This is a genomic window from Nonomuraea sp. NPDC005983 (assembly GCF_040614375.1).
Lineage (GTDB): Bacteria > Actinomycetota > Actinomycetes > Streptosporangiales > Streptosporangiaceae > Nonomuraea.
Genome location: NZ_JBEXUP010000021.1, coordinates 1 through 56,302, shown reverse-complemented (window position 1 = coordinate 56,302; position 56,302 = coordinate 1). Strand labels below are relative to the sequence as shown.

52 protein-coding genes and 1 other RNA gene (1 of these 53 cut by a window edge) are annotated in these 56,302 nt (G+C 70.3%); 40 read left to right on the top strand and 13 right to left on the bottom strand.

All coding sequences use genetic code 11. The features are described 5' to 3' along the window. The 5 genes from ABZ297_RS12880 to nagZ form a co-directional block, all read left to right on the top strand. Positions 1–143, top strand: the 3' end of a protein-coding gene (locus ABZ297_RS12880; protein WP_355344014.1) for a PTS glucose/sucrose transporter subunit IIB. The gene continues 145 nt to the left of window position 1, outside the view; 143 of the gene's 288 nt are visible here — the last part of the coding sequence; its start codon lies off the left edge, out of view; its stop codon occupies positions 141–143. Positions 144–154: 11 nt separating this feature from the next. Next, complete coding sequence (locus ABZ297_RS12875) at positions 155–595, top strand: PTS glucose transporter subunit IIA (protein ID WP_350803488.1); 441 nt, start codon at positions 155–157, stop codon at positions 593–595. A 42-nt stretch (positions 596–637) separates the two neighbouring features. Further along, entirely contained in the window at positions 638–898 is a 261-nt protein-coding gene (locus ABZ297_RS12870; RefSeq protein ID WP_355343948.1) for an HPr family phosphocarrier protein, read from the top strand. A 2-nt stretch (positions 899–900) separates the two neighbouring features. Continuing rightward, the gene (ptsP, locus tag ABZ297_RS12865; protein WP_355344011.1) at positions 901–2,574 is read left to right on the top strand and encodes a phosphoenolpyruvate--protein phosphotransferase; all 1,674 of its coding nucleotides are present in this window, start codon (positions 901–903) and stop codon (positions 2,572–2,574) included. Positions 2,575–2,674: 100 nt separating this feature from the next. After that, positions 2,675–4,015: a beta-N-acetylhexosaminidase gene (nagZ, locus tag ABZ297_RS12860; protein ID WP_355343945.1), complete on the top strand. Its 1,341-nt coding sequence runs from the start codon at positions 2,675–2,677 to the stop codon at positions 4,013–4,015. Here the strand turns inward: nagZ and atpB are convergent. Continuing rightward, a complete protein-coding gene (atpB, locus tag ABZ297_RS12855; RefSeq protein ID WP_355343942.1) occupies positions 4,012–4,806 on the bottom strand; it encodes a F0F1 ATP synthase subunit A in 795 nt (264 codons plus the stop codon). The genes nagZ and atpB overlap by 4 nt on opposite strands. Positions 4,807–4,958: 152 nt before the next feature. On the opposite strand from atpB, the gene ABZ297_RS12850 reads away from it, so the two are divergent. The 5 genes from ABZ297_RS12850 (at position 4,959) to ABZ297_RS12830 (ending at position 8,261) form a co-directional block, all read left to right on the top strand. After that, the gene (locus ABZ297_RS12850; protein WP_355343940.1) at positions 4,959–5,603 is read left to right on the top strand and encodes an HAD family phosphatase; all 645 of its coding nucleotides are present in this window, start codon (positions 4,959–4,961) and stop codon (positions 5,601–5,603) included. A 31-nt stretch (positions 5,604–5,634) separates the two neighbouring features. Next, complete coding sequence (locus ABZ297_RS12845; protein ID WP_355343938.1) at positions 5,635–6,141, top strand: hypothetical protein; 507 nt, start codon at positions 5,635–5,637, stop codon at positions 6,139–6,141. A gap of 171 nt (positions 6,142–6,312) precedes the next feature. Then, positions 6,313–6,759, top strand: coding sequence for a DUF2690 domain-containing protein (locus ABZ297_RS12840; protein ID WP_355343935.1), 447 nt, complete (start codon positions 6,313–6,315; stop codon positions 6,757–6,759). A gap of 85 nt (positions 6,760–6,844) precedes the next feature. Beyond that, positions 6,845–7,471 carry an HAD family hydrolase gene (locus tag ABZ297_RS12835; RefSeq protein WP_355343932.1) on the top strand — a complete coding sequence of 209 codons (627 nt, stop codon included), beginning with the start codon at positions 6,845–6,847 and terminating at the stop codon, positions 7,469–7,471. Between the two features lie 82 nt (positions 7,472–7,553). Then, positions 7,554–8,261 (top strand): haloacid dehalogenase-like hydrolase, encoded by a 708-nt coding sequence (locus ABZ297_RS12830; protein ID WP_355343929.1) that lies wholly within the window; start codon positions 7,554–7,556, stop codon positions 8,259–8,261. Between the two features lie 51 nt (positions 8,262–8,312). Here ABZ297_RS12830 and ABZ297_RS12825 read toward each other — a convergent pair whose 3' ends face one another. Next, positions 8,313–9,821 (bottom strand): penicillin-binding transpeptidase domain-containing protein, encoded by a 1,509-nt coding sequence (locus tag ABZ297_RS12825; protein ID WP_355343926.1) that lies wholly within the window; start codon positions 9,819–9,821, stop codon positions 8,313–8,315. A gap of 165 nt (positions 9,822–9,986) precedes the next feature. On the opposite strand from ABZ297_RS12825, the gene ABZ297_RS12820 reads away from it, so the two are divergent. The 7 genes from ABZ297_RS12820 (at position 9,987) to ABZ297_RS12790 (ending at position 16,862) form a co-directional block, all read left to right on the top strand. After that, positions 9,987–10,901 carry a LysR substrate-binding domain-containing protein gene (locus tag ABZ297_RS12820; protein ID WP_355343923.1) on the top strand — a complete coding sequence of 305 codons (915 nt, stop codon included), beginning with the start codon at positions 9,987–9,989 and terminating at the stop codon, positions 10,899–10,901. Further along, positions 10,898–11,755 (top strand): serine hydrolase, encoded by an 858-nt coding sequence (locus ABZ297_RS12815; RefSeq protein ID WP_355343920.1) that lies wholly within the window; start codon positions 10,898–10,900, stop codon positions 11,753–11,755. The genes ABZ297_RS12820 and ABZ297_RS12815 overlap by 4 nt, the downstream gene beginning before the upstream one ends. A gap of 58 nt (positions 11,756–11,813) precedes the next feature. Continuing rightward, the gene (locus ABZ297_RS12810) at positions 11,814–13,775 is read left to right on the top strand and encodes an acetoacetate--CoA ligase (RefSeq protein WP_355343917.1); all 1,962 of its coding nucleotides are present in this window, start codon (positions 11,814–11,816) and stop codon (positions 13,773–13,775) included. Positions 13,776–14,062: 287 nt separating this feature from the next. Next, entirely contained in the window at positions 14,063–15,283 is a 1,221-nt protein-coding gene (locus ABZ297_RS12805) for an MFS transporter (protein WP_355343914.1), read from the top strand. Positions 15,284–15,312: 29 nt separating this feature from the next. Further along, a complete protein-coding gene (locus ABZ297_RS12800; RefSeq protein WP_355343911.1) occupies positions 15,313–16,035 on the top strand; it encodes a VOC family protein in 723 nt (240 codons plus the stop codon). Positions 16,036–16,074: 39 nt separating this feature from the next. Continuing rightward, on the top strand, positions 16,075–16,719 hold the full coding sequence (locus ABZ297_RS12795) for a GNAT family N-acetyltransferase (RefSeq protein ID WP_355343908.1): 645 nt from the start codon (positions 16,075–16,077) through the stop codon (positions 16,717–16,719). Beyond that, on the top strand, positions 16,716–16,862 hold the full coding sequence (locus tag ABZ297_RS12790) for a hypothetical protein (RefSeq protein WP_355343906.1): 147 nt from the start codon (positions 16,716–16,718) through the stop codon (positions 16,860–16,862). The genes ABZ297_RS12795 and ABZ297_RS12790 overlap by 4 nt, the downstream gene beginning before the upstream one ends. Before the next feature lies 1 nt (position 16,863). On the opposite strand, the gene ABZ297_RS12785 is transcribed toward ABZ297_RS12790, so the two are convergent. The 5 genes from ABZ297_RS12785 to ABZ297_RS12765 form a co-directional block, all read right to left on the bottom strand. Continuing rightward, entirely contained in the window at positions 16,864–18,282 is a 1,419-nt protein-coding gene (locus ABZ297_RS12785; protein WP_355343903.1) for an FAD-binding oxidoreductase, read from the bottom strand. A 75-nt stretch (positions 18,283–18,357) separates the two neighbouring features. Further along, positions 18,358–19,884, bottom strand: a complete 1,527-nt coding sequence (locus ABZ297_RS12780; protein WP_355343900.1) for an NADH-ubiquinone oxidoreductase-F iron-sulfur binding region domain-containing protein — start codon at positions 19,882–19,884, stop codon at positions 18,358–18,360. Positions 19,885–19,915: 31 nt separating this feature from the next. Next, positions 19,916–20,695, bottom strand: a complete 780-nt coding sequence (locus tag ABZ297_RS12775; RefSeq protein ID WP_355343897.1) for a hypothetical protein — start codon at positions 20,693–20,695, stop codon at positions 19,916–19,918. A gap of 104 nt (positions 20,696–20,799) precedes the next feature. Continuing rightward, positions 20,800–22,260 carry a DUF1996 domain-containing protein gene (locus ABZ297_RS12770; RefSeq protein WP_355343895.1) on the bottom strand — a complete coding sequence of 487 codons (1,461 nt, stop codon included), beginning with the start codon at positions 22,258–22,260 and terminating at the stop codon, positions 20,800–20,802. Then, a complete protein-coding gene (locus ABZ297_RS12765; protein WP_355343892.1) occupies positions 22,257–22,901 on the bottom strand; it encodes a DUF4142 domain-containing protein in 645 nt (214 codons plus the stop codon). The genes ABZ297_RS12770 and ABZ297_RS12765 overlap by 4 nt, the downstream gene beginning before the upstream one ends. Before the next feature lie 117 nt (positions 22,902–23,018). On the opposite strand from ABZ297_RS12765, the gene ABZ297_RS12760 reads away from it, so the two are divergent. From ABZ297_RS12760 to ABZ297_RS12745, 4 genes are all read left to right on the top strand, one after another. After that, positions 23,019–23,564 carry a sigma-70 family RNA polymerase sigma factor gene (locus ABZ297_RS12760; RefSeq protein WP_355343889.1) on the top strand — a complete coding sequence of 182 codons (546 nt, stop codon included), beginning with the start codon at positions 23,019–23,021 and terminating at the stop codon, positions 23,562–23,564. Continuing rightward, positions 23,564–23,746, top strand: coding sequence for a zf-HC2 domain-containing protein (locus tag ABZ297_RS12755; protein ID WP_355343886.1), 183 nt, complete (start codon positions 23,564–23,566; stop codon positions 23,744–23,746). The genes ABZ297_RS12760 and ABZ297_RS12755 overlap by 1 nt, the downstream gene beginning before the upstream one ends. A 114-nt stretch (positions 23,747–23,860) precedes the next feature. Then, a complete protein-coding gene (locus tag ABZ297_RS12750) occupies positions 23,861–24,664 on the top strand; it encodes a tryptophan 2,3-dioxygenase family protein (protein ID WP_355343883.1) in 804 nt (267 codons plus the stop codon). Between the two features lie 38 nt (positions 24,665–24,702). Continuing rightward, the gene (locus ABZ297_RS12745) at positions 24,703–29,574 is read left to right on the top strand and encodes an NAD-glutamate dehydrogenase (protein WP_355343880.1); all 4,872 of its coding nucleotides are present in this window, start codon (positions 24,703–24,705) and stop codon (positions 29,572–29,574) included. Between the two features lie 51 nt (positions 29,575–29,625). Here ABZ297_RS12745 and ABZ297_RS12740 read toward each other — a convergent pair whose 3' ends face one another. Beyond that, positions 29,626–30,633, bottom strand: a complete 1,008-nt coding sequence (locus tag ABZ297_RS12740) for a hypothetical protein (protein ID WP_355343877.1) — start codon at positions 30,631–30,633, stop codon at positions 29,626–29,628. 47 nt (positions 30,634–30,680) lie between these two features. On the opposite strand from ABZ297_RS12740, the gene prfB reads away from it, so the two are divergent. Further along, entirely contained in the window at positions 30,681–31,796 is a 1,116-nt protein-coding gene (gene prfB, locus ABZ297_RS12735) for a peptide chain release factor 2 (RefSeq protein ID WP_355343874.1), read from the top strand. Here the strand turns inward: prfB and ABZ297_RS12730 are convergent. Continuing rightward, entirely contained in the window at positions 31,782–31,973 is a 192-nt protein-coding gene (locus ABZ297_RS12730; RefSeq protein ID WP_350803448.1) for a hypothetical protein, read from the bottom strand. The two genes, prfB and ABZ297_RS12730, sit on opposite strands and share 15 nt — an antisense overlap. Positions 31,974–32,175: 202 nt before the next feature. Between ABZ297_RS12730 and ftsE the strand changes: the two genes are divergently transcribed. From ftsE to ssrA, 5 genes are all read left to right on the top strand, one after another. Then, the gene (gene ftsE, locus ABZ297_RS12725; RefSeq protein WP_091079803.1) at positions 32,176–32,865 is read left to right on the top strand and encodes a cell division ATP-binding protein FtsE; all 690 of its coding nucleotides are present in this window, start codon (positions 32,176–32,178) and stop codon (positions 32,863–32,865) included. 20 nt (positions 32,866–32,885) lie between these two features. After that, a complete protein-coding gene (gene ftsX, locus ABZ297_RS12720; RefSeq protein WP_355343869.1) occupies positions 32,886–33,791 on the top strand; it encodes a permease-like cell division protein FtsX in 906 nt (301 codons plus the stop codon). A 24-nt stretch (positions 33,792–33,815) separates the two neighbouring features. Continuing rightward, positions 33,816–34,283, top strand: coding sequence for an SsrA-binding protein SmpB (gene smpB, locus ABZ297_RS12715; RefSeq protein ID WP_355343866.1), 468 nt, complete (start codon positions 33,816–33,818; stop codon positions 34,281–34,283). Next, positions 34,280–36,139, top strand: coding sequence for a penicillin-binding transpeptidase domain-containing protein (locus ABZ297_RS12710; RefSeq protein WP_355343863.1), 1,860 nt, complete (start codon positions 34,280–34,282; stop codon positions 36,137–36,139). Before smpB ends, ABZ297_RS12710 begins: the two co-directional genes overlap by 4 nt. Before the next feature lie 288 nt (positions 36,140–36,427). After that, positions 36,428–36,810: a transfer-messenger RNA gene (gene ssrA / locus ABZ297_RS12705) on the top strand. Positions 36,811–36,999: 189 nt separating this feature from the next. Here ssrA and ABZ297_RS12700 read toward each other — a convergent pair. Together ABZ297_RS12700 and ABZ297_RS12695 are read right to left on the bottom strand one after the other, a co-directional pair. Continuing rightward, entirely contained in the window at positions 37,000–38,619 is a 1,620-nt protein-coding gene (locus ABZ297_RS12700) for a serine/threonine-protein kinase (protein WP_355343860.1), read from the bottom strand. Then, the gene (locus ABZ297_RS12695; protein ID WP_355343857.1) at positions 38,609–39,898 is read right to left on the bottom strand and encodes a DUF4407 domain-containing protein; all 1,290 of its coding nucleotides are present in this window, start codon (positions 39,896–39,898) and stop codon (positions 38,609–38,611) included. Before ABZ297_RS12695 ends, ABZ297_RS12700 begins: the two co-directional genes overlap by 11 nt. A 310-nt stretch (positions 39,899–40,208) precedes the next feature. Here ABZ297_RS12695 and ABZ297_RS12690 point away from each other — a divergent pair, with 310 nt between their 5' ends. The 4 genes from ABZ297_RS12690 (at position 40,209) to ABZ297_RS12675 (ending at position 45,048) form a co-directional block, all read left to right on the top strand. Beyond that, positions 40,209–41,645, top strand: coding sequence for a hypothetical protein (locus ABZ297_RS12690; protein WP_355343854.1), 1,437 nt, complete (start codon positions 40,209–40,211; stop codon positions 41,643–41,645). After that, positions 41,632–42,633, top strand: coding sequence for a hypothetical protein (locus ABZ297_RS12685; protein WP_355343851.1), 1,002 nt, complete (start codon positions 41,632–41,634; stop codon positions 42,631–42,633). The genes ABZ297_RS12690 and ABZ297_RS12685 overlap by 14 nt, the downstream gene beginning before the upstream one ends. Continuing rightward, positions 42,621–44,480: a hypothetical protein gene (locus tag ABZ297_RS12680; RefSeq protein WP_355343848.1), complete on the top strand. Its 1,860-nt coding sequence runs from the start codon at positions 42,621–42,623 to the stop codon at positions 44,478–44,480. The genes ABZ297_RS12685 and ABZ297_RS12680 overlap by 13 nt, the downstream gene beginning before the upstream one ends. A gap of 250 nt (positions 44,481–44,730) precedes the next feature. Next, a complete protein-coding gene (locus tag ABZ297_RS12675) occupies positions 44,731–45,048 on the top strand; it encodes a hypothetical protein (RefSeq protein WP_355343845.1) in 318 nt (105 codons plus the stop codon). A 34-nt stretch (positions 45,049–45,082) separates the two neighbouring features. Here ABZ297_RS12675 and ABZ297_RS12670 read toward each other — a convergent pair whose 3' ends face one another. Further along, the gene (locus ABZ297_RS12670; protein WP_355343842.1) at positions 45,083–45,694 is read right to left on the bottom strand and encodes a DUF6069 family protein; all 612 of its coding nucleotides are present in this window, start codon (positions 45,692–45,694) and stop codon (positions 45,083–45,085) included. A 502-nt stretch (positions 45,695–46,196) separates the two neighbouring features. On the opposite strand from ABZ297_RS12670, the gene ABZ297_RS12665 reads away from it, so the two are divergent. Then, on the top strand, positions 46,197–46,865 hold the full coding sequence (locus tag ABZ297_RS12665) for a C39 family peptidase (RefSeq protein WP_355343839.1): 669 nt from the start codon (positions 46,197–46,199) through the stop codon (positions 46,863–46,865). 92 nt (positions 46,866–46,957) lie between these two features. Here the strand turns inward: ABZ297_RS12665 and ABZ297_RS12660 are convergent, their stop codons facing one another. Beyond that, positions 46,958–47,827 (bottom strand): CPBP family intramembrane glutamic endopeptidase, encoded by an 870-nt coding sequence (locus tag ABZ297_RS12660; RefSeq protein ID WP_355343836.1) that lies wholly within the window; start codon positions 47,825–47,827, stop codon positions 46,958–46,960. Here ABZ297_RS12660 and ABZ297_RS12655 point away from each other — a divergent pair. The 8 genes from ABZ297_RS12655 to ABZ297_RS12620 all read left to right on the top strand — a co-directional run. Further along, the gene (locus tag ABZ297_RS12655) at positions 47,826–47,999 is read left to right on the top strand and encodes a hypothetical protein (RefSeq protein ID WP_355343833.1); all 174 of its coding nucleotides are present in this window, start codon (positions 47,826–47,828) and stop codon (positions 47,997–47,999) included. The two genes, ABZ297_RS12660 and ABZ297_RS12655, sit on opposite strands and share 2 nt — an antisense overlap. 78 nt (positions 48,000–48,077) lie before the next feature. Continuing rightward, the gene (locus ABZ297_RS12650; RefSeq protein ID WP_355343830.1) at positions 48,078–48,920 is read left to right on the top strand and encodes a phosphatidylinositol-specific phospholipase C/glycerophosphodiester phosphodiesterase family protein; all 843 of its coding nucleotides are present in this window, start codon (positions 48,078–48,080) and stop codon (positions 48,918–48,920) included. 159 nt (positions 48,921–49,079) lie between these two features. After that, positions 49,080–49,580 (top strand): SigE family RNA polymerase sigma factor, encoded by a 501-nt coding sequence (locus ABZ297_RS12645; protein WP_355343827.1) that lies wholly within the window; start codon positions 49,080–49,082, stop codon positions 49,578–49,580. Continuing rightward, positions 49,577–50,734 carry a hypothetical protein gene (locus ABZ297_RS12640; protein WP_355343824.1) on the top strand — a complete coding sequence of 386 codons (1,158 nt, stop codon included), beginning with the start codon at positions 49,577–49,579 and terminating at the stop codon, positions 50,732–50,734. The genes ABZ297_RS12645 and ABZ297_RS12640 overlap by 4 nt, the downstream gene beginning before the upstream one ends. A gap of 109 nt (positions 50,735–50,843) precedes the next feature. Continuing rightward, on the top strand, positions 50,844–50,999 hold the full coding sequence (locus tag ABZ297_RS12635) for a hypothetical protein (RefSeq protein WP_355343821.1): 156 nt from the start codon (positions 50,844–50,846) through the stop codon (positions 50,997–50,999). Between the two features lie 247 nt (positions 51,000–51,246). Next, positions 51,247–53,250: a LuxR family transcriptional regulator gene (locus ABZ297_RS12630; RefSeq protein ID WP_355343818.1), complete on the top strand. Its 2,004-nt coding sequence runs from the start codon at positions 51,247–51,249 to the stop codon at positions 53,248–53,250. Between the two features lie 148 nt (positions 53,251–53,398). Beyond that, positions 53,399–54,988, top strand: a complete 1,590-nt coding sequence (locus ABZ297_RS12625; RefSeq protein WP_355343815.1) for a serine/threonine-protein kinase — start codon at positions 53,399–53,401, stop codon at positions 54,986–54,988. Continuing rightward, on the top strand, positions 54,985–56,302 hold a 1,318-nt coding region (locus tag ABZ297_RS12620), incomplete at its 3' end, for a BTAD domain-containing putative transcriptional regulator (RefSeq protein WP_355343812.1). The genes ABZ297_RS12625 and ABZ297_RS12620, both read left to right, overlap by 4 nt.

Genomic DNA, 56,302 nt, shown 5'->3' with positions numbered 1-56,302 from the left:
TGCATGACGCCTCCAAGGTGGACCAGGCGGCCCTGAGAGCGGCGGGCGCGCACGGCGTGATGGCCGCGGGCAACGTGGTCCAGGTCGTCGTGGGGCCGGAGGCCGACACCATCGCCAGCGACATCGAGGACCTCATCGGCTAGAGGGCGAGATCATGACGACTGTTCTCGCCCCGGTCGAGGGGGCGGCGATAGGGCTGGCGGCCGTGCCCGATCCGGTCTTCTCGGCGGGCATGGTGGGGCCGGGAACGGCGATCGACCCACTGCGGGAGCCGGGCAAGGCCGTTGCCCCCATAGCCGGAAAAATCATGAAACTGCATCCGCACGCCTACGTCATCGTGGGCGATGACGGCAGGGGTGTGCTGGTGCATCTGGGCATCGACACGGTGCAGCTCAAGGGGAAGGGGTTCCGGCTTCTCGCGGCGGAAGGCGACCGGGTGAGCGCGGGCCAGCCCGTCGTGGCCTGGGACCCCGCCGCGATCGAGGCGGGCGGACGCTCGCCGATCTGCCCCGTGGTCGCGCTCGACGCGGCCGCGGTGGGGGACGTGGCCGTGGGAACGGTTCACGTGGGGGACGAGTTGTTCCGATGGGTGTAAACGCGGTCCGGCTGGTCTGGACCGGCACAGGAGGAGGAGTCCATGCCCGAGCGTAAGGTCACCGTCCAGGCGGAGGTGGGGTTGCACGCCCGCCCGGCGGCGACGTTCGTGCAGACGGCGATGCAGGCCCCGATGGACATCGCCGTGACCAAGGTCAGCGGTGGCGGCCCGGTCAACGGCAAGAGCATCCTGCAGATCATGGGGCTGGACGTCCGTCCCGGCGAGACGATCGTGATCTCGGCCGACGGCGAGGGCGCCGACAAGGTGCTCGACGAGCTCGCCGCGATCGCCGGCGCGCCATGAGCATGCGGGGGGTGGGGGTCAGCCCGGGCATCGGGCACGGCCCCGCGTACGTCCTGTCCGTCTCCGTGCCCGAACCCCCCGCGGGCGCGACCTACACAGGCGAGGCGGACGATGAGAAGGAGCGCGTGACGGCGGCGCTCGGCCAGGTGGCAGGCGAACTGGAGGCCCGGGGCAACCGGGCGGGCGGCGAGGCCAAGGAGATCCTCAAGGCCCAGGCGCTCATCGTCGAGGACCCCGGCCTGGTCGTGGGCGTCAAGTCGCTGATCGACCGGGGCCTCGCGGCCCCCAGGGCGGTCTACGAAGCTTTCGCTAAATATCGGGACATGCTGGCTGGGGTCGGCGGGTACCTGGGCGAGCGGGTCGCCGACCTCAACGACCTCCGCGACCGGGTGATCGCCCTGCTCACCGGGCAGGCCCTGCCCGGCCTGCCCACCGATCCGGTGGAGCCGTACGTGCTGATCGCCCGCGACCTCGCCCCCGCCGACACCGCGCTGCTCCACAAGGACTACGTCGCCGCCTTCGTCACCGAGGAGGGCGGCCCGACGAGCCACACCGCGATCCTGGCCAGGTCGCTGGGCGTGCCCGCGGTCGTGGCCTGCCCCGGCGCGCTCAACGTCCCGATGGGCGCCCGCGTCCTGGTCGACGGCACCTCGGGCGAGGTGCGCCAGGAGCCCACCGACTCGGACGTGGCCAGGGCGGTCAGCGAGGCCTCCGCCAGGAAGCGGGCCCTGCGCGAGACCAGTGGGCCCGGCAGGACCAGCGACGGGTTCGAGGTGCCGCTGCTGGCCAACATCGGCGGCCCCGGCGAGCTGGACGCGGCCCTGGCGCACGGCGCGGAGGGCATCGGCCTGTACCGGACCGAGTTCCTCTTCCTCGACAAGGACCACACTCCGTCGGCCGAGGAGCAGGAGCGGGCCTACCGGACCGTCCTGGAGGCGTTCCCCGGCGGCAAGGTCGTGGTGCGGACCCTCGACGCGGGGGCCGACAAGCCGCTGCCGTTCCTGCCGCCGCTGGCCGCGGAGCCGAACCCGGCCCTGGGCGAGCGCGGACTGCGCCTGTTCAGACGCTTCCCGGACGTCATGCGCTCCCAGCTCAGCGCCCTGGCCGCCGCCGCCGAGGGCACCTACGCCCAGCTGGACGTGATGGCCCCCATGGTCGCCACGGCCGAGGAGGCGCGCTGGTTCGCCGAGCAGTGCCGGGAAGCGGGCCTGACCAGCCGCGGCGTCATGATCGAGATTCCCGCGGCGGCGATCCGCGCGGAGAGCCTGGTGACGGTCGTCGACTTCATCTCGATCGGCACCAACGACCTGGCCCAGTACACCTTCGCCGCCGATCGCACGCTGGCCGCGCTCGGCCGTCTCCAGGACGCCTGGCAGCCGGCCCTGCTCGACCTGGTGGCGAGGGCCGCGACGGCCGCGTCCGACAACGGCAAGCCGTGCGGCGCGTGCGGCGAGTCGGCGGCGGACCCCGTCATGGCCTGCGTCCTGGTCGGTCTGGGGGCCACCACGCTGTCGATGAGCCCTTCGGCGCTCCCGACCGTCCGGGCGGCGCTGGCGGAGCACACCCTGGGCGAGTGCGAGCTCGCGGCACAGGCGGCGCGCGCGGCGACCACCCCGGCCCACGCGCGGGCGGCCGCCCGCTCCTGTCTGCTGGGGCTGGCGCGTCTGGGGTTGTAGGGGAGGTACGCCTCTCGCGGGCCCATCGCGCTCTGCGCGGCTCGGGCCTATCGCGCTCTGCGCGGCTCGGGCACGCCGTCGCCTGGATACGGTTGGGGGCATGGTTCGACGCATCGGAACGGCCGGCTTCCTGGTGATCGCGCTGACGGCGTGCACGGGCGGCGAGGGGGTGGCCGGGGCGGCGGCGCCCTCGGCGAGCCAGCCCTCCAGCCGGCCCCCCAGCCAGTCCTACAGCCGGCCCTCCAGCGTGCCACAGCAGTCCGCCACCGCCACGCCTTCCGCCACGCGGGCGCAGCCCGGCGCGGTGCAGCGGGCCCTGGCGAAGATGAGCGTCGAGGAGAAGGTCGGGCAGCTCTTCATGCCCGTCCTGTACGGCACGTCGGCCGGCAGCGTCTCGGGGGAGAACCAGGCCCGGTACGGCGCGCAGACCCCGGCCAAGGTGGTCGCCAAGTACCACCTCGGCGGCGTGATCCTCTTCCCGCAGAACGTCAGGAGCACCGGCCAGGTCGTCGCGCTGACCAACGGGCTGCAGAAGGCGTCCCCCGAGGTGCCGCTGCTGATCGGCACCGACCAGGAGAACGGCCTGGTGTCCAGGATGTCCGCGCTGATGACCGACTTCCCGGGGGCCGCAGAGATCGGCGCGACCAAGGACACCTCGTTGTCGCGGGCCGTGGCCAAGGCGACCGGCGAGGAGCTGCGCGCGCTCGGCGTGAATCTGGACTTCGCGCCGGTCGCCGACGTGAACGTCAACCCGAAGAACCCCGTCATCGGCACGCGCGCCTACGGCGACGACCCGCAGGCGGTGGCCAAGATGGTCGCCTCCGCGGTCAAGGGCTTCGCCGACGCCAAGGTCGCGGCCGTGGCCAAGCACTTCCCCGGCCACGGCGACACGGACGTCGACAGCCACACCGGGCTCCCGGTGATCAAGCACACCCGGTCGCAGTGGCAGCAGATCGACGCGCCGCCGTTCAAGGCCGCGATCGCCGCCGGCGTGGACGTCGTCATGAGCGCGCACATCGTCTTCCCCAAGCTGGACCCCTCGCGCGACCCGGCGACGCTGTCCAAGCCCATCCTGACCGGGCTGCTCAGGAACGAGCTCGGCTTCAAGGGCGTGATCTCGACCGACGCCCTCAACATGGAGGGCGTCCGCAAGAAGTACGGCGACGGCGAGGTGGCGGTGCGGGCCGTCCAGGCGGGTGCCGACCTGCTGCTCATGCCGAACGACTTCGGCAAGGCCTACCGTGCGGTGCTGGGCGCGGTGAAGTCCGGCAAGATCTCCGAGCAGCGGCTCGACGAGTCGGTCACCCGGCTGCTCACGCTCAAGCAGTCGCGCGGCCTGCTGGCCGGGGCGCCCGTGGCCTCGGCGAAGCAGGCGGCCGAGGTGCTGCGCTCGTCCGAGCACCGCAAGCTGGCCGCCCGCGTCACCAAGGCGTCGCGCTAGTGCTCGCCGTGTAGCCCGCTGGCGATGAAGATCGAGGCGAGCAGGGCGAACAGGAACGCCTGCAGGAACTGGATGAACATCTCGAACGCGGTCAGGACGATCGTCATCGCCACGCCGACGACGCCGATGCCCGCGCCGAGCGGGGTGAGCTTCTCGAACAGGAACCAGAAGCCGACCGAGCTGAAGAAGGCCAGGAGGAGGTGGCCGGCGAACATGTTCGCGAACAGCCGGACGAAATGGGTGAACAGCGACGTGACGAAGGTCTCCGCGAGGATCAGCGGGGCGTAGACGCCGTAGGCCCAGACGGGCATCCCGGGCTGGTGGACGATGCCCTTCAGGTAGCCGAGCACGCCGTGGTGCCTGACGCCCAGGTAGATCTTGACGACGTACACGGTCACCGCCAGCACGAAGGGGAAGGCGATGTGCGCGGTCACCGGGAACTGGATGACCGGGATGACGCCCATCAGGTTCCAGACCAGCACGGTCAGGAAGACGGGGAGGAGGAAGCCCATCCATCGGTCGGCGTCCTTGCCGAGGCTGGGCCTGGCCACCTGTTCGCGTACGAACACGTAGACGTACTCGCCGATGCTCTGCCAGCCGCGTGGCACGATCTTCGGCCTGGCGAACGCGGCCCAGCACACGGCGATGACGACGACCGAGCCGAGCAGGGCGGTCAGCACCGGTTTGGTGAGCCATTCGGGCCCGCCCGGGAAGATCGGCGCGAACTGGAAGAGTTCGACTCCGGGGGCTTTGAACGTGTCGGGAGAGGTGATCAGGATCGTCGTCTGCACGGCGGTCCCTTCTGGGGGTAGCGGATGGGGATCTCGCTGGAACCTCAGCCTAAGGAGGGGAATCGGCGATCCTTTATCGAGGGTTATGCCGGTTCCTGATCGATCGTGGGGACGCTCTACCCTGGAACGTACTTCGAGCGTAGGAGGCGGCCGTGGTCGCGGGTGTGCTGATCGACTGGGGCGGGGTGCTCACGACCAACCTGTCCGACTCCATCGGCAGGTGGATCGCAGCAGACCGGATCGACGACGCGCACTACCGCGCCGTGATGCGCGAGCTGATCTCGCACGCCTACGGCGGCGGCAAGGAGAACCTGGTCCACGCGCTGGAGCGCGGCGAGATCGACGGCCCCACGTTCGAGCGCGACCTGGCCGCCCGCCTGCTCACCCTCGACGGCGTGCCGCCCGTGGCGGAGGGTCTGCTGGAGCGGATGTTCGCCGGCTTCGAACGCGTCGACGCCATGTACCAGATGCTGTGCGACGTCAGGGAGAGCGGCATCAAGACCTGCCTGCTGTCCAACTCGTGGTCCGACGTCTACCCCCGCGACGGCTGGGACGAGGCGTTCGACGCGATCGTGATCTCCGGCGAGGTCGGCATGCGCAAGCCGGAGCCCCGCATCTTCCACCACGCGCTCGACCAGGTGCGGCTGCCCGGCGAGGCGTGCGTCTTCATCGACGACATCGAGGCCAACATCGTCGCGGCGCGGGCGATCGGCATCGCCGGAATCCACCACCAGGATCCGGACACGACCATCGGGGAACTCGAGTCCCTCCTCCAACTCCCGTTGCGCCGGGCATGATAGAGCCCCTGCATGCTGTGAAAGGTTCGTGATGCGCGTCTACCTGCCGTGCACGCTGCCCGTGCTGGCCCGAGCGGTCGAGGCGGGCCAGCTGGGGCCGGCCCCGCTGACCGGCTACGCGGTGACTCCCGCGTTGACCGAGTGGTACGCCTCGGGCGACACCGAGGAACTGGAGTACGTCGCGCTCACCGAGGCGGCCCGCGCCTCGCTGCGCATGCTGGCGGACGAGCGCGCCGACGGCGCCGACACGGCCCCCCGCCGCGTGGTCGTCGCCGCCGAGGTGCCCGAAGGCTCCCTGACCGGGGGCGCCGACCTCGACGAGAAGGCGAGGGTGCGGCTCGCCGCCCCGGTGCCGCTCGCCAAGGTGGCCGCGGTGCACATCGACGACCAGTACGCCGTCGCCGACATCGAGGCCGCCATCGCCGCGCTGCCGGCCGCCGACCAGGGCGACGACGACGCCCGCTTCACGGTCGACGGCGCCGAGGCGCACGAGCTCATGTGGTACGCCACCCAGGAGATCCCGGACCTTCTGCACTGATCTCCGGCACGGCCCCCACCAGGGGCCAGACCTGCTCCGAGACGGCCCGCGGCTGCGCGGTCGCCATGTTAGGGCTGTGTTAACTCCGTCACAGATCGTTGACCTTGCCTTGGTGATCCCCGCTACCGTCCCACGAATTCCATACCCGGGATAGAAGGAGTGGGTTTCTCGATGAAGTTCCGAGTTACGGCGACTGCGGTGGGTGCGATCGCGGCTGCCCTCCTGGCGACGTCGCCCGCGCAGGCGGCCGCGAAGCCGTACGACCACAAGGACCCGTACAAGACCGGCTGTGGCAACTCCGCTCGTGCGGTCAGGACCGGCATCATGAAAAGCAGGATCGAGCCCAATATCGGCACGATCAAGCTCATGTGGTCGGGCACCTGCAAGACCAACTGGATTGAGATCAAGACGATGACGGCGGGCTACGGCACGATCAACGTCTACACGCAGGACGGCCGGGAAGACCGCTTCTCCTACAGGGCGGGCAACGGCGGCCGGCACTGGGGCAACATGCTCTACGGCAACGACATGTGCGCCTGGGGCAGCGCCAGCGTGAGCTGGAACGGTGGCATGGGCGGCCAGAGTGGCTCCGGCGGCACGCCCAAGGCCTGCAAGTAGCCTGTGAAGCCGCGGCCGGAAGGTCGCGGCTTCGCCGTTCTCCGGTCCCCAGAATGTCAGCTTCGCCGACTACGCTGGACGCGACATGACGAAGCACATCATCTGGGATTGGAACGGCACGCTCCTCCACGACATCGACGCCGTGGTCGGAGCGACCAACGAGGTCTTCAAGCCGTACGCCCTGCCCGCGCTCACCGCCGACGGCTTCCGCGCCGTCTACACCAGGCCGATCTGGCTCGCCTACGAACGCCTGCTCGGCCGTCCCCTTGAAGACGGCGAGTGGGAGCTGCTCGACACCGGCTTCCACGACCACTACTTCCGCCTGAGCGCCGTGTGCGGGCTCGCCGCCGACGCCGTGCTCTCGCTCACCAGCTGGACGGGCAGCCAGTCGCTCTGCTCGATGGCCCCCCACACCCACCTGGTCCCGGCCGTCGAGTCCTTCGGCATCACCGCGCACTTCACCCGCATCGACGGGCTGGTCGGGAGCTCGGGCGGGGAGAAGGCGGCGCACATGGCCGCGCACATCGAGGCGGTCGGCGTGGAGGCGCGGGAGGTCCTGGTGATCGGCGACAGCGTCGACGACGGGATCGCGGCCAAGCACGTGGGCGCCAGGGCGGTGCTCTACACCGGCGGAATGACCCTGCGGGAAGAGCTGGAGGCGACGGGCTTCCCGGTCGTCGACACCCTCGCTGAAGCGCTCGACCATACATAAAACGCCCAGCCGTGGGCCTCCCAGTGGGTGATGGCCGTACCCTGGCAAGATCCCCCCTCAGGAGGCCGCCATCAACCGCCTAGTGCTCTGGAACATCGACCTCACGCTGGTCGACGTCGCGATCGTGACCAGGGGCGCCTACGCCGAGGCGTTCCGCGTCGTGACCGGGCGCCCGCTGGTCAAACTGGCCCCGGCGATGGGCCGGCCCGACTCCGAGATCGTCTTCGAGACCCTCGCCGTCAACGGCATCAAGGCCGAAGACGACCACCTGCCGCGGTTCCTGTCGGCGCTGGCCGTGGCGTTCGCCGACCGCCGCAAGCGGCTGACCGCCGAAGGCCGCGCGATGCCAGGGGCCAAGGACGCGCTCAAGGCCGTGGCCAAGCTCGATGGCGTGGCCCAGTCCGTCCTGACCGGCACGATCAAGAGCAACGCCGTGCTCAAGCTGAAGGCGTTCGGGCTCGATAAGCACGTGAACTTCGACATCGGCGGGTACGGCGAGGAGGTCTACCCCAAGGCGACGCTGTTGCAGGTCGCCCAGGGGCGGGCGAAGGAGCGTTTCGGCACGCCGTTCACCGCCGCCAACACCGTGCTGATCGGCGACTCGACCCGCGACGTGCAGGCGGCCAGGATCGGCGGGGCCCTGATGATCGGCGTGGCCTCCGGGCGCTCCATGATGGGCGAGTTGCGGGAGGCGGGCGCCGACCTCGTGCTGCCCGACCTGTCGAACGCCTCCGAGGTGGTGGCCGCGGTCGCGGGCCTCACCACCCCGGTCGACCGCAAGGCGGGCTGACCCCTCCCAGACGCCTGTGCTCAGACGGGTCGTTCACGCGGGCGCGTTCGTTCAGGCGAGGGCGTTGAGGAAGCGGGCCGCGATGGGGGCCGCCACCGCCGATCCTGCGCCGCCGCCTTCGACGACGACCGCGAACGCCAGGTCCCCCTTGTAGCCGACGAACCACGAGTGGGCGGGCGGCTCCTTGCCCGAGCCGTACTCCGCCGTCCCGGTCTTGCCCGCCGTCCCGGCCGGGAACCGGACGGCCTGCGCGGTGCCGTCCGTGACGACGGCCGGCATGAGCTGGCGCAGCGCGCGCACCACGTCGGCCTCCAGCGGACGCGGCCTGAGCGTGCGGTCGGGCATCAGCTTCTCGGCCACCAGCCGGGGCGGGCGCCACGAGCCGTCGGCGATGGCGGCGGCCACCGACGCCATGTTGAGCGGGCTGGCCAGCACCCGGCCCTGCCCGATGGAGGCCGAGGCGAGGTCGGTGTCGTCCTTGGGAGCGGGGAACTCTGCCTTCACCGCGGGGACTCCCGGCGTGATCGCCGCCCCGAAGCCGAAGCTGGCGGCCACCTCGGCGAGCCTGCCCTTGCCCAGCTCGGCCACGCCCATCGCGCCGAACGTGGTGTTGCACGAGTGGGCGAAGGCGTCGCGGAAGGACAGGGTCCCGTAGTCGTGGAAGCCGGCGTTGTGGAAGGGGAAGCCGCCGATGTTCTGCTCAGGCGGGCACTCGACCTGCTGGCCGGGCTCGACGCCGTCCGCGACCAGCGCGGACGCGGTGACGACCTTGAACGTGGAGCCCGGCGGGTACTTGCCGAGCAGCGCCCGGTTGAACCCGCCCGGCTTGTTGACCACGGCCAGCATCTCCCCGGTCGAGGGCCGCAGCGCGACGAGCGATGCGGGCTTGCTCGTCTCCTCGAGCGCCTTGGCCCCCGCCGCGTGCACCCTGAGGTCGATCGTGGTCTTCAGCGGTGTGCCGGAGGCCGGTTTGACCAGCGTCTTGACGAGCTCCTCGCCCTGGTAGAGGTCGATCCTGGCGTCGTCGCGGGTGCCGAAGCGGTCGGGGTAGGTCTGCTTGACGCCCTCGACGAGCTGCTGCACCGAGCCCGGGGTGCCGGGGGTGTCGATGCGGTCGCCGTCGGCGGCCAGCACCGGCGTCGGGTCGCGCTTGACCGTGACGAGCCGGAGGGAGCGTCCGGGCTTGAGCTCGGGGTGGATGGCGGCGGGGGTCCAGGCGACCTTCCAGCCGCCGACGCGCTTGACGAGCCTGAGCTCGCCGTCGTAGTCCCAGTCGCGGGGACCTCGCAGGTCGGCGTGGAACGTCACCGCGTCGCCCCGGTCCTCCGCGGACGCGTTCCGCTCGAAGGTGGCCTCCCGCAGTCGCAGGTCGGTGCGGAAGCGCTGGAGCCAGCGGGTGAAGTCCGCGGGCGGGTCGGCGACCAGCTCGCGCATCGCGCCGTAGTCCTGTTTGTTCCAGGCCCTCAGGTAGGAGTCGGCTGTCTCCTCCGGCGAGCCCATCCGCAGCACCCAGACCGTGCCGCCGGCTGCGACGGTGGGTACCAGAATCGCCGCCGCCACCCACGGCCACCTGCGCCTTCGCCGTGGCGGTGTTGCGGGTCGAAGGTCGTTGAACATCGGTGCCCCCTGTTGTGTCATGCGTCAGAGAACACCAGACCCCCACAAATGATGTCCAATACTGATATAGCCGACTTATCGATATGGATTTGGCTATAGTTGCTGGCCATGGACCTGGTCCGGCACCTTCGGTACTTCACGGTCGTCGCCGAGGAACTGCACTTCGGCAACGCCGCGATCCGCCTCGGCATGGCCCAGCCGCCGCTCAGCCAGCGCATCAAGCGCCTGGAGGAGGAGCTGGGCGTGCGGCTGTTCGACCGTTCCGCCCGCCAGGTGCGCCTCACCGAGGCGGGCAGGCTGCTCCTCGGCGAGGCGCGCGAGATCGTGGCCAGGGTGGACCGCCTGCACGACCTGGTCCGCCACGGCGAAGCGGCGCTCAAGATCGGCGTCCCGCCGGGGCTGGCCGCCGGGGTGATCGCCGCCCTGGTGGCCGCGTTCCGCGAGAGCAACCCCGGGATCCGGCTCGCGCCCGCCGAGATGTGGACGTCCGACCAGGTGTCGGCGCTCGCGGAAGGCGTGATCGACGTCGGGCTGGTGCGCCACCCGGTCACCGCGCCCGGCCTGCACTTCGGTCAGGTGCTGGTGCAGCAGCAGGGCGTCCTGCTCGCCGAGAGCGACCCGCTCGCCGGCGCGGGCGAGCTGCACCTGGCCGACCTGGCGGGACGCGAGCTGCTCATGCCGCCCAGGGAGGGCGAGCCGGGCGGCTACGCCGAAGTTCTGGCCGAGTGCCGCCGCCACGGCTACGTCCCGGCGCAGGTGCATCACGGCACCGGGCTCGGCATGGTGCTGGCGGGAGCCGCGGTCGCGTTCGGCGTCAGGGAGGAGGTGCCGGGGCTCGCCTGGCGGCCGCTGCTAGGCTCGCCGATCACCTGCCGGGTCTCCACCGCCTGGCGGACCGCGACGGACGTCGTCAGCGACTTCGCCGCGGTGGCCGTACGAACCCTGAAGGAGAGCGCCGGGATGGCGGACGAGGGCGGGACGCCCGTGCGGCGGGTCAGCCGCAGGCCGGGAGTGCTGGCATGACGGCGCTCGACCTCGGCGCGGTCTTCCGCGCGGCGGGCGTGACCGGCTGGCTGCACGCCCTCGACCTGGACTCGGGCCGGGAGGTCGGGCACCGGCCCGACGAGCCGGTGTCGATGGCGTCGGTGTTCAAGGTGCCGCTGCTCGTGGAGTTCGGCCGCCAGGCCGACGCCGGGCTGCTCGACCCGGCCGCGAGGGTGACCATCGGGGCCGCGGAGCGGAGCTCCGGCCCGACAGGCATCTCCGCGATGCTCGACGACGTCACGATCTCGCTGCGCGACCTGGCCTACCTGATGATCGCGGTGAGCGACAACACCGCCGCCGACGCCCTGGCCGCCAGGGTCGGCCTGGACGCCGTCAACGCCATGCTGACCCGCTTCGGCCTGACCGGCACGCACGTCGAGCAGAACGCCGGCCAGCAGAACGACAGCATGGCCGAGGACGCCGGGCACGGCTGGCCCTTCCTGGACCCCGAGGACCTCGCCCGGCTGCGGGTGCTCGACCCACTGCGCACCAACCGCAGCACCGCCCGCGAGACGGCCGCGCTGTTCGCGCTGATCTGGCGCGACGAGGCCGCCTCCGCCGAGTCGTGCGCGTGGATGCGCGGGGTGCTGAACCTCCAGGTGTGGCCGCACCGGCTCGCGTCCGGGTTCCCGTACGACGACGTGGAGGTCAGCGGCAAGACCGGGACGCTGCCCACGGTGCGCAACGAGGCGGGCGTGGTCGAGTACCCTGACGGCGGCCGGTACGCGGTCGCGGTGTACACCCGCGCGTTCAGCCCGGCGCTGAACCAGCCGCGTGCCGACGCGGTGATCGGCACGGCGGCCCGTATGGCGGTGGACCACCTGCGTAGGTAGGAAGTTATGTGGAAGGTCAGGTATGACTTTCGACGGACTGGGCGACAGGATGGGGCGCATGGTTGCTGAAGGTGCACTTCTCTGGGAACCGACCGAAGAGATCGTCGCTCGTGCCAAGCTGACTCGCTACCTCGAGTCGCTCGGCCGGGCAGGGTCGAGTTACGAGGAGGTGTGGCGGTGGTCCGTCGACAGTCCAGCGGAGTTCTGGACGTCGATCTGGCACCACTTCGACGTGATCGGAGAGCTTGGTGACGGGCCCGTCATCACTGGGACGATGCCCACGGCCGATTGGTTCACCGGAACGACGCTCAACTACGCGGAGAACGCGCTCCGTCGCACCGAGGGCACCGCGCTGGTCTTCGTCTCCGAGGACGGCGCCCGCCAGGAGATGTCGCACGTTGAGCTGCGCGAGGAGGTGGCCCGGGTCCGGGCGGGGCTGGTGCGGCTCGGCGTCCAGCGCGGCGACCGGGTGGCGGGCTACCTGCCCAACATCCCGCAGGCGCTGATCGCCTTCCTGGCCACCGCGTCCCTGGGCGCCATCTGGTCGGCCGGCTCGCCCGACTTCGGCGTTCCGAGCATCGTCGACCGGTTCAGGCAGATCGAGCCGAAGGTGCTGATCGCGGTCGACGGCTACCACTACAACGGCAAGAGCTACGACCGGTCGGCGGCCGTCAACGAGATCGCCGCCGAGCTGCCGACGCTCCGTGCCACCGTCTGGATCCCGTACCTGGCGGCCGTCGAGGAGGGGAGCGCGCCGCAGCAGGCGGAACCGACCCCGAGCAACGCCGCCGACCTCCCGCACGGCGACGTGATCGGCTGGGAGGGGCTGCGGGCCGAGGAGGGTCCGCTGGAGTTCGAGCGGGTGCCGTTCGGCCACCCACTGTGGATCCTCTACTCCAGCGGGACGACCGGCCTGCCCAAGCCGATCGTGCACGGCCACGGCGGGGTCGTCCTGGAGCACCTCAAGTCCCTCTCCTTCCACCAGGACCTCGGCGAGGAGGACGTGTTCTTCTGGTACACCACCACGGGCTGGATGATGTGGAACTACCTCATCGGGGCCCTGCTCGTCGGGGCCGTCCCCGTGCTGTACGACGGCTCGGCCACCTACCCCTCGGCCGCCGCGCTCTGGCGGATCGCCGACACCGAAGGGGTGACCTACTTCGGCGTCGGCGCGCCGTACATCATGGCCTCGCTCAAGGCCGGGATCCGTCCGCCGGAACTGGCCCGGCTGCGGGGGGTCGGCTCGACCGGGTCGCCGCTGCCGCCCGAGGGGTTCGCCTGGGTGAGCACCGAGCTGCCCGGCGTCCCGCTCGGCTCGTTCTCCGGCGGCACGGACGTGTGCACCGGCTTCGTCGGCGCGACCCCGCTCCACCCGATCAGGGCGGGCATCATCCCGTGCCGGTCGCTCGGGGCGAAGGTGGAGTCGTTCGACCCGGCCGGCCAGCCGGTCGTCGGCGAGGTGGGGGAGTTGGTGGTCACCCAGCCGATGCCGTCCATGCCGGTCATGTTCTGGAACGACCCCGACGGTGAGCGGTACCGCGACAGCTACTTCGACGTCTACCCCGGCGTGTGGCGGCACGGCGACTGGCTCAAGCTGAACCCCGACGGGAGCTGCGTGATCTACGGCCGGTCCGACTCGACGCTGAACCGGGGCGGCGTCCGGATGGGCACCAGCGAGTTCTACCGCGTCGTCGAGCGGTTCGAGGAGATCGCCGACAGCCTGGTCATCGACACCGGCCAGCTCGGGCAGGAGGGGAGGCTGCTGCTCTACGTCACCCTCGCCGAAGGCGCGGCGCTCACCGACCCGCTGACCGACGCGCTGCGGGCGGCGCTGCGCGAGGAGCTGTCACCCCGGCACGTGCCGAACGAGATCGTCGCCGTGCCCGGCATCCCGCGCACCCTGTCGGGCAAGAAGCTGGAGGTGCCGGTCCGCAAGATCCTCCTCGGGACCCCGGTCGAGCAGGCCGCCAACCCCGACGCGATGGCCAACCCCGAGGTGCTGGAGCACTTCAAGCCCTGAACGGGACGATCGTGATCTTGCCTCGCGTCCGGCCTGCCGCCGGGCAGATACCGTCGCGAAGCCTGCCCGATCCCCCAGGCCCTCGCCCCTCAGCTCCGCTGAGCTCGGGCGCGGGCGGTCAGGTGACGGCCGCCTGGTAGGTCGCCCACACTGCGGATGTGGGCGCGCCTCCACTGTGTCGGGCGGCCTCGCCGCGATATAGTGCGCCTCATGGCTTTGCTCCCGGATTAGGTCGGTCGCGGCGACTCGACCCCCGTCCTTCCGGCCTGAATCCTTGGAGCTTCCGCATGCCCCGCCCGTCCACGGCGGTGGGCTATCGTGCCCTCCTGCTCGTGCCCGGAGTCGCCCGCGCCTTCGCCGCGGCCTCCCTGGCCCGTCTCTCGTACGCCATCGTCGCCCTCGCCTTCCTGCTCACCACCCTGCGGGCCACCGGTTCGTACGCGGTGGCCGGCCTCGCCCTCGGCGCGTTCGGCGCTGTCGGCGTCGTCGCGCCGCTCAAGTCCCGGCTGGTCGATCGGCGCGGACCGCGCCGCGTCCTGCCCGCGCTGGCGGCGGCGTACGCGACCGCCCTGCTCGCGACCGTCGCCGCCGCCTACGCCAAGGTCGGGGAGCCGGCCGTGTACGTCGCCGCGGCGCTGGCGGCGGGGCTGGCCGCGCCGCCGGTCGGGCCGTCCATGCGGGCCATCTGGGCGGAGCTCGTCCCGGAACCCGACGGCCGGCAGCGTGCCTACGCCCTGGACGCGGCCGTGGAGGAGGTGCTCTTCGCCGGCGGCCCGGCTCTGGTCGGCGTGATCGTCATGTGGTCCGACGCCGCCGCGGCCCTGACCCTGAGCGCCGCTCTCGCGCTGGCCGGCACCGTCGGCCTGGCCTTCTCCCCGGCGGCGGGCGCCCGCGCCAGGCCCACGAGTCCCGCCAGGTCAAGCCTGGTGGGGCCGCTGCGCTCGCGGGACCTGCGCACGCTCGTCGGCGCCGTCATGGGGTTCGGGCTCGGCCTGGGCCAGGTTGAGGTGGCGGTCGCGGCCAGGGCGGAGCAGGCCGGGCAGCCCGGCGCCACCGGCTACCTGCTCGCGGGCCTGGCTGCTGGCAGCGCCGTCGGCGGCCTCGTCTGGGGACGCCTCACCCACCGCCGCCGGACCTCGACGTACCTGATCGGGCTGGCCCTCGTCCTGGCGGCGGGTTCGGCCGGCGCCGCCGTGATGCCGGCCCTGCCGGGCCTGGGCGCGGTCCTGTTCGCCATGGGCGCCGCGGTGGCGCCGACGCTGGTGATCGCCTGGCTGGTGGCAGACAGGCTGGTGCCGGACGCGGAACGGGTAGAGGCGGGCACCTGGATCAACACGGCGAGCAACATCGGGACCTCGCTCGGCACGGCGCTCGCCGGGTTCGCCGTCGAGCGCGCGTCCGCCGCGACGCCGCTGCTGCTCGGAGCGGGAGCCTTCGCCCTGACCGCCGCCTTCGTGGCGGTCGCCGGGCGCCGGCGGTTCGACCAGGTACTCGGCGCTCGAAGGTGACTGTCGGGCCCAGCCGCTACGTTGAGCGCATGACCTATGTTGAAGGCAAGATCGACCGGATCAGGCCACAGAAGTTCCATGAGACGGTCGGTCTCGAGGATTGGCGTGTGCTGGGCGAGGGAGCGTGCGCGTACTTCCGCACCGGGTCGTTCACAGCCGGCGCCCGGTTCGTGCAGGAGATCAGCGAGCTGACCGGTCTCGGGGGCGGTCACCCCGACATCGACCTGCGCAATGAGGGCGTGACTGTACGGCTGATCACGATCACCGACGACTACTACGGGCTGACCGAGCGGCACGTCGAGCTGGCGCGGCAGATCTCGGCGGTGGCCCGCAAGCTGGACATCCTTGCGGATCCGTCCGCAGTGCAGACCGTCCAGGTCACCATCGATGCGCTCGTCGGCCCCGAGGTGGTGGCGTTCTGGCGTGCCCTGCTGGGCTACCAGGACCGCGCCGGCAGCCCTGAGGATCTGATCGACCCGCACCGTCGCGGGGCGCCGTTCTACTTCCAGCAGATGGACGCACCGCGTGCGCAGCGCAACCGGGTCCACGTCGACGTCTGGGTGCCGTACGACCAGGCCGAGGAGCGGATCGCGGCGGCGATCGCTGTCGGCGGCCGCCTGGTGACAGACGCCTACGCGCCGTCGCACTGGGTGCTGGCCGACCCCGAGGGCAACGAGGCCTGCGTCGGCGCAGCCGGCTGGACCGGCCCCGAACCCAGCCTGCGATGGGTGCCGCGAGCACGTCGAAACTAGCTCGACCAGCGGGCGGCTGACCGGGAACAATACGCAAACATGCGCAACTGGCCGCTTTTCCAGCTCTCCATCACCACGCCCCGCCTCGAACTCCGCTACCCCTCGCTCGACGACCTGGACGAACTGGGCGAGCGGGCGGCTGAGGGCATCCACGAGGCGGGGTACATGCCCTTCGCGGTGCCCTGGTCGGAGACCGAGCCCGCCGAACGGGCCAGACGGACGATCCAGTACCACTTCCGGCAGTGGTCCGAGTTCACCCCGGAGAAGTGGTCCGTCGACTTCGTGGTGGTCTTCGAGGGCCAGGTGATCGGGATGCAGGGCATGGTGGCCGAGCACTTCCCCGTCCTGCGCGAGGTCAGGACGGGTTCGTGGCTGGGCCGGCGTTTCCAGGGCAAGGGCATCGGCACCGAGATGCGCGCCGCCGCCCTGCACTTCGCCTTCGCCGGGCTGGGGGCCGAGTGGGCGGCCACGGACGCGTTCGAGGACAACCACGCCTCGCTCGCCGTGACCAGGAAGCTCGGGTACCACGACGACGGATCCGCCCTGCTCAACCGCCAGGGCGAGCCGGCCGTCAACCTCCGCTTCCGCCTTCCGCGCGCCGGCTGGACCCCCGCCGAGGGCGTCGAGATCCACCACCTGGACGCCTGCCTGCCGCTGTTCGGGCTCCCCACGCCGTCGCCTTGACCTGGAGCGCGCTCCGGCGGCCCACGGCCGCCGAGGACGGCTCCTCGACCGGCGGCGTGTACGCGCACGCGACGGATCCCGAGCAGGCCGCCCGCCTGTGGCGGCTGTCCGCCGAGCTCGCCGGCGTCGACGCGTGCGCCTGAGTCAGACCCCCTGGGGGAGGCGGAACAGGCGGTCCGGGTCGTAGGTGGCCTTCACCTCGGCCAGGCGGGCGGCGTTCTGCCCGTAGTAGGCGGAACGCCAGTCCGTCAGGTCCGGGTCGAGGTAGTTCACGTAGGCGTGGTCGCCGAAGTAGGGGCGCAGATCCGCGTGGATGCCGCGCAGCCACGTCCGGTCCGTGCCCTTGGAGTAGTACTGGACGCTGAACAGCGCGCCGCGGTGCGGGAAGGCCGTGGCGTCGGGCCCGACCCGGCCGACTGCGCCGCCGAGGGCGTCCAGGAGCACCGTGTGCCGGCCGCCGCGGGCCACCCCAGCCACCAGCGCCCGCACGCCGGCGGTCGGCAGCCTCTGGTACGCCATGTGGGACTTGGCCGCGAAGGTGTCCCTGACCAGGCGGCCGTCGGGGGTCTGGCCGGGCAGGTGGCACTGCGAGACCGACAGCGTCGAGCAGCCGCCCATGATCTGCATCGCGTGCTGGTACGAGCTCGGCCTGACGTACCGGGACGAGGTGGGCCCGATCTGGGCGACGAGCGGGGCGAGGAGCCGGTCCAGCGCCTTCTCGCCCCCCAGGTACACCCCACCGATCTGGACGTCGAGGCCGCTGTCGCGCGACAGGTGCAGCGTCGACCACAGCGCGTCGGGAGCGGTCGGGGCCCACGACTGCCACGCGCTGACCGCCGCCTCGGCCCTGGCCCAGGGCCAGTGCAGGAAGAAGACGGTGACGTCGCGCGTGGGATGGGTGCGGAAGGTGAAGGAGACGGCGACGCCGAAGTTGCCGCCGCCTCCGCCCCTGCACGCCCAGAACAGGCCCGCGTGGTGGTCGGCGTCGCAGGTCAGCAACCGCCCGTCGGCCGTGACGATCCGCACGGACTCCAGGACGTCGCAGGTCAGCCCGTACTTCCTGGACACCACCCCGATGCCGCCGCCCAGGGCCAGGCCGCTCACGCCGACGGTCGGGCAGGAGCCCGCCGGGATGCTCACGCCGTGTCGCCCGAGCTTGTCGTAGACGTCGATGAGCTTGGCGCCCGCGCCCACGGTGGCCCGTCCGGACGCGTAACCGACGGAGTTCATCCGGGACACGTCGATCACCAGCCCGGTGCCCGTCGACCAGCCGGCGTAGGAGTGGCCGCCGGAGCGGGTGGTGACGGGGACGCCGTTCGCGCGGACGAACGCCAGGCAGCCGGCGACGTCCGCCGGGGTGGCGCAGTAGGCGACGCCGCCCGGCCTGATCCCGTCGAAGGCCGGGTTGAACAGCCGCCGTGACCGGTCGTAGCCGGCGTCGCCCGGCAGCACCAGGGTGCCCGCCAGCTTGCGGCGCAGCCCCGCCCAGTTGGGCGGCGGCGCGGACAGGACGCCGAGCATCGGTGCGAGCGCGGCGACACGGCAGAAATCCCGGCGGTCCATGGTCGTCTCCCCAAACGGTCGTGGTGAACCGTTGGTGAGACGACCATGGAGGCCGCCGGGTTGGTCACATCTTGGTCACCTGCTGGGCGCCAGGCGGTGGGCGGGCCGCACGCGGGTGCCACCGCCGGACCGGGCGAGCCGCAGGGCCAGCGCCGGGCACATCTCCACGGCCCTGCGGGCCTCCTTCGCCATCCACGCGGGCACCGGACGGAACGACGGGAAGCCGTAGTCGTCCAGGTCCACGAACTCGGGGAGCAGGTGCGCGCAGAGGCCGTGGCCCTGGCAGCGGGTCCAGTCCACGTCCAGGCGGTAGTCGGGCTCGTCGTTTGTCTCTGGCATCGGCAGGACTCCTCTGATCGGCCGGCCGCATGAGCCGTACTCGAGGTGCAGGGCGATGTCGTTCTCGAACGCGTCCAGCGCCGACAGGACGAAACGGGCGGTGCCGTCGGGATGGAAGCACGCGCCGCGCCGCTCGACGGCCCGGACGGCGCGACGTACCGCGTCGGTGGACCCGGTGCCCTCGGCCAGCGCCCGCATCGCGCGGGCCAGGTCCGGCAGGCCCAGCCGGCACGGCCCGCACTGCCCGGCCGACTGCGCGGCCAGGTACGACGTGACCTTCGCCGCTTCGCCGATCGGGCACGTGGTCTCGCCGAGCGGCACGATGATCCCGGCGCCCAAGGTGGCGCCTGCCAGCTTCATGCCCTCGCGCGAGATCTCCGCCGTCTTGGCCGCGTCGATGGGTAGCCAGGCGCCGTGGTAGCCGCCCATCAGCACGCCGTCGCCGATCTCCGCCTCGCACAGGTCGAGGACGTGCGCCAGCGGCGTGCCCGTCGGCGCCTCCAGGACCGCGCCGTGCGCCGCGCCGCCGCTCACGGTGAGCAGCACGGTGCCGGGCTCCTTGCTCGTGCCGACCTCGGCGTAGCGTTCGGGGCCCAGCTCGGCCAGGATGGCGAGCTGGGCGAAGGTCTCGGTGTTCGACAGCAGCGTCGGCAGGCCGTCCACGCCGGACTCGGCGGCCCGCCGCTTCCTGCCGGGCGGCACCGCCTCCAGGCCGTTCACGCCGCGTACCAGCGCGCCGCCCTCGCCGGAGATGAACCGCTCGGGGATGCCGACCACCCGGATCTGGATGTGGCTCTCGGACGCGCCCGCCACCTTGGCGGCCCGCCGCTCGGCCACGGCCGCGGCGATCGACGACTCGCCCACCTCGCCCTGCGCGGTGGCGACGACCACCTCGCGGGCGTGCAACGCCTCGGCCGCCAGGATCGCGCCGTCCAGCACCAGGTGCGGGTTGCGGACGAGCAGCATCGCGTCCTTGGAACTGGCCGGTTCGCCTTCGGCGCCGTTGACCAGCACGACGCACTCGCGTCCGGCCGCGGCGTCGGCGACGGCGCGCAGCTTGCGGCCGAACGGGAAGGCGGCGCCGCCGCGCCCGCGCATGTCCACCTCGTTCACCTCGGAGACGAGGGTGTCGAGGTCGCGCGTCGTGGGCTCGCCGTGCAGCGTGCGGTGCGCCGGCAGGTCGAGCCGCCGGGTGTGGTCGAGCCCGGCCGTCAGCCTGGCCGGGCCCAGGCGTAACACGCGGGGCACTCGGTGCGGGATCACCGCGCCGCCCTTCCGGACGTCCCTTGTCGGCTCATCCCGCCTCCCGGAACTTCCGCCGCGCCGCGGCCAGGCTGACCGGCGCGTTGACCTCCACCGGACGCTCGACCGGCGCGTCGCTCAGCACGGGCGCGCCCACGGCCTCCGGTACGGCCGTCGACCTCAGGTACGTGGCGACCACGCGGACCAGCAGTGCGGACGCGACCGCTGCCAGGCAGGCGAGGTAGGACCAGAGCACCCAGTCGGCCGGTGGGCGGCCGGCGGTCATGCCGTGCGCGATCGAGGCCGGCCAGGCCACGTACACCAGGCCGTGCAGCAGCCGCCACAGCCACGGGGCGCCCCGCTCGGCGAACCGGCCGCGCAGCACGCCGGTCAGCAGGACGACGAGCATCAGGTCGAAGGCGATCGTCCCGAACCCGACGTAGATCCCGGTGACGGGCACCACCACGGCGCCGACCGGGGCGTGCCCCAAGGTGACCATGAACGAGATGTGCGAGACCAGGAAGGCCATGCCGAGCAGCGCGGCGCCCCGATGCGCGAACTGCGCCCTGACCCGGTTCGCCGGCGAGAGGAAGACGCGTTCCGTGGTGATCAGGCCGAGCGCGACCGTCGCGGTCAGCGTCACCAGGGCGAACACGCCCAGGTAGAACTCCAGGAAACCCACTGCCTGGCCGAGCATCCTGGCGCCGCGCTCGGTCCTGGTCAGCGCGAACACCGACAGCAGCACGGCGGTGATCGACGTGCTCACCCCAAGCCGGACGTGCCTCGTGTCCAGCTTGCTCGGGGCGTGCCGGGGTTGTCGTCTGTGGAGCATCAATTCCCTCCGAAGGTCGGTTGAGGGTGCGACTCGGGGGGTCGGACCTTCAGCTGCCCCGCCCACCGGCTGGTGAGCGGGGCTCGGACGAGGCCGGGGTCAGCTCAGCAGCGGCGACCCCGGTTGATGCAGTTGACTACGAACGCCATCAGCCGGTCCGGCATCACGTTGGCGAAGTCGCCGTGATCGGTGACCGGGTTGTGCAGTTGCTCCGGGAAAGCGTCTACGGCGTACGACGCTCCCTGCGGTACCTGGTAGGTCAGGATCATCTGGAGCTGAGGTATTGCCCTGGTGCCTTGCGGACACGCGCCGCCTTGGTCGGGGAAGACCACGTGCGTGCGGTGATTGGCGCTGTCGGTGTTCTGGCCGTCCCAGCAACTTGGAAATTCAAGGATACGAACGACTTGGGAGAAGCGTGGGCAAAGTGGGTATTTATCGGTAGAAATTCTGTTGGTGAATCCGGTGCACGTCCACTGAGCTCGGGCGTTGGCCCCGCCGTTGGTCGCCGCCTTCGCGTCGCCGGTGAGCAACCTGAGGAACCTGGGCATCGCCACGACCTTCGACTGCGCGTTGCCGCGGAACTCCAGCGTCACCGAGCGGGCCCGCAGGGCCTGGCCGACGTTGCCGTCCGGGTCGTTGTCGTTGGTGTCCACCTTGCGGTCACGCAGGACTGGCCAGAAGTAGGTGGACTTGTCACCGAACCGGCAGGTTGTCCCGGCCGCCGCCAGGCTCTCGTCGGTCGAGAAGCCGTTCGTCGACAGGTTGCCCACGTAGTCGTGCAGGTGGTGGGCGCCGTTGCTGACGCCGGGGGCGACGATGAAATTGTCCGGGTTGTTGTGCCCGTTGCGGTTGGTGCCGCAGGCGGAGACGAACGTTCCCCTGGAACCGTTCCTGCCGGCGAAGTCGTTGCGGTTCCCGGAGGGCGGGACCTGGCGGATGTCGACGAAGTCCTTCAGGAACGGTCCCAAGTCGGCGCACTCGTTGTGGTCGTCGCTCGCGGTGGGCGAGGGAGAGGCAGACGGCGTCGGGCGCTGGCCGCGGTTCCTGGTCCGGAACGACTGGGTCGGGCCGTCCGAGGGGGTGAACTGCTCCTGGTCGGACGGCGGCTGGGTCGGCGCGGCCTGCTCGTCGGCCCCCTGCCGCTGATCCTGGAAGCCCTGCTGGTCCTGCGTGCCCTGCCGGTCACCGATTCGCTGGTCACCGATTCGCTGGTCGTCGACCCGCTGGTCCCCGGTCTGCTGGTCACCGATTGGCTGGTCGCCGTTCCGCTGCTGACCGTTCCGGTTCTGCTGCTGGTCGCCGTTCTGCTGCCGGTCCTGGCCCTGGTCCTGTCCTTGATCTTGACTTTGGTCCTGACCTTGGTCCTGGCCCTGGTCCTGTGGCTGCTGTTGCTGGTCCTGCTGCCGTTGCTGCTGGGAGCGTTGTTGCTGCTGCCGGCCCTGCTCGGCCGGGTCGCAGTGGTCGGCCAACGCCGGACTGACGCCGATGACGGCCGCGGACACCAGCCCGCCCGCCGCCACGGCCAAGGCGGACACGGCCGCGGCCATGCGTCTGGATCTCCTCATGGTTGTCTCCTCGTATCGACCGCCGTCGGGGCGGGTGGAGCGGGTGAGGGGGTCAAGGGCTCGGGTAGCTCGTTGAAGTCGACCAGCTCGGTGGACTCGAGCAGCGTCATGTGCTTCATGACCACCGTCACGGCCTGCTGGGCGAACTGCCTGATCTCGGCGTTGCGGGTGCCCGCCCGAACGTCGGCCACCACGGCGAAGACCTTGCCGTGCGCGGCGCGCAGCAGGTCCGCGAAGTCCTTGTCGAAGGCCTTGCCGTTCTCGGAGGCGAGCTGGGCCAGCCAGCGCTGCTGGTCGGCGTTGGGCTGGTCGGGCAGGGGCACGCCGAGCCTGGCCGCGACCGCGCGGGTCGCCACGTCGAGCTTGGTGTGGTCCTCCACCAGGTGCATCCCGACGTTCTTCACCGTCTCGGACTCGCCCCGCTCCTGGGCCCACTGGCCGGCGGGAATCTCCCACAGTCCGGCCTGCCGCACGCGGACGAGCAGATCCCGGTCGCCCGGCCCCAGCGGGCCGGACGCCGTAGTGGTCCAGTCAATGCTGGTGGTCGTCCCCGCAGGGGGCATGACCAGCAAAATCGCGACCACGGCCGCCAGGGCGAACCCGCCGAACATGATGACCTCGCCGCGTAAAAGCCTGCGCATGATCGGAGGTACGCGGACATATCCGAGGTGGTTCAGCCAACACCAGAGATAGTTAGAAATGACTGGAGTTATCGGAGTTGCCACCGGACTGATAACAAAGGTGTAAAGATGTGCCCCGTGCTAGGTCACCTCGACGGCAGGTTCGAGAGTGCGGATGCCGAGGCTGAGTACCGCATCGCGGTGCTCTACCAGGAGTTCGGCGGCCCTCTGCTGCGCCACGTACGCAAGTCGACCGGAAACGATCTTCAATGGGCGGAGGACGTCGTGCAGGAGACGATCGTCCGTGCCTGGCGTAACTCGGCAAGACTGCAATGGGAACCGAGCCTTATCTGGGCGTGGCTACTGACCGTGGCCCGCCGCATCGTGATTGACGGGCGCCGCAGAAAGAGCGTTCGGCCTCATGAGGTCGAGCCTCCGGAAGTGGACATGCTCGCCATCCCTGACGGGTCGGAGCGGGCGTTATCGGCGATCGTGGTCGCCGAGGCGCTGCGCAGCCTGTCCGAAGAACACCGAGAAGTCATCGAGCAGACTTATCTTAGGGACCGTACGATAAGTGAGGCGGCGGAGATTCTGGGGATCCCGCCCGGCACGGTGAAGTCGAGGCTCTACTACGGCATTCGCGCTCTCCGTGAACAGCTGCGGGACAGGGGGGTAGCCGGCTGATGCATGAAGAGGTGGCCGCTTACGTCCTCGGCGTCCTCGATGCTGGGGAGCACGAGGCGTTCGAACGCCACCTCGACCACTGCGAGGATTGCCAGGCTGAGCTCGTGGAACTGGCTGCGGTTCCCGGGCGGCTCGACGAGCTCAGGCACGTTCCCTCCGCCACCGGAGACGACCCCCGATGACGATGTCAGGTTGACGGATGTCACGTTGACGTTCGTGCACTTTTCGGGTGGTATCGAAGCGGTAAGGCGAGTGACCGGCCAGGTGGTCGGCGGGCAAGGCGGGGGAGGTGCCCGGTGGGGCTAGACGCTGGCGCGGCCGTCCCCCCGAACAGGCGGTTCGGTGAGGAAGGCGGCCGGTTGTTCTACGGCGGCTACCTTCGGCTGCCCGAGCTGCTCGACCAGCAGCAGCCCCAGTCGGAGGCCCCCGACGAGCTGCTCTTCATCACCGTCCACCAGGTGTACGAGCTCTGGTTCAAGCTTCTGCTGCACGAGCTGGAGGTGGCGCGCGACGCCATGCTCCGCAGCGAGCTGTGGCTGGCCAGACACCAGTTCAGGCGCGTGCACGCGGTGGAGCGGGTGCTGATCCAGCAAGTCGACGTCCTGGAGACGATGACGCCCCAGGACTTCATGGCGTTCCGTGAGAACCTGGCTCCCGCCAGCGGGTTCCAGTCGGTGCAGTTCCGCGAGCTGGAGTACCTGTCGGGCCTGAAGGACCCGAGCTACCTGAGCAGGCTGCGGGACGCGAGCGACACCGAAATCGACAGGTTGCGCCGCCGCTTGGACGAGCCCTCCCTGTGGGATGCTTATCTCACCGCCCTCTCCCAGCGTGGCCTGCCGGTCTCCGACGACGAGATCATGGCCTCGCTGCTCACCGTGGCGAGAGACCGCCGGTCACACGACGACCTGTGGCAACTGGCCGAAGACCTGCTGACGCACGACGAGACCGCCGCGCAGTGGCGAGCGCGGCACGTCCAGATGGTCGAGCGGCAGATCGGCACGAAGTCCGGCACAGGCGGCTCGACCGGCGCCCCCTATCTGCGCGGCAGGACGCGCCTGCACTACTTCCCACTGCTGTGGGAGCTGAGAACCTGGCTATGAACAGGTATGGCAAACCCTCACAAAGGAGTGAGAGCGAAATGCCGCTCGACGAGGCCAAGGACGAGCTGCTGCAGAGAGTCGCGCAACAGTGCGCGATGAGCAGCGACCACGTGAGCCCCGATGAAGCGCTGTCCTTTCTGCGGACCTACTACCGGCACACCGCGCCGGAGGATCTGCTCGACCGCAACCCGGTCGACGTGTACGGTCCCGCGATGTCGCAGAGGCAGCTGGCCGAGGTCCGCCCGCAGGGCAGGGCGCTGGTCCGCGTCTACACCCCCACACTCGACGAGAACGGGTGGGACCCAGGGCGCTCGGTCGTGGAGGTGGTCACCGACGACATGCCGTTCCTGGTCGACTCGGTGACGATGGAGCTCCACCGGTACGACATCGGCATGGACCTGGTGGTCCACCCGCAGATGCGGGTCCGCCGCGACATGACGGGCCGGATGCTGGGTCGCGGCCAGGAGGACGTCACCGGTCAGCTGATGGCCGAGTCGTGGATGCACATCGAGATCGACAGGCAGACCGAGCCGGGCGTGCTCAAGCAGCTCGAAGCCGATCTGCAGCGGGTGCTGTCGGACGTGCGGCACGCGGTCGAGGACTTCGCGAAGATGCGGGCGCTGGCCGTCCAGACCGCCGAGGACCTGACGCTGAACCCGCCGCCGCTGGAGCCCGCCGAGGTCGAGGACAGCCTCGACCTGCTGCGCTGGCTCGCCGACGGGCACTTCACCTTCCTCGGCTACCGCGAGTACCGCCTGGAGGAGACCGACGAGGGCGACGCGCTGCGCGCACTGCCCGGCCAGGCGTTCGGCATCCTGCGCCACGACACGATCGGCTCCGAGAGCTTCTCGGTGCTGCCGCCCGAGGTGCGGGCCAAGGCGCGTGAGAAGCGCCTGATGATCATCACCAAGGCCAACTCGCGGGCGACCGTGCACCGCGCGGCCTACCTCGACTACATCGGGGTGAAGTTGTTCTCGCCGGAGGGCGAGGTGATCGGGGAGCGCCGTTTCCTCGGCCTGTTCACGCACGTCGCCTACAACGAGTCGATCTCCCGCATCCCCGTGCTCAGGCGCAAGCTGGCCGACGTCCTCGACCGGGCCGGGCTCACCGCCGACAGCCACGACGGCAAGGACCTCATCGAGATCCTGGAGACCTTCCCCCGCGACGAGCTGTTCCAGACCTCGCTCGACCAGCTCCTGCCGATCGCGCTGGGCGTGCTGCGGCTGCGCGAGCGCAAGCAGGTCAAGCTGTTCCTGCGGCGCGACGACTACGGCCGCTACATCTCCTGCCTGATCTACCTGCCGCGTGACCGGTACACCACCAAGATCCGGCTGAAGATGCAGGAGGTGCTGCTCAAGGCGCTGGGCGGCAGGAGTCTCGACTACAGCGCGATGATCGGCGAGTCCGCGCTGGCCAGGCTGCACGTCGTGGTGCGCGGCGAGCGGGGCAAGCAGCTACCCGCGCCGAGCGAGCACGTGGAGGAGCTGGAGGCGCGGTTGGCCGCGGTCACCCGCTCCTGGGAGGACGACCTGGCCGAGGCGATCACCGAGATGACCTCGGAGAAGGAGTCGCCGCAGCTGGTCCGGCGCTACCAGTCGGCCTTCCCGGAGGGGTACAAGGCCGACTTCCCGCCCAAGATGGCCGTGGTCGACCTGCGCCGCCTGGAACAGCTCGACGGCGCCGGGGACGAAGAGGTCGAGCTGAACCTGTACGAGCCGTATGACGCCGCAGAGGGGGAGCGGCGGCTGAAGATCTACAAGATCGGCTCGCCCATCTCGCTGTCGCAGGCGCTGCCGCTGATCCAGCGGCTCGGCGTCGAGGTCGTCGACGAGCGTCCGTACGAGATCGTCACCGACAACGACCAGAGCACCAGGAACGCCTGGATCTACGACTTCGGGCTGCGCTACACGCCGTCCGAGGAGGTCGACAGGAACGACTTCAAGCGGCTCTTCCAGGACGGGCTCACCGCCCTGTGGAAGGGGGACGTGCAGGCCGACAACTTCAACTCGCTCATCCTGGTCGCCGGGCTGACCTGGGAGCAGGTCGAGATCCTGCGCGTCTACGCCAAGTACCTGCGCCAGGCGGGCACCACCTTCTCCCAGCGTTACATGGAGCGGGTGCTCCTCAACAACGTGCGGCTGGCGCGGCTGCTGGTGCGGCTGTTCGAGGCGCGGCTGGACCCGAGGCGCTCCGACGACGTGCGCATCGACCTGGTGGACGCGCTGCACGAGGAGATCCTGGGCGCCCTGGACGAGGTCGCCTCGCTGGACGAGGACCGGATCCTGCGGGCGTACCTGGAGATGATCCAGGCGACGCTGCGGACGAACTACTTCCAGACCGAGGGCGGCCGTCGCAAGCCGTACATCTCGCTCAAGTTCGACTCACAGGCGATCAGCGTGCTGCCGCTGCCGCGGCCGAAGTACGAGATCTTCGTGTACTCGCCGCGGGTCGAGGGCGTGCACCTGCGCTTCGGCAACGTGGCCAGGGGCGGCCTGCGCTGGTCGGACCGGATGGAGGACTTCCGGACGGAGATCCTCGGCCTGGTCAAGGCGCAGATGGTGAAAAATACCGTCATCGTGCCTACCGGCTCCAAGGGCGGGTTTGTCGTGAAGCGTCCGCCTGTGGGCGGCGGACGCGAGGAGCTGATGGCCGAAGGCGTCGCCTGCTACCGGGCGTTCATCTCCGGCCTGCTGGACGTCACCGACAACCTCGTCGACGGCAAGGTGGTGCCGCCCGCCGACGTCGTCAGGCACGACGGCGACGACCCCTACCTGGTGGTCGCCGCCGACAAGGGCACCGCCACCTTCTCCGACATCGCCAACGGCGTGGCCAAGGAGTACGGCTTCTGGCTGGGCGACGCGTTCGCGTCCGGCGGCTCGGTCGGCTACGACCACAAGGCGATGGGCATCACCGCCCGCGGCGCCTGGGAGTCGGTCAAGTACCACTTCCGCACCACCGGCGTGGACGTCCAGGCGACCGACTTCACCGTGGCCGGAATCGGCGACATGTCGGGCGACGTGTTCGGCAACGGCATGCTGCTCTCCCAGCACATCCGGCTCGTCGCCGCCTTCGACCACCGCCACATCTTCGTCGACCCCGACCCCGACTCCGCCCGCTCCTTCAGCGAACGGCGGCGGCTGTTCGACCTGCCACGCAGCTCCTGGGCCGACTACGACACCGGGCTCATCTCCCAGGGCGGCGGCGTGTTCGCCCGCACGGCCAAGTCGATCCCGATCACGCCGCAGATGCGCGAGGCGCTCGGCATCCCCGCCGGGATCACCTCGATGGCGCCGAACGACCTGATCAGCGCGATCCTGCGGGCCCCGGTGGACCTGCTGTGGAACGGCGGCATCGGCACCTACGTCAAGGCCACCGCCGAGTCCAACGTGGACGTCGGCGACAAGGCCAACGACGGGCTCCGCGTCAACGCCGCCGAGCTGCGCTGCAAGGTCATCGGCGAGGGCGGCAACCTGGGCTTCACCCAGCTCGCCCGCATCGAGTTCGCGCTCAACGGCGGTCTGGTCAACACCGACTTCATCGACAACTCCGCCGGGGTCGACACCTCCGACCACGAGGTGAACATCAAGATCCTGCTCGACCAGGTCGTCCGCGACGGCGAGCTGACCGACAAGCAGCGCAACCAGGTCTTCACCTCGATGACCGAGGAGGTCGCCGGCCTGGTGCTGCGCGACAACTACGCGCAGAACGTGGTCCTGGCCGCCGCCCGCGCGCAGGCCGTGGAGATGCTGCACATCCACGCCCGGTACCTGCGGCGGCTGGAGCGCGACGGGCTGGTCAACAGGGAGCTCGAGTTCCTCCCGTCCGACAAGGCCCTCGCCGAGCGCCGCCAGGCCAGGCTCGGGCTGACCGCGCCCGAGTTCTCCGTCCTGCTGGCCTACACCAAGCTGGCGGTGGACCAGGAGGTGCTCGCCTCCGACCTGCCCGACGACCCGTACCTGGCCTCGTGGCTGGTGTCGTACTTCCCGTCGGCGCTGCGCGAGCGGTTCAGGTCGTACATGGACAACCACCCGCTGCGCCGCGAGATCATCACCACCTGCGTGGTGAACGAGATGATCAACTCGATGGGCACGACGTTCGTCTACCGCTTCGGGGAGGAGACCGGCGCGTCGGTGCCCGACATCGTCCGCGCCTACCTCGTCACCCGTGAGGTGTTCGACCTGCCGAGCTTCTACCGGCAGGTGGAGGAGCTCGACAACAAGGTCGACACGGCCACCCAGATCGCCATGCTCCTGGAGGCGCGCAAGCTCGCCGAGCGCGGCACCCGCTGGCTGCTCGGCAACCGCCGGCCGCCGCTGGACCTGGCGGTCTCGGTGAACTTCTTCATCAAGGGCGTGAACGGCCTGCTCACGCAGGTCCCGACGATGCTCGCCGGGCCGGACCTCGTGGCCTTCGAGGAGCGCCGCGACTCCTTCGTGGCCAGGGACGTCCCGGCGGACCTGGCGGAGCGGGTGGCGGCCATGGTGCCCGCGTACAGCACCTTCGACCTGGTGGAGATCGCGTCGCTGGCGGACCGGCCGGTCAACGAGGTGGCCGAGGTCTACTTCGACCTGGCCGACCGCCTCCAGCTGGCCCGCCTCAGGGAGCGGGTGATCGCCCTGCCGCGCGACAACCGCTGGAACTCCATGGCCCGCTCGGCCCTCAGGGACGACCTGTACGCCGCGCACGCCTCCCTGACCCGCGACGTCCTGGCCCACAGCACCTCCGGCCTGCCTCCGGAGGAGCGCCTGGCCAGCTGGTCCGAGGCCAACTCGGCCGCGGTCCACCGGGCCAGGCAGACGCTGTCGGAGATCTGGGAGAGCGACAACTTCGACCTCGCGACCCTCTCCGTGGCCCTGCGAGCCATCCGCACGCTCGTGTCGGCCAGCAACCTGCCCCACGCGGAGGCCTGACCCGCGGGACGTCGGGCGCGGCGCCGAAGCCGCGCCCGGCGCCGGGGTGGGCTACTCGCCGCCCGCGCCGGTCAGCGCCCCGTCGTGGGCGATGATGCGGGCGGCGGCCGGCGACCTGCCGGGCGGGACCGCGGTCGCGTACTGGTGAGTCTCGGTGATCTTGAGCGTGCGGCGGAGTACCTTCGAGCTGATCGCCCAGCGGGCCGCGTCGGGCACCGGCATGTACTCCTTCGACGTCTTGTTCACCGTCGTGGTGGTTCTCGACATCCCGTACTGGATCAGCGCCCCGCCGCCGGTGGTGCGCAGCGTGTACACGGGGAAGTCGCCTGCGCTGAAGATCGAGTCGTAGCTGAACCCGTCGTTCTTGGCCTTCTCCCGGTCGGCCATGATCTGCGTGGCCACCTCGGTCGTGAACGGCCCGGGGGCGACCAGCTTGGCCGCGACCCCACCGGACCCCGCCTCCGCGATCGTGGCGTGCAGCGGGCCCATGAACTGCGGGCTGATCGTGACGCTCTTGTCGTCGGGCGGCAGCGCCGTGGCGTACCCCTCGGCGTCGAGCTCGATCTGCGGCGGCTCCTCGCCGGGCAGCAGCCGGGCGGCCGAGCTGAGCCGCCAGTCGTCGCCCTTGGCGAACGTCAGCAGCGTCTGCTGCCCGTCGCGGGTGACCAGCACGCTGAACCAGGGCGCCTGCTCGTCGGGCGCGAACCGCGGCACGAACAGGGTCGGCGGCCCCCACGTGTACCGCGGCGGCCTGTTCTTCGTGGACTGGAACTCGGCCGAGGTGACCCGCGCCTCGGCGTCGCGGTACTGCTCCATCGCCAGCCGCTGGTCGCCCCCGGCCCGCAGCAGGTCGTCGGTGGCCGTGAAGGTGGCGAAGACCTTGGCCGCCTCCACCAGCGTGATCGCCAGCGGCGTGGGGGACGGGGTCACCGGGATGGGCGCGGGGGCCGTGGCCGCCACCTGGCTGGGCGGGGCTTGTGGCGTGCCTGAGCAGGCGACCGCCCCGGCCAGCAGGCCGACGGCGAGCGCCAGCGCCTTCCGCCGACCATATGCACGCACCTCGCCATGTTATTCGGGCGCGCGAGGGTCGCGTACCCTTGGGAGACGTGGCAGTCATCGATCCGGCAGAAGAGATCAACGAGCTCGGGGGCACGCTCCGGAGCATCCAGGACGTGCTCGACCTCGACGCGATGCGTAAGCAGATCGAGGCGCTGGAGGAGCAGGTGGCCGCCCCCGACCTGTGGGACGACCCCGACCAGGCGCAGAAGGTCACCAGCAAGCTGTCCCACCTCCAGGGCGAGCTCAACCGCGTCGAGGGCCTGGCCCGCCGCCTCGACGACCTGGGCGTGCTGTACGAGCTGGCGGCGGAGGAGGCCGACGACGACACCAAGGCGGAGGCCGACAAGGAGCTGGCCACGCTCAGGTCCGACATCGGCGCGATGGAGGTCCGCACGCTGCTGTCGGGCGAGTACGACGCCCGCGAGGCGCTCCTGACGATCAACTCCCAGGCCGGTGGCGTCGACGCCGCCGACTGGGCCGAGATGCTGCTGCGCATGTACCTGCGCTGGGCCGAGCGCAAGGGCTTCTCCACCGAGGTCTACGACACCTCCTACGCGGAGGAGGCCGGCATCAAGTCGGCGACCTTCATCATCAAGGCGCCCTACGCGTACGGCACGCTGCGCGGCGAGCACGGCACCCATCGCCTGGTCCGCATCAGCCCGTTCGACAACCAGGGCCGCCGCCAGACCTCCTTCGCCGGCGTCGACGTCGTCCCGGTGGTCGAGCAGACCGACCACATCGACATCAACGAGGACGAGATCCGCGTCGACGTCTACCGCTCCTCGGGCCCCGGCGGTCAGGGCGTCAACACCACCGACTCCGCGGTCCGCATCACGCACCTGCCGACCAACATCGTGGTCTCCTGCCAGAACGAGCGTTCGCAGCTGCAGAACCGTGCCAGCGCCATGGCCGTCCTCCAGGCCAAGCTGCTGGAGCGCAAGCGGCAGGAGGAGGCGGAGCGCATGTCGGAGCTGCGCGGCGCCTCCACCACGTCATGGGGCACGCAGATCCGCAACTACGTGCTGCACCCGTACCAGATCGTCAAGGACCTGCGCACGGGCACGGAGGCGGGCAACCCGACGGCCGTGCTCGACGGCGACCTCGATGAGTTCATCGAGTCGGAGATCCGCTGGATGCGCAGGCAGGAGTCAGAGCCCGCTTAGGTGCTTGAGCGCCAGCGTCACGAAGAGCAGGACCAGCAGCAGCACGACGATCACGGCGGGTGACAGTCCGGCGAAGCCGTGACTGTGCATCCGCTCGCGATTGGCGCGGCAGACGGGGCAGCGGCCCTCGATGACGGGGTGGGCGCACTGCGCGCATACGAGGTGTTCGCAACTCATGTCAGCCCCAAGTGTAGCCGCACAATCGTTTTGTTTCCGTTATGGACGTTCCATGCCAGTCTTCCCCCTAGACTGTGCTCTGGCCAATCGGAACGTCGATCATTGGTAAAGAAAGACGCCCCCGATAGCCAGTGGCGGGAAGTGGGCATGTGCCACCCTTGCTTCCGTCCTGACCCCTAGACTGGCATGCCGTGATGCTCTCGTGATCCATTTCGATAATGTCACCAAGGTCTACGCCAACCAGAACAGGCCCGCTCTCGACCACGTCTCCGTCGACGTGGACAAGGGCGAGTTCGTGTTCCTCGTCGGTCCCTCGGGATCAGGCAAGTCCACATTCCTCCGGCTGATCCTCAAGGAGGAGCGGCCCAACTCCGGGGCGATCCACGTCGCAGGCAAGGATCTCGCCCGTCTCTCCAACTTCAAGGTGCCGCACCTGCGCCGCCGCATCGGCTGCGTGTTCCAGGACTTCAGGCTGCTGCCCAACAAGAACGTCTACGAGAACGTGGCGTTCGCGCTCGAGGTCATCGGCAAGCCCCGGCGGTTCATCCGCAAGGTCGTGCCCGAGGTCATCGAGCTGGTCGGCCTGGAGGGCAAGGCGCACCGCATGCCCGACGAACTGTCCGGCGGCGAGCAGCAGCGCGTCGCCATGGCCCGAGCGTTCGTCAACCGGCCGATGATCCTGCTGGCCGACGAGCCGACGGGCAACATCGACCCCGCGACGAGCATCGGCATCATGAAGGTGCTCGACCGGATCAACAGGACTGGCACTACGGTCGTCATGGCCACGCACGACGCGGCCATCGTCGACTCCATGCGCAAGCGCGTCGTGGAACTGGAGGACGGCAAGATCGTCCGCGACCAGTCGCGTGGCGTCTACGGCCAGGCCTACTGACAGGGAGCAGCTGACAGAACATGCGGGCGAATTTCATCTTCTCCGAGGTCTGGATCGGCCTCCGTCGCAACCTCACCATGACGATCGCGGTGGTCATCACCGTGGCGGTGGGCATGGCCATGCTGGGTGTCGGCCTGATGATCAACGCCCAGGTCTCGCTCATGAAGGACTACTGGTACGACAGGGTCGAGATCTCAGTCTTCCTCTGCACCAAGACCACTTCGGACGAGGACTGCAAGGGCAAGGCGGCCACCCCGCAGCAGACGCAGACCCTCAAGGCGAAGATCGAGTCCCTGCCGGGAGTGCAGTCGGTCACGTTCGAGGACCAGGCCACCGCCTACGAGAACTTCAAGAAGGCCTACGGCTCGAACAAGGCACTGGTCGAGGCGGCCGGAGTCCAGGACATGCCCCCGTCGTTCCGGGTCAAGCTGAAGGATCCTGACAACTACCAGCCGGTCATCCAGCAGATCGAAGGCCAGCAGGGCGTCGCGCAGATCGTCAACCAGAAGGACCTGATCGGCAAGTTCTTCGACATGCTCCAACTGGTGCGCAGCGCCGCCCTGGTGGTGGCGATCATCCTGGTGCTCGCGGCGGCGTTGCTGATCGGCAACACCGTGCGATTGTCGGCCTTCAACAGGCGCCGCGAGACCGGGATCATGCGGCTGGTGGGCGCGTCGAACCTGTACATCCAGCTCCCCTTCGTGATGGAGGGCGTGATCGCCGGCCTGATCGGCGGCGTGTTCGCGGCGGTCATGCTGATCGTGGCGAAGGTGTTCATGTTCGAGGAGTTCGCCCGCTTCCTCGCGGCCACCAGCAGCATCGGCTGGAACGATGTGGCCCAGACCATCACCCTGACCATGGGAATCGGCGTGCTGATCTGTGTGCTGGCTTCCTTCGTCACTCTTCGCCGCTACCTCAGGGTGTAGTGGAACGCCGGTAAAGTCGGAAGCATGCCACGTGAGACCGGGCGGAAGGTCATCGCCCAGAACAAGCGTGCCCGGCACGACTACCACGTCGACGACACGTTCGAGGCGGGGCTCGTGCTGCAGGGCACCGAGGTGAAGTCGCTGCGCGAGGGTCGCGCCTCGCTCACCGACGGTTACGCCACGATCGACGGCGGCGAAGCGTGGCTGCTGAACGTGCACATCCCCGAGTATTCACAGGGAACGTGGACGAACCACGCCGCCCGCCGCAAGCGCAAGCTGCTCCTGCACCGCAAGGAGATCGAGAAGCTCGCCGCCGTGACGAAAGAGGGCGGTCTGACGATCGTGCCGCTGTCGCTCTACTTCAAGGACGGCAAGGCCAAGGTCGAGATCGGCGTGGCCCGAGGCAAGAAAGACTGGGACAAGCGCCAGTCACTGGCGGAGCAGCAGGCCAAGCGGGAGATGGCCCGGGCGCTGCGGCACCGCAGCAGATGAGCCGCATCCGCCGTACCGTTGCCGCGACCGTCACCCTGGCGGTCGCGTGCACGACTCTGACCGCCTGCCTCGACGAGTCCTCGCCGCACGACGCGGTCCGCGACTTCCTGGTGGGCTGGCAGTCGGAGGACTACGACCTGGCCGCCGAGCGCACCGACGGCGACCCCGCGATCGTGCGCGAGGCGCTCGCCGACGCCAAGCTGGAGCTCGACGCGGCCTCGTTCCGCTTCAAGATCAAGAGCATCAGCCTCAACGGCGACGAGTCGCGCGCCGACTTCGGGGCCGAGGTCGACCTGGGCGAGAACAACCCGCTGTGGGAGTACAGCGGTGCGCTGCCGCTGCACCTGGTGAACGGCGCGTGGAAGGTGCGCTGGTCGCCGTCCGTGCTGCACCCACAGCTCAAGGACGGGCAGCGGTTCGCGGTGCGCACCGACCCGACGCCGCGCATGCCGGTGGTCGACGTGCGCGGCACGCCACTCCAGCGCGACACCAACGTGTACGTGGCGCAGGTGCAGCCGTCCAAGCTGGGAGGCCAGGCCGAGAAGGTCGTCGCGGAGCTCTCGAAGATCACCGGGTTCGCCCAGGACCGGCTGCTGAGCAAGATCAGGTCGTCCCCGCCGGACGAGTTCGTCTCGCTCGCCACGTTCGGTGGCAGGCGTTACCCCGCCATCCAGGACGACCTGGAGGCGATCCCCGAGATCACGGTCAAGGCCCTGCCGCAGCCGGTCGCGCCCGACGCCCCCAAGGACATCGTCGGCAAGGTCAGCTCCCTCACCCCCGAGGACGAGGTCAAGCTCGGCGGCCCGCAGCGGGCCGGCGACTCGATCGGCCAGAGCGGCCTCCAGCGGGCCTACCAGGACTATCTGACGGGCTCCACCAAGACTCAGGTGATCACCCTTGACCTGAAGACCGGCAAGCAGGCCGCGCTGCTCAAGGAGTGGCCCGGGCGGCAGAACAGCCAGGTCAAGACCACGATCGACAGCAAGATCCAGCGGGCCGCCGACGAGGCGGTCGCCGACGCCGAGGCCGGTGTGCTGGTGGCGGTCAAGCCGGAGACGGGCGAGATCCTGGCGGTCGGCGCGAACGGCTACAACCAGGAGAAGGACGCCCTCGCGGGCAAATTCCCGGCGGGCACCGCGTTCTCGATCGTGGCGGCCGACGCGCTGATCAGGTCCAAGGTCAACCCCAAGCTGAAGCTGGCCTGCCCGGCCGAGCGGACCGTGGGCGGCGCGAAGTTCGTCCAGACCAGCCAGGTCACCAGCTCGTCGGCGTCCCTCCAGGATAATTTCGCCAAGGGCTGTGTCACCGCGCTGGCCTCGCTGGCGCGCCGAGTCGACGCCGCCGAGCTGGCGAAGAGCGCCACGACCTTCGGCGTGGAGCTGCCGTGGCGGCTGCCGCTCAAGTCCTACAGCGGGTCGCTGCCGGAACTGCCCACCGACGCCGACAAGGCCAAGGCCATCGTGGGGGAGAACGTCCAGATGAGCCCGCTCGGCATGGCACTGGTGGCAGGCGCGGTCGCCTCGGGAGCCTGGCATCCGCCCATCCTCGTCACCGACCCCAAGGAGCCGGGCTCCGCGGCCGAGGTGGTGCCCGGAGCGCCGCTCAAGCCGGCGCCGCTCGCCCCCGAGGTCCGCACGGCGCTGAAGGCGATGATGAGCGCCGGGGCGACGAGCGCGCACGCGCAGGCGGGCAGTGGCAAGGTGTACGGCGTGTCGTCGTCAGCGGGCGGCGAGGACGCCTCCATGCGCTGGTTCGTCGGCTGGCAGAAGGGCGTCGCCATCGCCGTGCTGGCCAAGAAGTACAACCCGGCGGTCGTCGCCAGCAGCTTCTTCGAGGCGCTCGGCAACCCGTCGTGATTACACCGTCACGGTAAGCAACCATTCGGCGTGCCGGCTGCGTCTTACTGAATGACTGGGCCCGCTCGGGGGGTTGCGGACCTGGTCACCGTGATGCGACAGGACTTCATCTCGGGGGAAGTCCTGCCGTCCGGACCGGCTCGACCCTGCCGGTCGACCCCCGGGAGCGCGAGCAACTGAGCCACGTTCCCGGGGGTTTCGGCATGCGGGAATCAAGTTGGCATCCTGGGTGTTAACCGTCTAGATTCTTGTTGCTCGCCCCTTCGGGGGCGTGTTGACAACAGCACAGGGGGTGACTGGCTTCGACTTTGACCTTGCAAGTCAGGTGAAGCGGGCCGAGGACGGCGGACATAACCTCGTTAATCCTGTGACCGCGAACGATAAGTGCCAATAACAAGCACGCTGAGGTCGGCCAGGACTCCCTGGCCCTCGCTGCCTAAGTAGCGAACCTCTGTCAGCCCGAGAGTGCCTTCGGCTCGGTGTCTGGCATCATCAGAAGGCTCAACCGACCTCCCCGGCCACGGGGGTGATCGGGAAACCAAACAGTGGCTGAGCCCGTCGGCGACTCGCCTGCGTGATCGCCGGGGCTGAGAAAAACACAGCAGGCTGCGCCCGGAGAAGCCCTGTCTTGGGGTTGAAGGACGCGGGTTCGATTCCCGCCACCTCCACCCAAGGGGCGCTACTCGAACACTGCTCTGCCAGAGCGGTGGCGAGAAGCGCTGAGGTGCCAGTAGCAGCGGCGGTGTCCATCAGGGCACCGCCGTTTTGCTTGTTCGGGCCCTGTGGACGTGCCGGCGTTCGACGCCGTGGCCCACGTGTCGCACACGACCGGCACCGAGTACGTGGTGCGCCCCTGACGGCTACTCCCCGTCGGCCAGTCGCCGTTCGACGTCCTCGCGAAGCGAGGACGGCAGCAGGGGCAGCAGCCGGTCGCGGCGGTAAGGCGGGCAGTGCACGAGCAATCCGGCGATCGTGGCGGACGGAAGGCGACTCAGCGCCTGACCGGCCGAGTCCTCCGGCATCGCGGCGACGGCGAGGCCGGTCTGCCGGGTGTCGGCGGCGGCCATCGCCTCGATCGCCGCCGCGGACTGCCGGTCGTGCATGTTGCCGAGCACGCGTCCGTGGTGGTGGGGGTCCATCGCCAGGACCACCCCGGCGACGAGGGTCGGGTCGCGTACCTGGTCGAGCAGCCAGCCCACGCGTCCTGGGAGCAGCATGTGCAGGATTTTCGCGCTCTTCGACGCCTGGCGGCACATCTCCTCCACCGCGGCGGTCGTGAACAGCCGCCAGTGTTCGGCGAGGAGCACCGCCGCCTCGGCGGCGGTCAGCGCGAGGATCATCGAGCCTCTCTCCGCGGCGTCGGCACCGACGAGCGTCCGGCGCACGCGTTGCGCCGCCGCGCTCCCGCCCGGTCCCGCGCCGTTTCCCCCTCGATCGCCGCGCCCTCCAGACAAGCCGCTTCCCCTGGAGAAGCCGCTTCCCCTGGGGAAGCCGCTCCCTGCGGAGAAGCCGCGACCTCCTGAGGAGACGCCACCGCCCCCTCCAGGGACGCCACCGCCCTCTCGCGAGATGCGGGAAGTATCGGAAATGGCGCTGTTCATCCCTCCAGCCCAGTTCTCCCGGGAAGGCGGGGAGTGTCCCGTGATGGAGTCGGGCGGTGTCCACCGCGCCCCCGTCCCGGCATCCCCCCTGGCGGCCTGTTCCAGTCGCCGCGCCAGCTCGTCGGCCTTCATCCGATTTGTCGGGCTCTTGACCAGCAGCCGGTTGATCGTCGAGGTGAGCCGCCGCGTCCGGGTCATGGGATCCGGAGGATAGGTGAGGATGGCGAACCTGGTGGCTTCCTCAGTGCTCCGGTGGAAGGGCGGACGCCCCTCCAGGGCCGTGTAGAGGGTTGCGCCCAGCGACCACAGGTCGGCCGCTTCGCCGACCGTGGTGCCCCGCAGCCGTTCAGGGGCGATGAAGTCGGGGGTGCCGATCACCTGGCCGAGCATGGTGATGCGCTCGTGGCCCTCGATGGCGGCGATCCCGAAGTCCACCAGGACCACCTCGCTGGAAGAGGTGATCAGGATGTTGTCCGGCTTCACGTCGCGGTGCAGCACCCCGACGGCGTGCGCGGCGGCGAGCGCGTCGAGCGCCTGGGCGGCGATCCGCACCACGGCGGGCTCGGACAGGGGCGCGCGCTTGATGAGCGCGCCGAGCACGATGCCCTGCACGTAGTCCATCACGATCCACGGGCCGTCCTGGGTGTCGAGCACGTCGTGGACTCGGACGATGCCCGGGTGGTCGATCCGGGCCAGTGCCCGTGCCTCCCGTTCCGCCCGTGCCTTCAACTCCGGCAGCCGCCCGACGTCCGCGCGTACTTGTTTGAGCGCCACCACACGGCCGAGCTTGCGGTCCCGGCCGCGCCAGACCCGTCCCATGCCGCCGCTGCCCAGTGGCGCCTCGATGACGAACCGGCCCGCGACGTGCTCACCAATCATCGTTCAGTCCGGCGTACTCGGCCTGCCGGCCGTGGCCCGTCGCCCGGGGGACGCGGTTGTCCTGGAGATTGCGGAGCGCGTCGTCCTCGAAGCTTCTGCCTTCGTGGGGCTCAGCCTGCGAAGTCCCGGACGGGCCTGAGCCGTAGAAGACGCCGGTACGCGGTTCGTCCGCGGTGTACGGCCGGGTGGTGCCGTCCCGCCAGTCGGCCTGTGGCGGCCGCCTGTCCGCGTCGTGGATCTGGTCGATGGCCTTGTTGACCTCCCGCCGCTCCAGCACGGCCACGATCGTGTCGTAACTGCCGGGCCGCTGCATCAGTTTGACGAGGACGGGCAGGCACTCGATGAGCAGGATGAACAGGAACAGCAGGAGCCTGGCCATGTTGAGGGTCGCGTTGTCCCGCGACACCCTGCCGAGCGCCTCCAGCCGCAGCATCAGGCCGTCGGACCCGTGGATCTCGGAGGCGAAGCCGTCCCTGAGCCCAGCCTGCTGCCTGGTCAGATTGTCCAGCTCGGACCGTACGCCGCGCAGGTCCCGCTCCGCCTGGGCCAGCCTGCTCGCCTTTCCGGCCTCCTGGGTGCCGCTGAGTTGTTGCCTGCGCTGCTCGATCTGCCCGTTGATGTCGTTCACCCGGTCGCGGGCGGTTTTGTACGCCTCTTCTGCCGCCTCCGCGAGCGGCCCCGACCCTTTCTTCGCGCATTTGGGCGGCCCGACGTACAGCTGACACTGCCATTCCTGGTAGAACCTGTCCCGCTGCTTGACCGCCTGCTCGCGTGACTTGGTCAGCTCCTGGATCCGGGGGTCGGCCGCGGGATCGAGCGGGGTCTCCCCGCGGGAGGCGATTACGGCCTGCAGGGCCGCCGCGGACTTTTCCAGCTCGGTTATGCGCCGGCCGGTTTCGCCGCCCTGCTGGGCACGGGTGAACGCGTCGGTTCGCTCCTGCTGGATGTCGACGATCTCGGCGTCGATCTCGGGCTTGAAGATCTGGAGCACCAGCGGCGTGGAGATGACGGCCCCCAGCAGCAACGCGAGGAGCACACGGGGCAGGGCGAGCCAGAAGCGCCGCCCGCCCTGTGTCGGCAGGGACGTGACGAGCCACCGGTCCAGGCTCAGAATCGCCACGCCCCAGACGAGGCCGATCAGGACGGCGAGCGGCGGGAACACCTTGAGCGCCGAGGCGAGCGCGAACGTCATGGAGATGGCGGCGATGCAGGCCGTGGTCAGGATGGCGCCGCCCAGGCCGTGGAACCTGGCGCGCTCCCCCTTGCACTGATCCAGCACATCCGTACGGGCACCCGACAAGACGATCAACCATCTACCGACCACGCGCGGCTCCGGGAGAAGGGGACAGGGTGCTACACGCCCTACCCCGTGAGTAATCCACTGACTACCATAAACAACCGGCAAACCTGATTTATCGCAAGAGGACAGATGTCAACTCGCGGAAGTTGTGTCCGACAGCCCGCCACGGACGGCTCTCTCACGGCCGATCGCAAACCGCCAGAAATTGGACAAATAATCGCCAATCAGCCGTTATTGTCACATAAAAGGATTTGTAGCGAATAACGGTTGAAACGGGCGGGGAGATTCTTTGAATCATTTTGCAGAGGGCGGGCTGCGGAGCACTCTCGCCGATCTGATCGGCTCGTTCAGGGAGCGGCTGGCCGTCGTGGAGATCGACGCCGCCGGACTGCGGATCTTCGAGGTGCTGGTCGACGACGTCGGCACCCCCCACCACACGCGCAGAGCCGCCGCCAAATGGTCCACCCTGACCGCCTCCGGCGACGAGGTCTTCGACGCGGTGCTCCGGGTCGCGGGCGATCTGATCTCCGCCGACGAAGGGGACCCGGTGCTGGTGGCGTGCTCCGCCGACGGCCCCGAGCAGGAGGCGGCGCTGCGCGCGCTGCGACAGTGGCGCCCGACGGCCCAGGTCGTCGAGGCGTCCGGGGCCAAGGTCGCAGACCTGCTGCCCGAGGTGATCGCCGGTACGCCACTGCGTCACGCGTACGACCTGATCGTGGCCAGGGACCGCGCGGACGACGGCCGGCTCGAACTGGTGGGACGGCGGCTCTTCGGCGCCGGCGCGAAGCCGGGAGAGGCCGCCCACGTGACCGTCACCTGCACCGACGCGGGCGGCCTGCTGCTCGCGATCTCCGCTTGGTCGGGCCCGCTCCAGCCTTCCGGGATGGTGTCGCTCGACCACGCGCCGCTCCCGCCAGGACGGCACCTGCTGCGGGCGGTGCTGGAGCGCCCCGGCGTCGTCCGCTTCCCCGAGGTTCCCGGTCTGCGGCCGGACACGCGTCCGTGGGCGGACGTGATGGCCGCGCTGCCGACCCGGCGGCCGTCCGCGACGCCCCGGTCCGCCCATCTGGTGTGCGCCATCGAGACGTCGGGGACCGCGAAGGAGTTCGAGGCCCGCTGCCACTGGGCCGGCTACCTCATCGACCTGCTCGCCGAGCGCTGCCCGGACCTCCAGCAGCTCCAGGTGTCCGTCGTGGGATACGGCACCCATGTGTTCGGCACCAGGCACGCGGACAGAACCCGGCCGGCCCTGGCCGCCTGGTCCGCCTCCACCGCGGGGGCGCGCGCCGCCCTGGAGTCCCTGCGGCCCACCACGCCGACGTATCCGAACGCCGCCCAGCTCGAAGACGTGCTCGCGGAGGTGAGCAGTCGGCTGCACGCTCAGCCGGGCAGCACGCGGACGGCGCTGCTCACCATCGGGGCGCGCCCCCCGCACCCCCCTCGGTCCGGCCTCGACCGCGTGCCGCCCTGCCCTGCGCGCTACGACTGGCTGGAACTGCTGCGCGAGCTGGAACAGCGCCACGGCCTGCGGAGCGCGGCCATCTGCGACAGTCCGCCCACCGCCCCCTCCTCCCCCTGGCATCGGCTCGGCTCGGCCGCGCTGTTCCAGGTGGACGCGGTGAACGCGGAAGAACTCGCGATCCGGCTCGGCCTGGTGACGACGTCGTCCGTCGTGCTCTCCCTTCCCTTCGTCTCCCAGAATGAGGACATCGGTGGTCGACACTGACTCCACCCCCGGCGACGCCGAGCGCGATCGCGAGCCCGACATCGCGATGTGGGGGGCTTCGGGCAGCGGCAAGACCGCGTTCCTGGCGGCACTGAGCGTCGCGCTGAACAAGGCCCGCGATTCGGGCTGGCGGCTCATCGGGGAGAACGCGGTGTCCAGGACGGAGCTGGCGAAGCTGCGCAGCACGCTGCTGCAGGCGCGCACGTTCCCGGCTCCGACCGAGGCGCTGACCCACTACAGCTGGCTGATCATCGGCCCGGCGGAGGCGCCGCGCAGACGATGGTGGTGGCCGTGGACGACGCAGGTGGCGAAGGCGCCGAAGGTCAGGCTCGACTTCCTGGACCTGCGCGGCGACCTGTACGCCGAGTCCGAGGCGAACATCGACAAGAAGGCCCTGGTCGACAGCCTGGTCAAGAGCCGCGGGCTGATTTACATGTTCGACCCGGACCGGGAGGCCAGGGTAGGCGACGCCTTCAAACACCTGGACGCCGCGCTGCATGAGGTCGCCGGGCGGATGCTGACCGGCGACGAGTACGAGGACGGCAAACTGCCCCACTACATCGCGGTCTGCATCACCAAGTTCGACGACCCGAAGGTGCTGAGAACCGCGATGGAACGGGGGTACACAGAGCGGGATCCCGGCGACGAACTGCGCATCCCCCGTGTGCCCGAAGACCTGGTCCGCGACTTCTTCCGGTTGCTGTGCCGGGAGGTCCAGGACCACAACGCCGAGATGATCGTCGACCTGATCGAGGCGTTCTTCCACGCGGACCGCATCAGATACTTCGTGACGTCCTCCGTCGGCCTGTTCATCGACGAGGACCACGGCCGTTTCGACCCGGACGACCCTCTCAACGTCATCGACAACGCGAACGGCGGGCTGACGATCCGGGGCGCCGTCCGCCCCATGAACGTCATGGAGCCCGTGCTCTGGCTCGGCCAGATGCTCCGGCCCGGCGCGATGAGGAGCAGACGATGGCCCAGTTGACCGCCCACTGGGCGATCCTCGGCAAGACGCCGGAGAGCCTGGACGACTACGGCGTGATCGGCTGCAGCACCGGCGCGATCACCAACGCCGAGTTCGGCATGTGGCTCAAGGCGTTCACCTCCGGCACCATGGAGCCCAAGGCCCTCCCACGGGTGGCGACCAGCTACTTCACCGCGGACCTCGACAACGAGCCATGGCTGGGGCTGTCCCGGCAGGCCGAGCCCGAGTCCCAGGACGGCTTCCAGCGCCCGTACGCGATGACGTACTACGTCTGCGTGCGCTGGGCGGACGTCGCCGCCGAGCCGGTGTCGTACCGGGCCCTGCACGAGGCGCTAATGAAGGGGAACTTCTCCGGCGACGCGCCCTTCCAGCTCGCTCTCGCGGCGTACGACGAGCGCCGTCTCGCCGGCGAGGTGAACGCCACAGCGCGGCGGGCGGCGGCGCTGCTGCTCACCGGGAAGCCCGTCTGCGTGGTGCGGGCCGGCCACCTGTCTTCGGAGCGGCGGCTGGACTTCCTGGACGCCGTGGCGGCGCTGCTCCCGTACGGGTTCCGCGCCACGCTGGCGGCCTCCACCTGGACCAACAGCGCCTCCCGGCACCGGATCCGGCTCTCCTTCTCCGAGGTGCCGCCCACCCGCGGGACGTGGGAACTGCCCTGGGAGGCCGGCGAGCCGGCGGAGTCGTACCCGGCGCAGGCGCTGTTGTACGAGAAGGAACTGGCCCGCTACAAGGGTGAAGACCTGCGTGAGCTGATGAGGTGGCTCGCCACCTTGACGGAGCCGCGCGACTTCGACGACCTGTCGCACCGCGCCGCGGCGTCCAGGCTGCTCAGAGAGCGAACGTCGGAGGCCGGGCAGCAGACCTCCGTCTCGGTGGAGGAGCTGCTGCGGCAGTGCCGTGAGAGCATCGCGAACGCCGACGCGCAGCGGCTCGGCGTCCTCAACGCGCAACTGGCGCAGCGGGCTCGCGCACGTGTGCCGGACCAGGACCGTAAGGCCTACCGCGCCTTCGTCAGGGCCAACCCCGTCCGCCCGCCGGAATGGCCGGCCGGTGCCGTCGCCGTGCCTACCTTCTTCGAGCACCTGCTCGGGCTGCTGTACGCGGCGCCCATGCGCGCGGTCGACGTCGAGGAGATGCTGTTCGACCTGGGGCCTGAGCCCGACCTGCCGCCGGCGCTGCTGGCCACGATGGGCAGGATCCAGCCGCGCAGCGCCCCCTCGGGCCGGTTGCTCATCGCGAGCCTGCGGGGCCCCGAGCACCTGCAGAAGGTTCTCGACAGCATGTCGGAGGACGAGTTGTTTCACGTCGCCGTCGAGTCCCGCAACCGCAAGGTGCTGAACGTCGTCATCGCCGAGGCGGACCGCCGCGCCCTGTCCACGGATCCGCGCGGCATGGAGGCCGTCAAGTACGCGCTGACGCGACACTGCTACCTCATCGAGACGATCAGCTCCATCTGCGCCGCCGAGGAGAGCATCCTCGCTCTCCGATACCTGCTCTGGGTGAGCCATCGCCGGCAGCTCACCTCGGCCGACATAGAAGAGATCCTCCTGAACCTGGACCACCCTCCCCGGACCTTCCTGCTCGCGATGGTGGCGGAGTGCGCACCGGGGACGGCCTCGACCCTGCTGCGCGGGGCGGCGGCCGGCGCGGTGCGGGAGCTGGGCCTGACCGGTACGCGCGTGGCCAACGGCGTCACTGCCGGCCTCGATCGGATGACCGCCCCCGAGGACGACGGCAGGGAGAGGTGGTACCGCCGGCGTGCGTCTCGCCTCCTTGGGAAGGTCCTCGTCGGCATGTCGATCGTTCTCGGCATCGCGGCGGCCCTCGCCCTGTGGTTGCGGCTTTGACCTGGCCGGGTCAGTCCCGTGTGACCGACACGTTCCCGAAAGCCGAGCGACCCGCGAGTCCTTTCAGGACTTCGTCCTCTCCACACCCGTGGGGGAGCCGCCGGCATGGGTGCCCGAGTCGGAAGGGAGAGTGGGCGGCGGATCTGAAGATCTGGCGGACGTCGCTGGCCGGGTCGCGGCCGAGACCCAGCACGACCTGGCCGCGGGCCACCGCAGCCGCCACGCGGGCAAGACCTATTAGCTGGGGGGCGTGGAGGCGGTCGGAGGCCAGGACATCGCCGAGGCGTTGAGCATTGCGCTGGACCGACAGATCGACTACCAGCCGATCTCGCTCTCCGTCTCGCGTGAGGCGCTGGCCGGCAGCGGCCTGGAGCCCTACCAGATCACACACACGCTTTCGCTGTTCTCCAACCTCATGGCCGGATACCTGGTGACCCGCGGCACCGACCTGACGACGCTCCTGCAGGCCGAGCCCCGCCCCGTGCGAGACCAGATCGCCGAGGTCGTCAAGGCGGGTGGATTCTGGTCGAAGTCTGTAGATTCCCGTCCTCTTGCCAACAGGTCCTGATATCGGCCTGGGAAGGCGGGCTCACTCTCCCCGATCAGTTGTACGGGTCGTACCTGCGCTGCTGGTGTTCTCTGGGCTCGTACCCGCGCTGGTCGTACCTGCGCTGCTGGTGCTCTTGGGGCTCGTATCCGCGTTGGTCGTACCCGCGGGGCTGCTCGTACGGGTACGGCTCCGGATCCGGCACCTCCTCGATGGCCGCGCGCCCGATCGACGTCAGCAGCGAGAAGATGGCGACGCCGACGATGAGGTTGATCACGGCCGTGATGACCTGCTGGATGAGGTCGGCGGTGTACATGAAGGGCAGGATCGTGATGATGACGGCGAAGAGCCCGGCGATCCAGGCGAAGAACCTGGTCGGCTCCGGCGCCGAGAGCATGAGGACGTAGAGCAGCAACGTGGCGACGAGCGCGGCGACAGCGGCCGAGATCGCGTATCCCGTGATCGTCGCGCTGCCGTACGCGGAGACCCCGCTGGGAGTGAGCGCGCGGATGCCCAGGAGCCGACTGCTGATCATGGTTCCGACCACCACGATCAGTGCGGCCACCACGGCGGCGGCCACGCCACCGCCCCACACTCGCGCCGGGTTGACCCTCGGCCGGGCCGCCCCTGGGCGGTGATCGTGGCGATTATGGGGGGGATAGGACATGCGAATCACCTTTGTCGCGAATGCTGATCAAGCATTGACAGAAACCCTACATGCGCCGTCAAGACCGGAAGGGGCCGGTCGCGCGTGAGGCGTCGGTGCCTGGTGGCGGCTTGGATGATTTCGGGCTGGCTGCTTTCGCGCCTGTCGGTCAAAGAATCTACGACGCCCGCACCGACACGACCGGGCGCCAAGCTCGGGTCGTCGGGTGGCAGGCAGTGGTCGGGAGGCAGCGGTGTCATCTTCTGGACGCAGGGCGGCGGAGTACGGGTGGTGAACCTGGCAGCCGTTCCTCAACGCAGCCGGCCGGGCCTCGCCGTGGAGAGCGTATGCCAGTGGATGACCTCCCGTTCGAAGACGTCGTCGGGGTGGCAGGGGCGTTCGCGGTGTGGCGTCCTTGAACGGTGCTTGACATGATCAACTACCATTCTTGACCACATGTCGACGCTTGTGTGCAGAAGTTGCGCGCCGACGTGCCTGGATCTAGTAGTTGCGGAGTGATCAAGTGAAGAAGTGCAAGACGGGAACGAGCATCGTCCTCACGGTTGCCGCGGCCGTGAGCGCCCTGCAGTTCGCCGCTCTGACACCGGCCTACGCGTCGCCCACTCCGGCGGCGGCCGCGTCCCCGGCGGCCGTGAAGAGCGACGCCGCCGCGCCTCTCGCCTACAAGGTCGCCGTCCAGACGCAGTACCAGCAGACGAACTACTACTGCGTGCCCGCGTCCTCGTCGATGAGCCTGTCGACCTTCGGGGTCAAGGTCGGCCAGCCGACCCTTGCCAAGCAGATGAAGACCACGAAGAGCGGCACCGACGGCAGAAACGCCACTCCGGTGCTCAACGCCTACGTGAAGTCGCGCGGTTATGCGTACACGGTGGTCACCGACGTCAATGGCAACCCCGCGGTGCTCATGAACCGGGTGGCGCAGAACGTCGGCGGCCTGCACCGGGCTCCGACCCTCGCCGTGTGGATGGAGCGGCTGCCCTGGAACAAGGGCAAGGTCAAGGGGGCCAGGGTCGGTCACGCGGTGATCGCCTACGGCTATGACCGGCTCAAGGGCACGATCACCGTGTTCGACCCGTGGAGGCCGACGGGCGGCGTCCACACCGTCTCCGCCGGCGTCCTGGCCGGCACCCTCCAGGAGGGCGGCGGCATGCGCTACATCTCCAAGCTCTGACACATCGGCAGCGCCGCGGGGAGGTCGGGCGGGGCCCGCGCGGCATCCCCGAAGTCGGGGGTACGTCCATGCTGACGGACGAGCAGGGGCCGTCACAGGAGCGCGAGGAGCAGGGGCACCAGGGCGAGGTTCATGATCGTGTGGATGGCGACGACCACCCAGATGTTGCGGTAACGGGACCACAGGTAGCCGAGCATCAGGCCGAACACGCCCTGGAAGGCCACGATCGTGGCGAGGCCGAGCAAGGGAGCGTCGGAGGTCATGCGGGAGGAGTGCATCAGCGCGAACAGCAGCGACGAGGCCATGATCGCCGGCCACCTGCCGTACAGCGCCTCCAGCCTGGTCTGCAGCCAGGCCCGGTAGAACACCTCCTCCAGCACGCTCGCGGTCAGCAGCGTGACGAGCGAGCCCACGACGAGGCTGACCGGATCGGGCAGCTGCTGGGTCAGCGGCACCGCGAGCGGTCCCACCTGCGAGAGGAGGAACCAGGCGAGGATCGCGGGCAGCGGCGCCAGCCAGGTGACCGGTGCCGGGATCGCCCTGGCCTTCGGGCCGTCCCCCCTGATCAGCCGCATCGCGACCAGCGGGACCACCAGCAGGAGCAGGACCTTGACCAGCGGATAGACCAGGCCCAGGCTCCGCGCCGCCGGAGCCACGAGCGCGATGAGCAGAGCCGCCCCCACCAGCACCCAAGCCTCGCTGCGCAGCCGGGATCCGGGCAGGCCGGCCAGGGGTGCTGGTGGCTCCGCCTTCGGGCCGACCAGGCGGGCCGCCACGATCGCGGTGAGCGGCGGCAGCAGCGCCGCCCAGAGGGAGATCCTGGACGCGCCGGGGTCCGACGAAGCGGAGATCGCGGTGTTGCCGGTGGCCAGGAGCCAGGCGTAGGCGAGCACGAACACCGCCAGACCCGCCCCCGTGAAGACGAGGCGGGGCAGCGCTTTGCGGGTTTCGGTGGCGACCATGGCAGAACGCTACGGGCGGCCCGATCACCAGGACATCGACCCGGGGATAGAAGCGGACATGACCGAAGTCATGATGTCGCTGGAAGGGCTGACCTGGCGGCCGTGCCGTGCCGGTGGCGCGTCCCTGATCCGCGATGTCCTGCTGTTTTGGGTGGCGATCTCGCAGTATTAGATAAATCGTCACTCTCGTCACATCTTGCACGAATACCTTGGTGCGCATCTCTGGTTTCCGTATCCGTAAGGAGATGCGATGTTCCGTCGAGCCCTGGGCGCCCTGGTCGCCGCGGGAGCGATGCTGCTGGTGGCCACCCCCGCCACGGCCGCCACCGGTGCCGAGCCGCTGTCTCGTGCCCACGCCCACAACGACTACGAGCACTCGCGCCCGCTTCTCGACGCTCTCGACCACGGATTCAACAGTGTCGAGGCCGACGTCTACCTGGTGGACGGTGAGCTGCGCGTCGGGCACGACCCGGAGGACCTGCGGCCGGGCCGCACGCTCCAGTCGCTCTACCTCGACCCGCTGGCCCAGCGCGTCCGCGACGGCCATGGGCGGGTCTTCCCGCGCAGCCGCCAGCAGCTTCAGCTCCTGGTCGACATCAAGAACAACGGCGCCGCGACCTACACCGAGATCGACCGGGTGCTGGGCGCGTACCGGAAGATGCTCACCACCTACCACAAGGGCAAGGTGAAGGCCGGGGCGGTGACGGTGGTCATCAGCGGTGACCGCCCGCGCGACCTCATGGCCGCCCAGGAGGAGCGGTACGCCTTCTACGACGGCCGCATGTCGGACCTGGGACAGGGCGGCGCGTCCCTGGTCTCCCTGATCAGCGACAACTGGACGAACGTCTTCACCTGGAGGGGGGAGGGCGAGATGCCGGCCGCGGAGCGGACCAAGCTCCGCCAGATCGTGGCGACCGCGCACGGTGACGGCCAGAAGGTGCGGTTCTGGGCGACGCCCGACGCCGCCGGCCCGGCCCGCGACGCGATCTGGCGCGAGCTCGTCGCGGCGGACGTCGACTACCTCAACACCGACGACCTGGCGGGTCTCGAGCAGTTCCTGCGCGAGCACGACGCCAACAGCGCCGCGGCCTGACCCCGCGACGCGGGCCGTCACCCCGGGGACCCTTGGTCGCGAGCCCTCACGGGCTCGCTGCCTCGGGTCCCTTTCTGCTTGGTACGAAGAAGGGCGCATTCAACAGATTCGCCGCCTGGTCCGTCTGTGGTGTGACCGACCAAGGGAAGGCGTGAGGAAGTGGATGACGACTCCCGCTTCGCGGAGTTCATCGCGGAACGGGCCGACGCGCTGCTGCGCTACGGCTACGTGCTCAGCGGTAACCCGCACGACGCGGCCGATCTCACCCAGGAGGCCCTGATCCGGTTGCATCGGGCCTGGCCGAGGGTCCGCAGGAAGCACGACCCGGAGAGCTACACCCGGATGATCATGGCGCGGCTGCACATCAGCACCTGGCGGCGGCGCCGGCGCGAGCGGCTCGCCTGGGACGTGCCGGAGCGGTCGCGGCTCGACCTGCTGCCCTCCGACTCCGAGCAGGGGCTCTGGCAGGCGCTGGAGGGCCTGCCGCGCAAGCAGCGGGCCGTGCTCGTCCTGCGCTACTACGAGGACCTGGCCGATGCGGAGATCGCCGAGGTGCTCGGCATCTCGCGGGGAACGGTCCGCAGCCACGCCTCGCTCGGCCTGAGCAAGCTCCGCTCCGCCGTATCCGATCCCGCAACCGCCCACGGGAGGACCTCATGAACCACGAGCTGGAGGCCCGGCTCCGCGACACGCTCGGCCACGCCTCGGAGCACGCGCCGCCCGCGCCCGGCGACCTGTCCGGGCTGGTGATGAGCCGGTCCCGGCGGCGCAGGGCCAGGACGCACGCGCTGATCGCGGGGCTCGCCGTCGTGGCGGTGGCCGTCCCTGCCGCCCTGACGACGGTCGGCGGACAGGGCGAGGTGAGCACCGGGACCGTCGTCAACGAGCGCCGCGACATCTTCGCGAAGGTCATGGAGGGTAAGACGCTCCTCGGTGACCGGCTGCCCGTCGACGACCCATCGACGGGCAGGCCCACGCTGCTCTGGCTGGCCAGGGCGACGGACACCAAGGGCGACACCGGCACGGTGTTCTGCGAGGCCGTCTCCGAGCGCGGCGGGCAGTGGGCCTCCTGCGGCAGCGTGATCGACGACGAGGCGCAGGCCACGTTCCAGGGCTCGACCGAGGGGTGGCCGGCCTCCGGCGACGTCCTGTATTTCGGAGCCTCGCGCGACCAGGTCGCCGCCGTGTCGGCCGTGGCCGAGGACGGCGCCAGAATCCCCGGCAAGGTCCAGCGCCCCGGCGACGCTCCCCGGAAGATCTGGACCGTGTCGGCGCCGTCGAAGACCGAGGTGACGGCCTTCGAGTTCACCGACGCCGGCGGCAAGGTGCTCGCCCGGGTGAAGAAGGAGGACGACTCCCCCGTCCCCGAGGCGACGGCCGAGCCGGTCGCCCCCACCATGAAGATGCCGGGAGGTCTCGTCGCGGGCATCTACGAGACCCCCGACAGGACGCTGATCTGGAAGCGCGACGGGAAGGCGATCGGAGTCCAGCTGGTCAGGGCGAAGGACCTGATGAAGGACCTGGGCGGCAAGAGCCGCCCGGTGGAGCTGGTCGCGGACCAAGGGAACTGGTTCGGCATCGCCGACAGCCGGACGGCCCGCGTCGCGCTGGTCTTCCCCGATGGGCGGAGCGCGACGGCCGAAACCCGGCCCGATCCGTGGCACATCGGCGTCACCCTGTTCTCCGGCACCCACGAGCGCGCGGGCGAGATCTACCTCGACGGCTTCCAGGTCGTCGGGTACGACCGGGTGGGCGTGGAGATCTGGCGCGAGGACCATCCGGCCGAGGAGCCGGCCTGGTCCGGCACGCGCTGACGGGAGCACGCCGCTTTGGAGCCCAGGTTGGCGGGGGTGTCGCGATTAGCGGCCTGTCGTGGGGGCAGCGGGATGGCGAGTCCGTTTCCCAATGATCCATGGAGGCATAGTGATCATTCTCGGTGTGATCCTGCTGTTGCTGGGGTGGCTGTTGAGCATCTCGATCCTCTACACGATCGGCGTCATCATCCTGATCATCGGCATCATCTTCTTCGTGCTGGGTGCGGTCGGACGCCCGGTCGGAGGCCGGCGCTACTGGTTCTGACGCGAGGGCCGTCCCCCGTGGCCGTCGGGTCGTGCGCTGAAAACGGTCTGCGCATAACCTGGACATAAACGGTGACCGATACCGCCGAGGCCCGCGTCGAGCACCTACCGGGCGAACTCGGCTCCCGTCCACTCCTGCAGGCCGGCGGTGGAGCGGGACAGGGGGACGGCGAAAGCAGAACATGGCCCTGCTAGATCCAGTGTTGAAATCCGCCCAGACGTCCAGCTTCATCGGACGCAGAGGTGAGGTGACCACGGCCCGGCGGTTGCTGTCACGGGCGAGGCTGCTGACTCTGACCGGGGCCGGTGGGGTGGGCAAGACCCGGCTGGCGCTGCGCGTGGCAGAAAGCCTGAAGCCGGCGTTCTGCGACGGGGTCGAGGTCGTCGAACTCGCCGCCCTGGAGGACGGTGAGCTGCTGGAGCCCACCGTCGCGGCGGCGCTGGGGGTGCGCGACGCGGGACCGGCCCCGATGGCCGTGCTCGTCGACTATCTGGCGGACAAGCGGATGCTGCTCGTGCTGGACAACTGCGAGCACCTGCTGCCGGACTGCGTCCGCCTGGTCGACCTGCTGCTGCGTGGCGCCGTCCGGCTGCGCATCCTGGCCACCAGCAGGCAGACGCTCGGGGTGGCGGGCGAGCAGGTGCTGGTGGTGCCGTCGCTGTCGGTGCCGGACCTCGGCGGCACGGTGCGCGACATCGTCAGGAGCGAGGCCGTCCGCATGTTCGCGGACCGGGGGTCGAGGGTGCGGCCGGGGTTCGCCGTGGACTCCGGCAGCGCTCCGGCGGTCGCCCGGCTCTGCCGCCGCCTGGGCGGAATCCCCCTGGCGATCGAGCTCGCGGCCGGACGGCTGCGCGCCATGCAGGTGGAGGAGCTGGCACGGGAGCTCGACCAGCGCTTCGCGGTGCTGGACGCGGGCTGGCGCGCCGCCACCCTGCCGCGCCACCAGACGTTGCGGGCCACCGTGGACTGGAGCTTCGGCCTGTGCACTCCGGCCGAGCAGCGGCTGTGGAGCCGGCTGTCGATGTTCGCAGGCGGCGTCGACGTGGACACGGCGGAAGACGTCTGCCACGGGGACGACATCGCCCGCGAGGACGTGTTCGACCTGCTTGCCGGGCTGGTGGACAAGTCCGTCCTGACCGTCGAGCGCCGGGACGACGGGATCCGCTACCACATGCTCGACAGCATCCGCATGTACGGCCGCGAGCGGCTCGCTGACGGCGGTGAGCAGGCGTTGCGGCGGCGCTTCAACGACCACTACCTGCGCCTGGTGGAGGAGCATCGGGTGGACCGGCTCATTCCCGAACAGCTGGCCTGCTACCAGGTGACGCAGGTGGAGCTGCCCAACATCCGCGTCGCGATGGAGCTGTGCCTGAGCAGGCCGGACGACGCGCCCATGTGCCTGCGGATGGCGTCGGCGATGTGGGCCTACTGGAAGCTCGCCGGCTCCCTCGCCGAGGGGCGGCACTGGCTGGAACGCGGGCTGGAACTGGTCTCGCCGGACGACCCCGCCCGGAGGACCGCACTGTGGGTCGCCGGCATGCTCGCAGTCTGTCAGGGCGATCTCGCCGCGACGGTGCCGAAACTGGAGGAAAGTCTCCTGCTCGCGCGGCAGGCGGGAGACGAGCAGACCCGGGCGTTCGCTACGCAGGTCTCCGGCATGGCCGCCTTCTCGGCCGGTGACATCCGGCGCGGCATGGCGCTGATGGAGGAGGCACGTGCCGGCCATCGGGCTCGCGGCGACCTCAGCGCGGTCGGTATCAACATGTTCTACGACGCCACCTACAGCGCGGACGAGAACCCCGATCGGGCCGCGGAACTGGCCCAGGCGTTCCTGACGATGTGCGACGAGTGTCAAGCGCTGGTCTCGCGGGGGTACGCGCTGTTCGCCGTCGGCATCACCGCTTGGCACCAGGGGCAGCCGCACAGGGCGGAGGCCATGATGAAGGAGGCGGCGGCGTTCAGAAGCGCGATCAACGACCGGTGGGGCCTCACGGAGTGCGTCGAGGTCCTCGCCTGGATCGCATGCTCGTACGGGCAGTACGAACGCGCCGCCCGCATGCTGGGCGTGGCTCACTCGCTCTGGCAGGCGATGGGCGTCTCACCGACCCTGTTGTGGCATCACGTGCGCGCCCACGAGATCTGCGCCGCGCAGGCGCGCCAGAGCCTGGGAGGGCGGGCGTACGCGGCGGCGTTCCGCAGCGGCGAGCGACTCGGCCTGGACCGCGCCGTCCCCTACGTGGTCGAGGGCTGAGTTTCGACGAGCCCGGCCAGACGCCCTGACAGCCCGGTCGGCTCGGCGGCCCGAAGGTTGGTGAGCGGCCGCGAGGCGCCTGACGTATCACCCCGGACGCGCTGGCGGCCGCACTGGGCGCGGGAGGACCTGGCTAGTGTGTCCCCCGATGGACGGCGGACAGGTGATCGGCGGGTACGCGCTGCGGCGCGTGCTCGGCCGTGGCGGCATGGGCGAGGTGCACCTCGCCACCACCCCCACCGGCGGGCTGGCCGCGGTCAAGGTCATCCACCCGCACCTGGCCCGCGATCCGGCGTTCCGCAGGCGGTTCGACCGGGAGGTCGCCGCGGCCCGCAGGGTGGCGCGGTTCTGCACCGCCCCCGTGCTGGACGCCGGCATCGACGGCGACATCGCCTACCTGGTCACCGAGTACGTGAAGGGGCCCGACCTGGGGCAGGCCGTCCGGGAGCAGGGGGCGTTCTCCGGGGCGAACCTGGAGGCGCTGGCGGTGGGCGTGGCGACCGCGCTGAGCGCCATCCACGGGGCCGGTGTGATCCACCGCGACCTGAAGCCGTCCAACGTGCTGCTGTCGCCACTCGGGCCGCGCGTGATCGACTTCGGTATCGCGCAGCTCGTCGGGGCCGACAGCCAGGCGAGCCAGGCCGTCCTGGGCACGCCCGCCTTCATGGCCCCGGAACAGGTGCGCGGCGAGCCGCTCACGCCCGCCACCGACGTCTACGCCTGGGGCGGGCTGATCGCGTTCGCGGGCACCGGGCGGCTGCCGTTCGGCGGCGGTGCCCCAGCAGAGGTGCTGTACCGCATCGTCAACGAGGGCCCGATGCTGGACGGCCTCGACCATGCCATGCGGGACGTCGTGGAACGCGCGATGGCCAAGGACCCGGCGCTGCGGCCCACGCCCCAGCGGCTCCTCGCCGACCTGGTCGGCGGCACCCCCGTCACCCCGGCCGCCGCCACCCAGGTCGTCGAGCGCACCTGGACGGACATCCCGGTTCCCCCGCGCCCCGCCGCGCAGGCCACCCGCCGGGAGCCGCCAGGGAACGCCGCCGACCCGTCACGGGCCGCGGGGGCGGGCGGTGCGAGCCGGACGGGACGGAAGCGGTGGCCGTGGGTGGCCGGGGCCGTCGCGGTGGTGGCCGTGGCAGCGGCGGCGGCGGTCGCCGTCCCCCTGCTCGGCAGCGAGGCGTGGCCGTACGAGGCGGACTTCGGCGACTCCTGGGAGCTGGGCTCCTCCGACGGCGGGAGCGCCCAGCAGCGGGGGTCCGGCTACGTGCTGACCGTCAACGCGGGGTGGCGGCTGTGGAAGTCCGCGCCGAGGCGCGAGCCCGCCGGCGGGGTGGTGATCAGCGCTCGGGCACGGGTCGAACAGGGCACCGGTGAGTTCGGCGTCTGGTGCCACGGCTCGTCCGGCTCCGGTGACCGCTACGAGTTCGCGGTGCGCGGGGACGAGGTCGCCATCCTCAAGCGCCGCACTGGCGGCCAGCCCACCCCGTTGGACGGCCCGAAACCCGCGAAACCGGCAGCTGCCACCCGGATCGTGGCCGAATGCGCTCAGACCGGCACCAAGGCCACCCTCCGCATGTGGCTCGACGAACGGCTGGTCGCCGAGGCCACCGACACCGACGCCCCCTACGGGCCGGGCGAGGCGGGCGTCCACGCGGCCCCCCGGAGCTCGGGAGCCAGGGAGCCGCTACGCGTGCGCTTCGACTCGTTCGCGCTCAAACCCGCGAGCGCCGGGTGAGGTTCCGGCTGCTGGGGCCGCTGCACGTCCAGGACGGCCAGGTGCCGGGCCCGGCGAAGCACCGTGCCCTGCTGGCCGCCCTGCTGCTCTCGCCCGGACGGGTGGTGCCGATCGAGCGGCTGATGACGGTGCTGTGGGACGACCGCCCGCCCGCCTCGGCGGAGCCGGTGCTCAGGGTGTACGTCAGCGCGCTGCGCAAGCTCGTGGACGGCATCCGGACGAGCCCCGGCGGCTACCTGCTGGCGATCGACCCCGACGAGGTGGACTGCCACCGCTTCGAACGGCTGGTCGCCGAGGCCAGGCGGGCGAGGGACGCGGGCCGAGCGGCCGAGGCCGTCGCCTTCTACCGGGACGCGCTGGGCCTGTGGAGGGGGGCCGCCCTGGCCGGCGTCGAGTCCGCCCGGCTGCGCCGCGCGCACGCCGTCCCCCTGGAAGAGCTGCGCCTGGCCGCCCTGGAGGAACGCGTCGAGCTGGACCTGCGCCTGGGCAGGAGTGGCGAGGTGATCGGCGAGCTCCGTGCGCTGGTGGCGGCGTATCCGCTGCGCGAGCGGGCCTGGGCGCACCTCGTCACCGCGCTGGACCTTTCCGGGCGCAGGTCCGACGCGCTCGCCGCCTACCAGGACGCCCGGCGGACGCTGGTGGAGGAGCTGGGCCTGGAGCCGGGTGCCGAACTGCGCGAAGCTCACCAGCGCGTGCTGGACGCCGACGCCGCGCCGCCGGCGTCCCAGAAGTCTCCGCCCAACGAGACGCCCCCGGACATCTCCGACTTCACCGGCCGCACCGACGTCCTCGCCTGGCTGACCCGCGCAGCAGCCGGAGACGACCGGGGCAGCCCGCCGCCGCGGGGTGAGGCGCCGGTACATCTGGTCGTGCACGGGCCGCCCGGGTGCGGGAAGTCGGCGGTCGCCGTGCGGGCCGCCGGCCTGATCGAGCTGCCCGACGGGCGGCTCTACGCCTCGCTGGGGGCGCGGTCGCCGGGGGCGGCGCTGGAGGATCTGCTGCGGTCGCTGGGGTGCCCGGACGGCGCGGTCCCGGCGACGCTGGATGAGCGGGTCCGGGTGTATCGGGGGCTGACGTCCCGTAGGCGGCTGCTCGTGGTGCTGGACGATGCCGCTGATGAGGCGCAGGTGCGTCCGCTGCTGCCGACCGGGCCGGGGAGCGTGACGATCGTGACGAGCCGGTCGCCGCTGGCCGGGTTGGAGGCGGCGAGGGCGTACGAGCTGGGCGTGCTGGAGCCGGACGAGGCCCTCGGCATGCTCGCCGCGGTGGCGGGGCGGGAACGGGTGCAGGCCGAGCCCGAGGCGGCCCGTACCC

What these genes read in the sequence shown, in the direction of transcription:
- ABZ297_RS12875 (WP_350803488.1), top strand. Translation starts at nt 155, where the DNA reads ATGACGACTGTTCTCGCCCCGGTCGAGGGGGCGGCGATAGGGCTGGCG.
- ABZ297_RS12870 (WP_355343948.1), top strand. Translation starts at nt 638, where the DNA reads ATGCCCGAGCGTAAGGTCACCGTCCAGGCGGAGGTGGGGTTGCACGCC.
- ptsP (WP_355344011.1), top strand. Translation starts at nt 901, where the DNA reads ATGCGGGGGGTGGGGGTCAGCCCGGGCATCGGGCACGGCCCCGCGTAC.
- nagZ (WP_355343945.1), top strand. Translation starts at nt 2,675, where the DNA reads ATGGTTCGACGCATCGGAACGGCCGGCTTCCTGGTGATCGCGCTGACG.
- ABZ297_RS12845 (WP_355343938.1), top strand. Translation starts at nt 5,635, where the DNA reads ATGCGCGTCTACCTGCCGTGCACGCTGCCCGTGCTGGCCCGAGCGGTC.
- ABZ297_RS12840 (WP_355343935.1), top strand. Translation starts at nt 6,313, where the DNA reads ATGAAGTTCCGAGTTACGGCGACTGCGGTGGGTGCGATCGCGGCTGCC.
- ABZ297_RS12835 (WP_355343932.1), top strand. Translation starts at nt 6,845, where the DNA reads ATGACGAAGCACATCATCTGGGATTGGAACGGCACGCTCCTCCACGAC.
- ABZ297_RS12820 (WP_355343923.1), top strand. Translation starts at nt 9,987, where the DNA reads ATGGACCTGGTCCGGCACCTTCGGTACTTCACGGTCGTCGCCGAGGAA.
- ABZ297_RS12815 (WP_355343920.1), top strand. Translation starts at nt 10,898, where the DNA reads ATGACGGCGCTCGACCTCGGCGCGGTCTTCCGCGCGGCGGGCGTGACC.
- ABZ297_RS12810 (WP_355343917.1), top strand. Translation starts at nt 11,814, where the DNA reads ATGGTTGCTGAAGGTGCACTTCTCTGGGAACCGACCGAAGAGATCGTC.
- ABZ297_RS12805 (WP_355343914.1), top strand. Translation starts at nt 14,063, where the DNA reads ATGCCCCGCCCGTCCACGGCGGTGGGCTATCGTGCCCTCCTGCTCGTG.
- ABZ297_RS12800 (WP_355343911.1), top strand. Translation starts at nt 15,313, where the DNA reads ATGACCTATGTTGAAGGCAAGATCGACCGGATCAGGCCACAGAAGTTC.
- ABZ297_RS12795 (WP_355343908.1), top strand. Translation starts at nt 16,075, where the DNA reads ATGCGCAACTGGCCGCTTTTCCAGCTCTCCATCACCACGCCCCGCCTC.
- ABZ297_RS12785 (WP_355343903.1), bottom strand. Translation starts at nt 18,282, where the DNA reads ATGGACCGCCGGGATTTCTGCCGTGTCGCCGCGCTCGCACCGATGCTC.
- ABZ297_RS12775 (WP_355343897.1), bottom strand. Translation starts at nt 20,695, where the DNA reads ATGCTCCACAGACGACAACCCCGGCACGCCCCGAGCAAGCTGGACACG.
- ABZ297_RS12770 (WP_355343895.1), bottom strand. Translation starts at nt 22,260, where the DNA reads ATGAGGAGATCCAGACGCATGGCCGCGGCCGTGTCCGCCTTGGCCGTG.
- ABZ297_RS12765 (WP_355343892.1), bottom strand. Translation starts at nt 22,901, where the DNA reads ATGCGCAGGCTTTTACGCGGCGAGGTCATCATGTTCGGCGGGTTCGCC.
- ABZ297_RS12755 (WP_355343886.1), top strand. Translation starts at nt 23,564, where the DNA reads ATGCATGAAGAGGTGGCCGCTTACGTCCTCGGCGTCCTCGATGCTGGG.
- ABZ297_RS12745 (WP_355343880.1), top strand. Translation starts at nt 24,703, where the DNA reads ATGCCGCTCGACGAGGCCAAGGACGAGCTGCTGCAGAGAGTCGCGCAA.
- ABZ297_RS12730 (WP_350803448.1), bottom strand. Translation starts at nt 31,973, where the DNA reads ATGAGTTGCGAACACCTCGTATGCGCGCAGTGCGCCCACCCCGTCATC.
- ftsX (WP_355343869.1), top strand. Translation starts at nt 32,886, where the DNA reads ATGCGGGCGAATTTCATCTTCTCCGAGGTCTGGATCGGCCTCCGTCGC.
- smpB (WP_355343866.1), top strand. Translation starts at nt 33,816, where the DNA reads ATGCCACGTGAGACCGGGCGGAAGGTCATCGCCCAGAACAAGCGTGCC.
- ABZ297_RS12710 (WP_355343863.1), top strand. Translation starts at nt 34,280, where the DNA reads ATGAGCCGCATCCGCCGTACCGTTGCCGCGACCGTCACCCTGGCGGTC.
- ABZ297_RS12700 (WP_355343860.1), bottom strand. Translation starts at nt 38,619, where the DNA reads ATGATTGGTGAGCACGTCGCGGGCCGGTTCGTCATCGAGGCGCCACTG.
- ABZ297_RS12680 (WP_355343848.1), top strand. Translation starts at nt 42,621, where the DNA reads ATGGCCCAGTTGACCGCCCACTGGGCGATCCTCGGCAAGACGCCGGAG.
- ABZ297_RS12670 (WP_355343842.1), bottom strand. Translation starts at nt 45,694, where the DNA reads ATGTCCTATCCCCCCCATAATCGCCACGATCACCGCCCAGGGGCGGCC.
- ABZ297_RS12655 (WP_355343833.1), top strand. Translation starts at nt 47,826, where the DNA reads ATGGCAGAACGCTACGGGCGGCCCGATCACCAGGACATCGACCCGGGG.
- ABZ297_RS12660 (WP_355343836.1), bottom strand. Translation starts at nt 47,827, where the DNA reads ATGGTCGCCACCGAAACCCGCAAAGCGCTGCCCCGCCTCGTCTTCACG.
- ABZ297_RS12650 (WP_355343830.1), top strand. Translation starts at nt 48,078, where the DNA reads ATGTTCCGTCGAGCCCTGGGCGCCCTGGTCGCCGCGGGAGCGATGCTG.
- ABZ297_RS12640 (WP_355343824.1), top strand. Translation starts at nt 49,577, where the DNA reads ATGAACCACGAGCTGGAGGCCCGGCTCCGCGACACGCTCGGCCACGCC.
- ABZ297_RS12625 (WP_355343815.1), top strand. Translation starts at nt 53,399, where the DNA reads ATGGACGGCGGACAGGTGATCGGCGGGTACGCGCTGCGGCGCGTGCTC.